The following is a 57,671-nucleotide window of genomic DNA, read 5'->3' as shown; positions in this document are numbered from 1 at the left end:
GGCATAGCCTAACCATTCAGAAATTTGTTCAATTGATGTCTGAGTAGAAGACAAATATGAATCTGCCAGAACTTTTCTGACCTCTTCCCTGATTTTAATAAAGGTCGTTTGTTCTTGTGCTAAATAACGGCGTAAAGTTCGAGAGTTTAGACATAAACCATCCGCGACCTCTTCCATCGAAGGAATTTCCCCTCTGCTATTCATCAAGATTTGCTGAACTTGCTCGGTATATTTTTTTTGAGATTGCCGCTTGTCCAGTATTTCTCGGCATTGCTGTTCTGCTGAATGTAACGCCAACTCATTTGCCATACTAAGCTTCTGATCTATTTTTTCTGCATCTAATACCACAAAACTTTTCGATCCACCAAATTCGGGTGTAATCCCAAATAATTCTCGATAAGACTGTATTTCTCCATGAGCCTGAAAAGCAAATACTACTCTTTGGCAGAGATTCTCCCGAATCAAATCTTGTTGAACTGTAATTAGCGCAGCAAGGTCTCGCTGAATAATGAATTGCCATAAAGCTGGCGGAATCCCATCATCAACCACAATTTCGATTTGGATAGTACGGGTCTCAGGCTGTTCTGATACCACAAATCGGCTAAAGGCAAAAGATAAAGGAAAATAGGTCAAAGCAAAGTTCAACGCTTCACGAATATTGGCACTGCTGATCAAGCCCAAGCCTAAAGAACCAAAGGTAGTAAAGTGATAGCGCTGACCAACCTCCAAGCCAAGCAAAGGTCTCTGGCTAAATTTTTCAACTAGATTAGATATGAGCTGTAATTCCTGCTGCCCAGTCACCAACCTATTTGGATCAAGTAATTGTTGCTGCTCCAGTCCTGTTCCCTTGAGGATCTGTGCATGACTCACACCTAGTTCAGCCGCAAAATCTGCCATGAGGCGAACACTATGGATACTACGTTCATATGTCCATAAGTACTTCAAGTATATTTCCTCAATGTCCGCTAATCACAATATTTTGTCCTCATCCATCCTCTAAATCAATGCATGAAACGATTATTCTGCAAGCTATACATGATATTTTTTACTCGAGTCAGTTATGTTCAAACAACAATTATCTTCAAATAAAAATATTCGTATCGCCATTATTGGAACAGGCTTTGGTGGTTTAGGCTTGGCGATTCAACTGAAACTTGCTGGATTTGAACAATTTACCTTATTTGAAAAAGCCAACGATGTGGGTGGTGTCTGGCGCGATAATACTTATCCTGGCGCTGCTTGTGATGTCCCTTCTCACCTGTATTCCTTTTCTTTTGAACAGGAACTTGGCTGGAAAAATCGCTATGGTTCATCACAGGAAATTCACCAATATTTGAAACATTGCACTGAGAAATATCAGCTTTATCCGCATATCCAGTTTAATACTGAAATTACCAGTGCGGACTTCGATGCAACACAAGGTGTTTGGCATATCCAAACGCTAACAGGAGAAAAAATCGAGGCAGAATTTCTGATTGCAGCGGTTGGCCAACTCAATCGTCCAGCCTATCCTAAAATTAAAGGACTGGACACCTTTCAGGGCAAAAGCTTTCATTCAGCGCGCTGGGATCATGACTATGATTTAAAAAATAAACGTGTAGCTGTGATTGGTACGGGTGCCAGTGCGATTCAATTTGTACCTGAAATCGCTAAGCAAGTCGCCCACTTAGATATCTATCAACGTTCTGCGCCTTATGTCATTCCAAAACCAGACCGCATTTATTCCAAATTAGAACGAAAAGTTTTCCAAAAACTACCGATTCTGCAAAGTCTTGATCGCGTCTTTCAATATAGTTATAACGAGATTCGCCTTAAGAGCTTTACTGCAACCTTGAATGAAATTCCTTTGGCGGAATATATTTTTCAGCGTCATATTCGGGAAGAAATCAAAGATCCACATTTCCGCCATCGCCTGATGCCTGACTACCCTATTGGCTGTAAACGTATTCTGATTTCTAATCATTGGTATCGGAGCCTAGTTCGCCCCAATGTCGAGCTGATCAACACCGCAATTCAGGAAATCACAGCCACGGGTATTGTCGACAAAGATGGGAAAGTACGTGAAGTAGATACCATTATTTATGGAACAGGTTTTGCAGCAACTGAGTTTATGGCACCTATGCAAATTACTGGGCTCAATGGCAAGACACTTAAACAACAATGGGTCGATGGCGCAGAAGCTTATTTAGGCTTAACAGTGAGTGGTTTTCCTAATTTCTTCATGCTGTATGGTCCAAATACCAATCTTGGGCATAACTCAATCGTGTATATGATTGAAAGTCAGGTGAACTATATTCTGGATGCAATTCAAGTACATATTCTGAATAATTTATGTTTTGCAGATTTAAAAAATGAAATCCAAACACAGTTCAATCAAGAAATTCAGGAGCGCATGAAATCAACCATGTGGTCTCAAGGCTGCAACAGTTGGTATCAAACCGCGACAGGCAAAAATACCAATAATTGGCCGGGCTTTACATTGGAATATCGTCAGCGCACTCGCCGTTTTGATCTGGAAAATTATACCCAAGTCGGAAAGTCTTCATCTACGGCTATTCAGGTACAACCCTTAGAAAAACAAATGGCGGTTTAAATGAAATCATTCAATAACAAAGTTGCAGCAATTACAGGCGCAGGTTCAGGGATTGGTCAAGCACTTGCAATTGCATTGGCAAAACAAGGCTGCCATTTGGCTTTATCGGATGTCAATGAGTTTGGTCTGGCCAAAACTCAAACTTTATTAAAGTCATATCCTGTCAAAGTTACAGTGCAAGTGGTTGATGTCGCCAATCGCCAAGACATGGCAAAGTGGGCTAAAAGCGTGGTGGAGCAGCATCAGCGAGTCAATTTGATCTTTAATAATGCGGGTGTTGCCATCGGTAGCACTGCTGAAGGTGTCAGCTATGAAGATCTTGAATGGTTGATTGGGATTAATTTTTGGGGTGTGGTATACGGGACCAAAGAATTTTTGCCCTACCTGAAACAGAGTGGCGACGGGCATGTCATTAATATCTCAAGTATGTTCGGACTAACCGCACAGCCCACTCAAAGTGCTTATAATGCGAGTAAATTTGCAGTTCGGGGCTTTACTGAGTCTTTGCGGCAAGAACTCGATATACAAGATTCGGGCGTAAGCGCGACGTGTATACATCCAGGTGGAATTCGAACCAATATTGCTAAAGCTGCGCGGATTAATACCAGTGTCGAAATTTTAGGAATGGACCCAGTAAAAAGTCAGCAGGCTTTTGACAAAATATTGAGAACACCAGCCGATGAGGCGGCAAATCAAATTTTAACAGCGGTACTCAAAAATAAACGTCGTTTATTGATTGGTGCTGATGCAAAAGCTGTAGATATCTTACAACGAATTCTGCCGCAGGGGTATCAAAAGATATTTGCCACAGCGACTGCGCTGCAAACTAAATTCTTGCAATAACTTAAGCTTTGCGATGGATTGACCTTAGCTCAATAAAAGCAATGGTCAATCCATTTACCTTCACCTTTCCTGTCGCAACAATAAAAACAAAAAATCGTCATATATAGATGAATTTGACCAGTCTTGATCCAGCTTAAAACTCAATTTTTATGACCAGAATAAATAAAATCCTAAGAGTTGATAAATCCGCTTGACCTTCCCATAATGTTAAGGTCTATGCTGCAAGCAATCAGATCACCTCTATAGGTATATCTTATGGAAACTCAAATAAATACAGCATCTAAAGACCTAAATGTCACATTACAAGTTGAAGGCATGACTTGTGCCAGTTGCGTGGGTCGAGTTGAAACTGCACTAAAGAAAGTGGATGGCGTACAGTCCGCTTCTGTCAATTTAGCCACAGAACGTGCAGATATTACCCTTGCCAAACCCGTCGATCGACAAGTACTTATCCATGCGATTGAGCAGACGGGTTATGACGTTCCTGCAAGCAATATCGAATTATCGATTGAAGGGATGACTTGCGCTTCTTGTGTCAGTCGTGTCGAAAAGGCTCTAAGTGCTGTTTCTGGTGTAAAAACTGCGTCTGTCAATTTAGCGACGGAACGAGCAACCGTCACAGGTAATGCAAGTGTGGAAAGTTTAATCGCAGCGATTGATAAAGCCGGTTACGATGCCAAGGAAATACAAGCTTCCATTCCTGATCAAACTGAACATCTTGAGAAAAAAGATCAAGAAAGAGCTGAATTAAAACGTGACTTGATACTAGCCACGACTCTCGCTTTACCTGTGTTTATTCTAGAAATGGGTTCTCATTTGATCCCCGGTGTACACCAACTGATTGAGCAAACTATAGGGATGCAAAATAGTTGGTATCTCCAATTCATTTTAACGACTTTGGTCCTGCTGATTCCAGGTCGTCGCTTTTATAGCAAAGGTTTACCTGCATTGTTCCGTTTAGCACCCGATATGAACTCTTTGGTTGCAGTCGGTACCTTCGCTGCCTACCTATTTTCTTTGGTTGCGACTTTTACGCCGAATGTGCTTCCCGCGGGAACAGTAAATGTCTATTACGAAGCCGCTGCCGTCATTGTCGCTTTAATCTTATTAGGCCGTTTTCTTGAGGCCAAAGCCAAAGGACGGACATCTGAGGCAATTCAGCGTTTAGTTAGCTTACAGGCAAAAGTAGCCCATGTTTCGCGTGATAACCATGTCATTGATATTCCAATTGATCAAGTCGTCTCTGGTGATTTTGTTATTGTCAAACCAGGTGAACGAATCCCTGTTGATGGTGAAGTGATTGAAGGACAAAGTTTTGTCGATGAATCGATGATTACAGGCGAACCCATTCCTGTTGAGAAAAATCTCGGCAGTCAGGTCGTTGGCGGTACCATTAACCAAAACGGTACTTTAAGCTTTAAAGCAGTTGCTGTCGGTGGCGACACCATGCTGGCGCAAATTATTCGTCTAGTTGAACAAGCGCAAGGCTCTAAAATGCCGATTCAAGCCGTGGTCGACAAAGTAACCTTATGGTTTGTGCCCGCCGTGATGATTGCCGCTTTACTCACCTTCCTCGTTTGGTTGATTTTTGGTCCATCTCCTGCTTTAACTTTTGCATTGGTCAATGCTGTTGCGGTACTGATTATTGCATGTCCGTGTGCCATGGGCTTGGCAACTCCAACATCGATTATGGTGGGTACTGGACGTGGTGCTGAATTGGGTATCCTGTTCCGTAAAGGTGAAGCTTTACAATTATTAAAAGATGCACAAGTAGTTGCTGTAGATAAGACAGGTACTCTAACCGAAGGTCATCCAGTACTCACTGATTTTGAGGTGACTGCGGCATTTGAGCGTGATTATGTACTTAGTGTCGTGGCAGCGGTTGAGTCCCTGTCTGAGCACCCAATTGCAAAAGCCATTGTCGATGCTGCGAAAGATGAACGGCTGGTATTACCGAAAGTTGATACTTTTGATTCAGTCACAGGTATGGGCGTCAATGCAACGGTCAATCAGAACCAGACTGTTCACATTGGTGCAGACCGTTATATGACTCAACTTGGTATAGAGGTTTCTCCATTTGCAGCAACAGCACAGCGTTTAGGTGATGAAGGAAAATCTCCACTCTATGTTGCAATTGATGGCACACTTGCTGGGATTATCGCTGTTGCAGATCCAATCAAACAGACAACCCCTGCCGCCATTCAAGCATTACATCAACTTGGTTTAAAAGTCGCCATGATTACAGGTGACAATGCACGCACAGCACATGCGATTGCCAAACAGCTTGGTATTGATGAAGTGATTGCAGAAGTCTTACCTGAGGGAAAAGTCAATGCTGTACAAGAACTGAAAGCAAAATATGGCAATATTGCCTTCGTGGGTGATGGCATTAATGATGCCCCTGCTCTGGCTCAAGCTGATGTCGGCCTTGCTATTGGTACAGGTACGGATGTTGCGATTGAATCTGCAGATGTGGTGCTGATGTCAGGTAATCTGCAAGGTGTAGCCAATGCGATTGCCTTATCCAAAGCGACGATTGGTAATATTCATCAAAATCTATTCTGGGCTTTTGCCTATAACACTATGTTGATTCCTGTGGCAGCTGGCGTACTGTATCCTGCTTATGGCATTTTGATGTCACCGATTTTTGCAGCAGGTGCAATGGCACTTTCAAGTGTGTTTGTCCTTGGTAATGCGCTACGTTTACGTCGTTTCCAACCGCCATCTGTGAACAGAGGCTAATGGAGGATCTCATGAATATTGGTAAAGTCTCTCAAGTTTCAGGTGTGACAGCCAAAATGATTCGTTATTACGAACAAATTGGCTTAATTCCAGCTGCAGGGCGCAGCAATGCAGGTTACCGCTCTTATTCTGATAATGATGTTGAACGTTTGAAGTTTATCAAGCGTAGTCGTGAATTGGGTTTCTCTGTAGCAGAAATCACTGACTTGCTGGATTTATGGAATAATCGCAACAGGCATAGCGCGGATGTAAAGCATCTGGCTCAGGCGCATATCCATAAGTTAGAACAACGTATCCAAGATCTACAACAAATGGCGCAAACCTTGCAAACCTTGGTTGATTGCTGTGCGGGTGATAATCGACCTGATTGCCCGATTCTTGAAGGTTTAAAAGAACCGAGCCATGAAATGAAAGATATCCATCATCATAATGATCTGCTCTCTCTGTCTCCTCTGACGGGTCGTAAGTGACACAAATTAAAAGGCCATAGAAATATGGCCTTTTTTATTTTTGAGCATTTTCTTAAATCAAAAAAAGCGACCATCTCGGCCGCTTTTTCATTCACTGTAAATTAACGTGGTGGAAAACCCGCTTCTGCCAATGCATCAACGATTTGCTGTTGTGATGCCGTGGTTTCTACTTTTACGTTGCGGTTAGGTGGATCAGTGATTACCTTTGCATAGGCATCCACTGCTTGGATCGCACGCGTTACACCACGTGCACAGCCACCACAAGTCATATTTTCAACATGAAATTCCATACGAATGCTCCACTTGGTTATGAAAGAAGATATATTCAATATAAACGTTCCAATAATTGGAAGGTCAAGTCTTTTGGTCATTAAATTAGGAAATTAGCTGTTTAGCCTTTCTTTTCGGATACATAATTCACTGTATATTTCGGGATTTCTATTTCTAAAGCCTCCTCCTGTACATTCACCTGACAGGATAAACGTGAATAAGGGTTTAGCCCCCAAGCACGATCGAGTAAATCAGCTTCAATATCGTCCATTTCAGTTAGGCTATCGAATCCTTTTTTCACGATCACGTGACAGGTTGTACATGCACCTGAAAGATCACAGGCATGTTCAATTTCGATACCATTATCCAGTAAACGTCTACACAGGTTTTCCCCGCGTTCTATTTCAATTTCCCGACCTTCAGGACAAATTTTTTCATTTGGGAGAACTGTTATTTTAGGCATAGTCAGTACCATTGCATTTGTTGAAATGATGAATAACAAATGATAAAAGGCTTTGTCATAAAGCCTTTTATCTAAAAAAGTCAACAATACAGACTTATAAAAAATGCCTTTTTAACCAAGCATTTATTACTTTAATGTCAATATCCTGTGCCAAAATCATATTTTTTGCCAGCATTCGAACTTCTGGATCATAACCATATTTCAAGGCGACCTTGGCCATATCGACTACGACTTGATGATGTGGAATCATTCCACGCATAAAGTCAATGTCGGCATTGCCAGTGTAATTGATTTGCATATCCACATGCATACGGCTCGTTAGTTCCATATAAGCACGCGTAGAGAGACTATAGAACTCACTTGAATCATTTGGGTTAGGCGTTGTTGCAGATTGTTGTTCACTCATTATTGTTTCCTTTTATTGAGCAGTATCAACATTCATTTAAGATGTGATTGATTGCTGTATTGACGAAAATAAAGGGAATGATGCAATCAATAGATGAGCGTTTCTATCTAATGCGGCATATTTACCTTTATGAAAGACACTGTAGTCCTTCCAATAATTGCAAGGTCAAGCAATCAATTTATTAAAATTTTGAGTGATTAAAAAACACAGTTTTATCGGCTCTAAATAAAAAAAGTGCATGATCAACATGCACTTTTTAAATGAATATTTAACGTGTTTTAGACATTTAAGCCAACTGCTTTCGCACGCGCTTTATGCAATTTTTTATAGCTGTCGATTAACCGTAAATGACGATCAAGTCCTTCCAGTTGCATATTGGTTGGGGTTAAGCCATAGAAACGAACGCTACCTTCAACCGAACCAACCACTGCATCCATACGTTCATTGCCAAACATACGACGGAAATTGATCTCGTAATCTTCCAGTTCCATTTCATCATCGAGCAAGACTTCCAGCACGACATTCATACATTGATAGAACAAACCACGTTCAACTGTATTGGTGTTGTATTGCAAGAAGGTTTCAACCAGTTCTTTGGCTTCTTCAAACTGTTGCAATGCAACATAGATTAATAGCTTCAATTCGAGCAAAGTTAACTGACCCCACACAGTATTGTCATCAAACTCAATACCAATCAATGTCGTGATTTCAGTGTAATCGTCCAGTTCACATTCTTCTAAACGCTCGACCAATGCTTCCAGCTGTTCTTCATCTAAACGATGTAGATTGAGAATATCTTCACGGAATAACAAGGCTTTATTGGTGTTGTCCCAGATCAGGTCTTCAACCAGATAAATTTCAGAGTAATCAGGCACCAAAATACGGCATGCAGTTGCACCTAAGTGTTCATACACCGCCATGTAGACTTCTTTGCCCATTTCTTCAAGGATGCCAAACAACTCAGCCGCTTCTTCAGCATTGGAGTTTTCACCATCATTGGTGAAGTCCCATTCTACAAAGTCATAATCAGATTTAGCACTAAAGAAACGCCAAGAGACCAAACCACTTGAATCAATGAAGTGCTCAACAAAGTTGTTTGGTTCGGTCACCGCATTGCTTTGGAAAGTCGGTTGCGGTAAGTCATTTAAACCTTCGAAACTACGACCTTGCAGTAGTTCAGTCAAACTACGTTCTAAAGCGACTTCAAAACTTGGGTGCGCGCCAAATGAAGCAAAGACACCGCCTGTACGTGGGTTCATTAGCGTCACACACATTACAGGGAATTGACCACCCAATGAAGCATCTTTTACAAGCACGGGAAAGCCTTGTTCCTCTAAACCTTGAATCCCCGCCACGATACTTGGGTATTTTGCCAATACCTCTTGTGGTACGTCTGGTAAGGCAATTTCACCTTCCAAGATTTCACGCTTAACAGCACGTTCAAAAATTTCAGATAAGCATTGAACCTGAGCTTCAACCAAGGTATTCCCTGCGCTCATGCCATTACTGAGATATAAATTCTCAATCAAATTCGATGGGAAATAGACTGTTTCATCATCAGATTGACGCACAAATGGCAATGAACAGATACCACGTTCAGTATTGCCTGAGTTGGTGTCGTACAGATGTGTGCCCAGCAATTCATCATCAGGGTTATAAATTTCTAAACAATATTCATCCAAAATTTCTTTTGGTAATTCACCATTTGGACCCGGTTTAAACCATTTTTCATCTGGATAATGCACAAATTCTGCATTGGCAATTTCCTCACCCCAGAACTGGTCGTTATAGAAGAAATTACAGTTTAAACGTTCAATGAATTCACCTAAAGCCGATGCCAAAGCACTTTCTTTCGTTGAGCCTTTACCATTGGTAAAACACATTGGAGACTGCGCATCACGAATATGTAACGACCACACATTTGGCACGATATTACGCCATGACGCAATTTCAATTTTCATGCCTAAACCTGCCAAAATCTCTGACATATTGGCAATGGTTTGTTCTAACGGCAGATCTTTGCCCAAAATATAAGTATTGTTTTCTGAAGTCAGGCTTGGCATGAGCAACGCCTGTGCATCTGCATCAATACTCTCAACTTCTTCGATGATAAATTCCGGGCCCGTCTGGATTACTTTTTTTACAGTACAACGATCGATTGAACGTAAGATGCCTTGACGGTCTTTTTCAGAAATATCCGCTGGGAGTTCAACCTGAATTTTAAAAATCTGTTTATAGCGGTTTTCAGGATCGACAATATTGTTTTGTGATAAACGGATATTGTCGGTTGGAATGTCACGCGCAGCACAATACACTTTGACAAAGTAAGCAGCACACAATGCAGATGAAGCAAGGAAATAGTCGAATGGGCCAGGTGCAGAACCATCGCCTTTATAGCGAATGGGCTGATCAGCGATTACCGTAAAATCATCAAACTTCGCTTCTTGTCGAAGATTGTCGAGATAATTAACCTTGATTTCCATGCGAGCACCTAAATATTCTTATGTGTTGCAAGCACATAAGATTGAAAATATTGATATAAGCCAAATCGTAGATAAGAGATTGCTTAAAAAAGTGTGGCTAAGGTCATCTTGCCGCTTGATCTAACGCTGACCCTAGTAATAATGGACGCTATTATAGAAGCATTTTGTCTAATTGATAACTTTTGTCTGTCTTTCTAGCCTTTTTATGAACAATCAGCTGAATTGTTGATGATTTTAACCTGATATTTACAGCTGTGTTGCAATCTCGATAAATGCTTTTGCAATTGGTGTCATTTGCTGCTTGTTCTTCACAGCCAAACCAATGGAGCGTTTGATATTCGGTGACAATGGTCGTTTTACGATATTGGGATACAGTTGCAGAATGTTCTGATCAAGGGATAAATCAGCCACAATAGACACCGCTGCATTGCTATTTACCATATTTAAAATCGACAGGATTTGAGAGAGATGGTACTTCACTTGAGGTGTTAGTTGAGCTACTCGAAACAATTCCAGCACATGATTTTGACTGCCCGCATTGGTCAAAATGAAAGGATAATCCATCAACTCTTCCAGTTTGACCGCAGCTCGCTGTGCAATCGGTAAATGCGTTGGTATCAAAGCCACAAAGATATCTTCCAGTACAGCAAAAGTATCAAAGCGAGTCTCAGGTAAAACCACAAAACCAAGATCAACTTTGCGCTCATCTATCCATTGCAACACGTCTTTATCTGTTCCCTCAAAAATCAACACGTCGACCTCGGGATACTTCCGACTAAAATTTTCTAAAATCAATGGAAGCAGTACATTGGAAGAAGATGCGCCAAAGGAGCCGATACGCAAACTCCCTGTTTTAAAACCTTTGAGGTCCATGACTTGTTGATGAATGATGGTTGAGACATTCAGTATTTCATTCACATAAGGCAGCAAACTTTGCCCTGCTGCAGTAAGTTCAACTTCATTGTTATTGCGATAAAACAGCTGAGTTTCCCATTTCTTTTCCAAGGATTTAAGTGCATGTGAAATTGCGGACTGTGAAATATTCAGTTGCTGTGCGGTCAGGGTAAAGTTTTTTAATTCTGCCAGTTTTGAAAAGATTTCGAGTTGAGTCAGCGTCATGATGGATCATTCATGAGTAAAAGCTCATTTTACTATAAAGATAAATGAGTTTTACGATTTGATTTAATTCTGTGTCGATTAAAAACCTCATGCGTCATTTCGCAATTTCTCTGCCAAGTTGTACTGTTTATTTTAAATTGATCTGTGTAGCTTTGATGTGGGGTGGCACCTTTATCGCTGGACGTATTCTTGCCGCAGAAGTTTCTCCAGCTTTGTCTGCACTGTTACGCTTCACAATTGCTGCCATCTTACTGCTTATTTTAATGATCAAAACAACTGGCTGTTTTCCCCGTCTTTCCGCTCAACAGCATATCTATGCAATTCTGATGGGCTTAACTGGAATATGCGCTTATAACCTGTTTTTCTTTGCTGCGCTTTCCCGAATTGAGGCAGGTCGAACGGCTTTATTTGTTAGTTTGTCACCTATTCTTACTGTGTTGATCTTGCGAATTTTCTTTCACGAAAGATTAAGGGGAATCAACTATCTTGGTGTCTGCATTGCCTTGGTTGGAACACTGCTGGTGGTGACTCGCGGTGAAGTATTTAATGCTTTACAACAGTCTTTGGGGCTTGGTGAAATGATGATGTGTGGGGCGGTATTTAGTTGGGTGATTTATACCTTGTGCTTGAAACAAGCGAATACATCAGCTTTGACTATGACCACATACGCCGTCCTTTGGGGGACCGCATTTCTTTTCATCAGTTCAATGCCTGAGTTAAGTTATAAAACGCTTATCAATATCTCATTGAACAGTTGGCTAGCTGTTGTTTATTTGGGTGCTTTGGGTACCGTATTGGCCTTCGTCTGGTATGCACAAGCCATTCATGCCATTGGAGCATCCAAAACCATTATTTTTACCAATCTTGTTCCGATCTTTACTGTATTACTGGCCTTTTTTATACTAAAAGAACCGATTACTGGATCAATGGCTGTGGGAGCAGTCCTCAGTTTCGTCGGTATCTTATTGGTGAATAATTATTAAAAAATAAAATGATAGCGATCATCTTTAAAAACTTAGCTTTTTAGCTAAGTTTTTATTGACATCAGGTCGATAGCAGAGAAATACTGACTCGGCTGTCCTTCGGAGCAGCTTCAATCACTGAACTGGCTGAACAACACGATATGGCCCTGCCTTCTTTTCTAAAACATTTGAATAAATTAGAACAAGCAGGACTCATTCATTCTGAAAAAAATGGACGAATCAGAACTTGTGCTTTGGCCCCTGATTCATTTACGCCTATGCAAAATTGGTTAAGTAAGCAACGGGCCATCTGGGAACAAAGACTTAATCAATTTGATCGTTACGCACTCGAATTAAAAAGGAAAAGAGAAAATGAAACTGGATCCAAAAACTGATTTAAAACTAGAAAGAGTGATTGATGTACCACGTGAACTGGTTTGGGAATGTTGGACCACACCTGAACATATCAAACACTTCTTTATGCCACGTCCCCATTCAGTCAAAACTTGCGAAATTGATTTAAGAGTTGGTGGAAAATTCAATACGGTCTTTGATATTGATGGCAATGAAATCCCCAATCAAGGTGTTTATCTAGAAATCATTGAAGGTAAAAAACTGGTCTTTACCGATACTTATTCTGAAGATTGGAAACCGGCTGAAAATCCATTTATGACTGCAATTCTATTGCTTGAAGATGCAGGTGAAGGCGCAACTAAATATACTGCGATTGCGAGACATCGTACTGCGGAAACTCGTCAACAGCATGAAGATATGGGCTTTTTTGAGGGTTGGGGTACGGTAGTTGATCAACTGGTCGAATATGCCAACAGCTTAAAAGCTAAATAATTTCCGCTATCTACTCAAAAAACGCCTCAAAGTCTATTTTTCAATACTTTGAGGCATTTTTATAGATCAAATCAAATCCGCCCAACTTCCAAATATGGAATTAAATTCTGATCGAAGTTTGGACGTGGATCTCCTGCAAAACTAATAAATCCATGCATTCCCGTTAATCGTTCGCCTTTATAAAACTGATTTAGCTGATAACGTGGATCTTGATGAGATAGGGTAAAACTGATGATACCAACCCCTCTTTGCTTTGAGAGTTGATAGGCATCTTCAAGCATCAGATGATGCAGTGCCAAATGTTTTGGGTGGCATAACAAGGTGTGTAATACATGATATTTCAGCGAATCGCCAAGCTTAGGCAAAGGCATCATTTTAGTGATTTTAGTCAATAAATTATAAACAGGACGAAATACACCAATCACGGGGCTGTAATGTAAAATTTTGGTTTGTTTTAGGCTATGTTGATCCCATAACCCAAACATACCGACTAATTTTTCATTCTGGAAATACAGTTGAAAGTCTGAAAGCTGAAGCCCTGTAAAATAGAGATGCCCTGCGTATAATTCTTCAAAATTATAAACTGGAATAAAATTATAATGCTGTGCCATTGCTGCAATAAACTCATTCATTACAGTAATATCTTCGGACTGAGCGATACGTGAACTGATGTTGCCTATTTCTGTTTGCTTGGTCTTGTCTAAAAATGCATCGATGTCACGTTTTGTCCCTAGATGGGTCAAAGTCAAAGTTTCAATCAGACCTTCATCGTAATAATCAGGAATTCCAGTTTTACCTGTTTGTATTGCTGCTCGTGCTGCATAATTATCATTAAAAATAATCATCTGGCTAAAATTAGGTTCATGCAGCGTTTGTTTGACATGTGCACCTAAAACTTTGACCAACGATTTACCACGATAGTTTGGATCAACACGCAAATCACTGGCATATCGCACATTCTGTACAGTTTTATCAACATAACATGGACGATGTCCATTGCTATAACACGCAACATTCTTTTGATTTTCAGTATCTTCAATCACCACATGGAGCTTGTGCCGATACAGAATATCTGAAGCTTTAAAATAACTGGGTTCACGCTGAAAGCTGATCTGTACCCCCTTTGTGGTCATCGGCACGGCAATCAGTTCACGCAAAGCTTGATCATCTGCCAACGTTGCTTCTCGTGTAATCAGCGGATTTACCTCAGCATGTGGTGGATTTGTTTTCATTAATTATTCACCTGTTCAATATTTTGTGTGGACACCAGATCGTTTAAGTGCCCCATTTGATCTAAGAGCTGATAAACAAAAACGATTTCGTCTTGCTCATTGACCGTTTTCTGAGTTTGTACATCCAATAGCTTTTGTTCAGTATTCAACAAATCAAAAGTTGTTTTGGTCCCTAACTCAAATTCTTTGCGGGTATAAACAAAGGCAATCGACGCTGCATCAATCGCATTCTGTAATGCATCTTTGTTTTGGCGAATGGTTTGTAACTGCGCATACGTGGTACGTGCACGCTGATTCAAATCAAGCTCAAGACTCCGAATTTTTTGATTAGCCAAATCAACATCTGCCTGTGCTTTTCGGATATTGGCGCGATTTAAACCATCGTCATACAACGGTACATTCAGTTGCACCCCCACCATGTAGTTATTACTTTCCGAGCCAATATAACTGGCTTCATGTTGCTTGCCCGCACGGCTGGTCAACATGACTGTGGGCCAAAGTTCTCGCTTGGTTAAAGCGTATTGTTTCTCAGAGGCTTGTTTCTCATATTTGGCACGCAGTAATGCCGGATGATTCTTGGTTTTGGCCAAGATCTCATCCAGATTGCTGGAAATCTCTGGCAGACGATTAATTTTCGCCAAGTTATCTGGTGTCGTGCCTGTAATTTGATAAAACTGTGCTTCACTCACAGTAAGATTGGATTGCGCCTGTGTAATATCAGCTTGCCCTTGAGCAACTTGAGCCAACACTTGCGCCAAATCTGCGCGTGTGATCATACCCACATCAAAACGTCGTTGCGATTCATATAACGAACGCTGTAAGTTAGACATGGTTTTCTTTCTCAGTTCTAAAATCGCTTTCTTCTTCAAAACGTCGGTATAAACCATGACGGTATTCAAAATCGTTTCAGAACGTTGATCCGACAAGCCTTGCGAATATGCAGAAAGTTGACTTTTGGCAACATCGATCCCCAAGCGATGTCGCCCTGATGTGTAGATAGGGTAATCCATTTGTAATTGCAAACTACGACCTTTTCGGTTTCCTTCCGTTGGGAACATGACATTGGTGGGAGTTTCAACTCTTTCATAATCGAGTTGTCCAACCAAGTTTACTTTCAGGCCATCACGTTGTTTTGCCTGTTCAAGCATTGCCATGGATTGATTCACACTTAAACGGCTCACCTCCAATTGGCTTTCATGCCTTAAACTTGCTGACAAAGCCTCATCTAAAGTCATGGCACTAACAGTATTCGAAACCAATAACATTGCCATACATACTGCAATATGTGAGGACTTAAAAACTCGATCGTTAAATTGCATCATCCCTTTCTTCATAGTTGTTCCAAACTATTGAGGGTAACTTTCTTGAGTGGCTCAGGCTTAATATTGCCTTCAATGATGCCATCAAACATGACCAGCTTTTTATAAGCATTCCAACCATTGTTGGCTTGACGAATCTGAGGCTGATCTAATTGTCCCAGATTACGTGCCAACTCATAGTGGAAATTTTGACGCAGTATCTTATCGATGAATTCATCATCAATACTGTGGTGAATTTCGCCCTCAAACAAAACACAATAGAACGGCTTAACCTGTTGCTCGGTATCAATTGCTAATAATGAAATCGCTTTCGATTCGGTTTCATTGAGTTGTGAAAGTAGTTGCTGCGCTGTTTCTGGTGCAAGCTTTTCTCCCACCAGATCGACCCCAAAACGACGTCCTTGGAATTCAAAACATGGGACTTGTTCAAGGAAACTGGTCACACGTAGACAATCATCAAGGCAATAACGCAATAGACCATTCCCTGATGTAATAATTGGGCTAACTACATCACCAACTTTAAGTTCCCATGACGGGATAATCTGCCCCTGTTTTTCACCTTCCAAATATTCAAACTCATAAAAATGGCTTTGATAAGCCAATGGATAGTGATCATTGTAAGGAATGGTCACCACACCTTCGGTGGCCCATAGGCCTTTGCCTTCAAATTGCACTGAAGGAAGACGCTGTTTCAATTTTTCAGCCCACGCTTTGGAGCCAGCAGTATCCCAGCTCGATACCAAACTCAAACTCGGCCATAACCTGTTAAAATCAATCTGTTCGCCATTTGAACTGTCGATCAGACATTTTGCACTTTCTGGGCTGAATGGGGCTTTGACTTCTTTTAATGAAACTTGACGCGCTCCCCAACGACCTGTCTCTAAAACTTCAATTACGTCTTGTTGCATTGCCTCCAAACGATCTAGGAGCTGCAAAGCAAAGGTTGGACTCCACACCGAAATCATGGCGAGATTACGATTGGCGACCAGATAGCAAATCGTTGCAAAGAGTGCATCATCAGCATTGGCTGCAAAAGCAACATTGCTGGGAACTGCTTGAGTAAATTTAGATAGAATACGTTTACCAATACCGAGTAAAGCACTGTCATCATTTAAATTTTTATCTTTTAATACTTCACGCTGGCTTTCTGGCAACCATGAAACCGACCAATAGTGTGTGCCAGAACGTAACTGAGGACACTTACGGTATAAACTGGCCATCCATGGTGCAATTGCGTGATCAAGCTCGTCTAAAAACAGCTTGGTATAAGGAATAAATTTGATTTGTTCGCTAGATCCACTAGTCGGTTGAAAACGGACCAATTTACTGTTTGAAAGCTGTATCTGCTGATCTCGATAACGCTGAATGTCCTCCCGCCACGCGCTATAACGCGAAGCAGGAAAAGCTTGTACAAACTGCGTATAATCTTTCGCCTTGCGCTCTTTGGCAAAGTATGATGTCTGCAAAATTGAGCTCAAGATTTGACGTTGTGTCTGCTCTAGGCTATTGGCATGCTTTTTAAAGTCTCGGTCAGAGACATCACACCATTGTTTTAAAATAAGATGCGAACCTGTGGTAAGCCATTCTGAATGCTTCATTGCAGGACTCCTTGGCGATTTGCAGGTGTCTTCAACAATGCTTCGCATCGACCTTTACTGGCAGGTTTAGTGATTAATTTGACAGGGAATCGCGCAAGATCTTTCCAGCCTAAACGACCAATACACGGTAGCTCTGTGCCGACCGTCCATGTTGGATTCATCTGTTCAAAGAAATGAATATTTGGATTCTTTGCTCTCATTTCTTCGGTAATAGGCGCGACTTCACCTTTTAGCGGCTGATAGTCATTACCAAAGTTTAATAAACCTGCTTCTTTGTCATAATACTCACCAAAGAAATTCTCACAGTAATGCTCAACCACCGTTGATAAATGCTGATTTTCATCTTTGATATTTGGGTAATAGACATAATAATTATTGGCAAGCAACAAATAGGTTTTGTAACCTTTGGAAATCAGTAGCCAATACAGCTCATTAAACGGATATTTCACCCGTAACTTAATCATCAGCTTAAGCATAGTACTTTGCAGTGTACGTGTGCCCCAATACGCTCTTAAGATCACCGTATCGCCACTGAATAACACCGTATAGTCTTTACCATTTAAATAAAAATGCTGAACCACCACTGTAGAGAACCCAACAATTTCATCCGTTTCCGAGTTGAAAATTAAGATCGCACCACTTTTCTTTTTAAAATCATCTACAAAGATGGAAAATTTGGTGTTTTCATAATACTGCTCGTAGATGGAATACATCACTTTTAGGCGGTCAATATCGATTTGTTCTTTCTCGACATATTGGCCATAGGTAGATTCTTTGTTATTGAATCTCGAGATCAGTTTATATGTTGTATTAATCATCAGCTTGTACCTCTAAATTTGGATATGCAAATTCCCCTATCTCATAAAGAAATATAAAAAATGCGTATCACTATTCTTTTTATTACGGGGTAAGTTGTTATAGATGCCCCGATTATTTTTCGTTATATGAAACCCTCTAGCATTGAATCTCTATATGTCCATTTTCTTCCCCCTATCCATAAAGATGGTTAAGAAAGCCGCCACAAACATAATGATGGCTAACATGCGTAATAAATCATTAAAACTAGACGTGAGCGCTTGATAGTGAATATCGCGATAAATCACACTCAGCGCGATTTGCTGTGCATTTGCACCGACTTCTTGGTATTGTGCAGTGAGTTGGTCTAGCCTTTCTACAAAGATCCAATTCTGCGGTGTCATATATTGATTGATCTGGGTGACATGCAATGCTGTGAGCCAATCCAGTGATGAGTTGATCAAAGCCAACCCAACAGCACCGCCAATATTACGCATCAAATTATAAATACCGCTGGCATCTGCAACTTTCGTGAGTGGCAAGGTACTCATGGCTAAATGTGAGACCACTATCAGGCAAATCATCAGACCAATCCCACGATAGATCTGTGGCCAAAACATAAAGTCATAATCGCTGTGAATACTGAGATGTGAATTGAGCCAAACACCAAAACCCGCCAAGACCATGCCAACAAACACGGTTTTTCGTGTATCAAAATTCGGGATGAGCCAAGCCAAAAATGGCGCAAAGCAGAACATGACAATGCCTGTCACCATCATGATATGACCGATTTGACTACTGTTCATTTCTCGAACTTGTCCAAGAAATACAGGAATCATATAGCCCAGACCATACAAAGCCATGCCAATCACAAAGGTAATCATGCAGCTTAAAGCGAAGTTTTTATTTTTAAATACACTGAGATCTAATAGCGGTTTAGGCTGAGTAAAACTACGCGAGAAGAAGATCATGCCGCCAATCAAGCAGATGATAAATGCAACACGAACGCCTGTATCCGCTAACCAGTCATGGCGTGCGCCTTCATCCAGAAAATACTCCAAACCACCCAAGAACATGGCCATGCCAATCAGACTGAACCAATCCATGGTTTTAATCAGTGAATAATTGGCGCGATCAATATTTGGACCCGAGTAAATAATTGTCGCAATCAAAATACCTGGGATGATATTAATCAGGAACATCCAGTGCCATGAAAAGTTGTTGGTGAGCCATCCACCAATGGTTGGACCAATCGCAGGACCTAAGGTACTGATCATGCCAAACATCACCAATGGCAATGCACGTTTTGCTTCTGGAAAAAGTAAATACAACGCCGTCATTGACGTTGGAATCATACCTCCACCCATAAAGCCTTGAAACGCACGGAATACCAATAGACTTTCCAGATTCCAAGCCAAAGCGCACAGTAAAGAACTGATCGTAAATCCAATGGCACAAATGGTGTAGTAAATACGTGTAGAGAGTACTCTAGACACAATACTGGACATTGGAATTGCAATAATTTCAGCAATTAAATAAACCGTTTGAACCCATGTCACTTCATAACGGCTGGCGCTCATGCCTGCTTGGACTTCATTCAGAGAACTTGCAACAATCTGAATATCCAGAATTGCCATGAAGTTACCAAAGATCATGGCAGCAAAAATGAGCCATGCGGTTTTTGGCGCAAACTTCCACTCATGTTCGATCGGTTTATTCATTTTCTTATACCTAAAACTTTCTGATTAAGTTCTTAGATCAACAGTCGCACTGACTGACATTCCAGGTTTTATAAGATCAATATGTGGACTCGAATCGAGTGCAATCCGTACAGGGATACGCTGTACAACTTTGTTAAAATTTCCAGTCGCATTATCTGGTGGCATAAGCGAAAAAGTTGCGCCAGATGCTGGAGAAAAGCTTTCGATTTTTCCGGTGTAGGTGAGGCTTGGATAAGCATCAATTTTTAATTTAACTTGCTGCCCAATGTGCATTTTCTCAATTTGGGTTTCTTTAAAGTTGGCTTGCACATACAAACTTTTCTCAGGAATGATGGCCATCAAGCGTGTTTGTGGAGACACACGAGAACCTTTTTGGATTGAAAGACTACCAACTTTGCCTGTTACTGGGCTGATGACTTTTGAGGATGAAAGATCGATTTGGTAAAGATCCAAAGTCGCATTGGCATTTTGGATATCGGCAAGTAGCTGCGCACGGCTGGCTTGTAAACTACCCAATTGAGCTTCAGCAGCATTCACCGAGGCTTGTGCTTTAGTGACTTGTGCTTGCGCAGTTAAATACTGAGATTGGATGCCTTCAAAATTCTGTCGGGTAATCACACCGTCTTTTAATAAATCTTGATAACGAATGAAATCTTTTTTCAAACGAGATAAATCTGCTTGTGCGGCAACAACACCACTATTGGCTTCACTAATTGATGATTTTGCAGATTTTTCATTTTGTTGCTGTACCGCAAGCGCAGCTTCTTTCAAAGTCACGACGGACTTGGCTTGATCATAACGTGCTTGATAATCACGATGATCTAAAATGGCCAATGCCTCTCCCTTTTTCACAAACTGATTGTCATTGATTATCAGTTCGATGACTTCCCCTGAGATTTTTGGCATGACCCAAGTGACATCGGCTTGTACATAAGCATTATCGGTAGATTGGTAGAATCGATATACCAAAAAATAATATGCAATACCTAAGATCAGAAATAAGATGAGCACACTAAAAACAGCCCAAGTTATTTTTTTTCGACTTTGGAAATTAGTATCAGTTTCGAGCTGAGCTACGTTATCCATATTTAATCCGCTATTTGTAATATTCAGTTTTTATTTTGAGCCACACTAAAATGGTCATCTTTTCACGTAACTATTCACTTATTTTTATATAAATAAATAGTTACAATGTAATAATCGGCGCAAATTATCTTTCTTAAAGTAACAAAGAGTCATTGACCTTTTTTACATCTGATTTTTATTTTTCTGCCAATTGATCGCATATTATAAAGTTTTTGTTTAAGAATCATGAAAGTTTGAAGAAAACCTAAATGATTCGCATTTTCATATGTGTGAATGCAGTATACACCATTGTTAAATATATAAATATTATTTTTCCAAATTTAAATTTAGTTTTTACTATTTAGTCAAAAAAACTTTGCATTTTGATTAATTTGCACACAACAATTAGCTGAGTAACAAAACTAATAAAGAGTTATAAAATGTAAAAATAGAAAAACTTTCTTTTTCTCTTATTAAATTTTCTAAACTACACTTAAATAAAATGTGATAAATCGCACACTTTCAAATAAAAGTGAATAATTTTTAAAAGCTAAAGAAATCATTAGAATTAATAATCTAAATATGCTAATTGATTATCTTGTTCGTAAATATCTTAAATTTTATGTTAAAACTGATGTTTATATGGCTTTTAAGGGTAAAAACTATATCAACTTAGATACTACCAAGTTGTGATTTGATCGGACAAAATTGTATAAAAATTTTAGGAAATAATATTGAATTGATCTAAAAGGAATAAATAGTTATGGATTCTGGACTAATTACACTTTTTCTGCCCCTCGCTTTAGCGATCGTTATGGCGGGTTTAGGGTTGGAACTCACCCTCAAAGACTTTGCTCGCGTAAGTAAGCACCCCAAAGCTGTTTTAGTTGCTCTATTTTGTCAGCTGATTTTATTGGTCGGCATTGCCTTCTTGATTTGTAAAATATTGGCTTTACCGCCATTGCTGGCCGTAGGCTTGATGCTACTCGCGGCTTCCCCTGGAGGATCTACAGCAAATCTGTTTAGTTATCTATATAAAGGTGATATCGCACTCAATATTACCTTAACGGCAATCAATGCGATTATTGCCGCTATTTTTCTACCGTTTATTGTGAACTTCTCGATTCTTCATTTCATGAATGAAGGCCAGCAGCTTGGTTTACAATTTTCTAAAGTGCTTCAAGTATTTGCGATTATTCTTGTTCCTGTTGGTATTGGGATGTTGATTCGTCACTATGCTCCACACACTGCGGAAAAAATGAATCGCCCAGTTCGTATCTTTGCGGTGGTTTTTTTGGTGATTATCATCCTTGGCGCAATTATCAAAGAGCGAAGTAATCTCATTGAGTATATTGGTCAAATAGGATTAGCCACAGCGTTATTCTGTGCAATTAGTCTTTGTATTGGTTATTTTGTACCGCGACTGTTTGGTATTAGTTCTTATCAAGCGCGGGCATGTGCTTTTGAAATCGGCATTCATAACAGTACACTGGCAATGACCATTGCATTGACCATCATGGCCAGTACCACGATTGCAATGCCTGCCGCAGTCTATTCAATCTTTATGTATATCTTCGCAACCATCTTTGGTATTTTGATTACCCGATTTGGGCCACAAGAAACAGCCAAAGTTTAAAGCCTTTCAAATTCACGATCAAAACAGCCTTAGCTTAGTTTCCCCTATGCTAAGGCTTTTCATTTGTCGTTTAAGCTGTTTCCAATATTTTTTTTAACTCTTCCGCAGACCAAGCTTTAGCTGTATTTTCTGCCTGCTTAACCAGCTGGATGAGCTTTGTATTGATTGGCGCCTGTAAATTAAACTGTGCAGCCAAATTAACAATTTCACCATTAATCCAGTCAATTTCTGTTGCCCTGCCTGCCATCAAATCATCAGCCATCGATGACCGTGCCAGTGGATCAATCGCCAACATTTTCTTGCTGAGTAGATTAAAAATAAAATTTGGAAGACTTAATACCTTAGGCAAAACTTGAGCAGGCACCGCAGTAAGTTGTGCAGGTTGAATTTTGGCTAATTTCAGAAGTTGTAAAGCTTCCATCTGTGCCATCGCCAAACATTGACGGTAAGCCCGAATGGAAAGTTGTTGCTTAAGTGGGAGCTGAGACAATGCGTTGACTGAATTGTTGAGATTCAATAATAACTTTGCCCATTGAATCTCTTGCATATTCTGTTCAAGTTTGAACTCAAGTTTTGCGGTGTGAAAGGCCGCCTCGAGTTCAGCAAGGGCTGGATGACTTTTGACATATAAAGCCCCTTCTGTGCCTTGATGAAATGCCCCATTTCCCAAAGCAGCCACATTAAACGGCACCATACCTTCAAGAATTGTATGTCCAGATAACACCAGTTTCAGGATTGCAACATTACTTAAGCCATTCTGGAAACTGATGATGATGCTATCTTTCTTCAGAGTATCTTTTAGTTCATAAGCAACTTGCTCAGTTGCTGCTGATTTCACACAAACAAAAATAAAGTCTGCGTTAGCCGCAATATCTAAATCCTGACTCAGTTGAAGTTTATTCGCAGGAACAGTTTGTCGCATTCCTTTATAGTCAGAAACCGTGAGCCCATATTGTTGAAGTTGTTGTTGTATTTTAGGCCGAACAATGAAATCGACATCATGCCCAGTTGCGGCTAATCGTCCACCTAAATAGCATCCAATACTACCCGCGCCATAAATACATATTTTCATTCTTCATCCCAGATTCGTTACTTTACATCGCTTTATTACTTTAATCAGAATCTTGGTACTGAATTGTCAAATAGCTGACAATTAGTCGATACAACTCATTTAAACTTTGTCTAAAGAGTAAGAAAACTCATGGTTAATGTTTTCTGGCACGTCCTCTGTTCCATTCTTCTAACACATAGCCCATTCCATAAATATTATGAATCAGCTTCGGAAGAAAGTTACGATCAATTTTATTTCTTAAACGACTAACTGCCACTTCCACCGCTTTAGTATCGCTATCATAATTCATATCACAGATCTGGGATGCAATCAGTGCTCTAGGCAAAATTTCCCCACGTCTACTCATAAATAGTTCCATCAATGCGTATTCTTGGGCAGTGAGGTTAATTCTTTGTCCTGAACGGCTCACACAACGTTTCCATAAATCGAGTTCAAGATCTGCAACACTCATCTTGCTGTTTTCATTATTTCGTGGCTCTCTGGCCAATAAACTTTTTATCCGAGCGAGTATTTCTGCAAAAGTAAAAGAAAGACCAAATCCTTTAATACGCTCTCCAATTTGATCACGGGCAATCAAAAATAAAATAGGCATTTTCCTGCCATTTCGTCCCACATCATTCAAGATATTCCAGTCATTTAAACCCGAAAACATCACATCCAATACCACCAAATCATATTCACCCAAGATGAGTGTCAGATGTTTTGCTGTAATTTCATCGGTGACCCAATCGATCACGTAACCTGCTTCTGATAATGTTTGTTTAAGATAACTCCCTGTTTTATGATCATCTTCGACTAGTAATATCTTCATCTTAAACCTACTAAAGCTTTGCTTAAGACGATAATAGCGTCCTGAAACTTGAAATAGTTTCAAATGACATAAATGTAATTTAGCTGTCAGTTAAATGTTACTTTGTAGAAGACCGAGCATAGAAAACACAGTGAAAACTGTACAGTGAGATGACTCAATTCTCATATAAAAAAGCCTAACAGTTCAGTTAGGCTTTTTCTGTTCATTAACATTTAATGGAATTCTGGGTCTGCCAATAACGTTGTAGCGGCGAGCTTACCGAGGTTATTAGATGCCAGTGGACTGTCACCAGTTAATAATTTTCGATCTTGGTGAACCTGACCTGTAATTCCCTTGTTCAAGATTTTAACGCCAAGCTTCTCAAGATTTTCACCAACTAACCATGGCAATTGACCTGGCATATAACCAATCTCAATATTCGGACCTTTGTCCAAAGCATCTGGGAACACACAAATCTGATAATCTTTAAAAATATAATCTTGTGGATTTTCATCAACTGCAGCAGCGAGTAAAGATGCTGGGCCATGACACAAGGTGATCACATATTTATCATTTTCAACTGCCCACTTTAACAGTGCTTTTACTTCTGTACTCTCTGGAATTTTCGCCAGTACACCATGTCCACCTGGAATAAAAATACCGGCATAAGGCGAATCTACACTTAAAGCTTGTTCCAAAATATCAGCCAACTTTAAGGGCGCTTTGAGCTGTTTTTCGTATTTTTTGTAGGTATCTAAGACCACCTGTTCCTCATGTGGCATTGCCCACATTTCCAGTTTAACCGGATTTCCAGAAAGTGTTGCCACATCAAAAGCAAAGCCTGCATTATCCAAATGAAACATCGGCAATAGCATTTCCACAGGATGATTTCCTGTCGAAAAGAATTTTTCGTTTTGCATCAAGATATAACGTTCGTCAGTCGCGATCATTAAAATCTTTTTATCGCCTTTATACGGGTTTGGATAAGTTGTACCATCATAATCTGTCTTTGCAGAGGTATATTGGCTGAGTGAATAGGGTGACGGAAAAAAAGCGTTGTCTTCTGCTAGGTCTGGACTTGGATTGCGATCATCAGGATTTGTCGCCATTTTCAAAATTCCTCATCGTGTTGTTATGTTTAATACATAGTGCTTAACTGTCCTGTCCCACTCAAGTATTGAGTATGAACAGGCATGCAATGAATACAATTAGGCAAATTCAGATTTAATTTCGAGTACCACTTTGCCCGTATGTTGGCTGCTTTCTAAACATTGATGTGCCTGAGCAACATCTTCAAAAGCGAAAGTTTTATAGATCATCGGCTTACATTGGTCTGCTTCAATCAACGGCCAGACAAACTGTTCAAGCTCTTGGGTAATTTTAGCTTTTTCATCATTGGTTCTTGCTCGCATGGTTGAGCCAGTGACCACAGCACGTTTTAACATCAACTCCTGTATATCAAAGCCATCGACTTTTCGACCACCCATGAAACCGATAATCACCAAACGTCCATCGCGCTTTAACAGCCTCAAGTTTTGGTTGAAGTAAGCTGCACCAATAATATCCAAGATCACATCAACACCTTGACCATCAGTTTGAGCCAAAATTTCTTTTTCAAAATCCTGCGTTTTGTAGTTAATCACCTGTGATACAGAGGCTAATTTTTCAACTTTGTCATCACTCCCAACCGTAGAGAAGTTTTTAATGCCCATCGCATGACATAAACTAATCGCGGTTGAACCAATGCCGCTTGCGCCGCCATGAATCAGCACGGTTTCATTCTTATTTAATTGTCCAATCTGAAACAGATTCGCCCAAACAGTAAAATAGGTTTCAGGAATGGCCGCCGCCTCAATAAAACTCAGATTTTTCGGAATGTTTAACGTTTGGTTTGCTGGAACCGCACAATACTCAGCGTATCCACCACCATTAGTGAGTGCACAGACTTTATCTCCGACTTTAAATTTGCTGACCTGAGTACCCACTTGTACCACCACACCTGATACCTCAAGTCCAGGAACCAATGTGACCCCTTTGGGCATGGGATAAAGTCCTTGGCGTTGTAAAATGTCAGGTCTGTTGATCCCTGTTGCATAGACTTCAATGAGTACTTCGTCTTCTTTTATCTCTGGTCGAGGCCCTTGAGCCACTCGTAAAACTTCGGGACCGCCAGCTTGTGTAATTTCGATATATTTCATTTGTTCTACGCTATTTTGATTCATCTGATCATGACTCCGTTTCAGTATTAAATTCAGCATGTTTCGGTGGAAAACCAAATTGCTTTTTAAATTCTCGGCTAAATTGAGAAGAGCTCTGATATCCAACAGCATAAGCTGCTTGAGCCACACTTTGGTCTGCGTTTTGCAACAATTGTTTTGCCTTATGCAACCGAACCACTTTTAGATATTGCAAAGGAGAATGTTGTGTGACTTGTTTAAAGGCTTTATGGAATGCAGATGTACTCATATTGGCTTGATCTGCCAGCATTTCAATTGTGAGTTTTTCAGTAAAATGATGCTGAATATATTCACAAATTTTATAAATAGGCCTGAGATTGCCTTGAGCAACCAAGCCTTTTAAAGCATCTGCACCTGAATGTTGAATCACCCGATACAGCAGTTCTCGTTTGATTTGATCACCCAAAATCAGTACATCTTGTTCAGAAGTTAGCGTATTCAATAAACGGATCAATACACTGGATATGGTTTGATCATATTGGATCACGCACATACCAGTAGTGAGTGGCTTGAATTGGTAATTCTCGAAATAGGTTTTTGCCAGTAACTCATTCACTGTATCAGCTTCCAGTTTCATGCTAATTGCAATCATTGGTGCTTCAGGGGTAGCAATAGTGTCACAATCAAATGGCATTGAAACCGATACAATCAGACATTCAGCTTGTTGAAAGGAATAGGTTTCTGTACCGATATAACCACGCTTTTGGCCTTGCAATACAAACACTAAGGTGGGTTCCTGCAATACCGCGATCGGTGGTGTATTATGATCAACGCGCATCAAAGTAATGCCATCAATGGCTGTAGCAAAAAAGCCTTCTTTGGGGATGAGTTTTAGAAATAAGTTGATGAGTATCTGGTCATTTATCATGTGCCATCTGATGATTGGAAATGTGAGTTTTATTATTAAATAGCAAAGAGATAAAAGCTGTTAGTTTTATGCAGAATTAGGCATGGAATAAAGAGTTTTAAGAATTACCTATAACTTAGGTTTTAAACTTTCAACCCATTTATTAGCATTACCCTCAAAAAAATCCTTTAATCTATCCTCAATATGTTCAGGTTCCCAAACGGCCGCTCTTTCTAAGCTTTTGCACTCATCATAGCCCGCACTAATCTCAAGACTGGTTCTTGAATCATAGATAGTGAACTCCTTAGTAAACATATCTTGTTTAAAGAATAAAGGAAAACTTATAAGATTCGAATCTAAGTTACGATTGCCTATAATTTCCCATCTATTAGACGTAATTGCATGTTTCATTACCCAAACTTTAAATAAAACATTTTTTTCAATAATTTGATCAATATCTAATAAAGGCTGAGATGTATTTAAATTATAGAAAGCGAATAAAGGGTTAGCTAAAACTCGACCATAGCAGAAAGAATTATTTGAAAGTTTTATGAGCGCAATATCTCCTTCCTTTCTTTTAATACGTTTATTTATTGCCATAAATTCTTACCTTACAAAATTAAATAACATATTGTTTTTTAATTTAAATCTAAACTAAAATTTATACAGTTAAATACTATCAATGACTATACCTAATATTTGGACTAATAAAACTGACTCGAATCCAACATCTGTAAGGTAATTTTTTTCACTTCATCACGACTTTGCATGATATGCGCTTCAATTGCATTGATCGCTTGTTCAGTTTGTCTCTCAAAAATAAAACCTAAGATTTTTTGATGTTCCTGATACGTCGCTTCCACTCGATAATCTTTAGAAAAATCCAAACGGCGAATAATACGAATCCGCTCACTCAAGTCTCGATGAATCCTTGCCATTTCATTATTACCAGAAGCACGGACCAAAGCACAATGAAAATCCTCATCTTGCTGAGAAAGTTGTTTAATATCCTTTAAATATTCATCAGGCTCGACCAGCCACAGATCTTTTAATACAGACAGTTCAACTGAGTTGTGATGATCAATCTGACAGAGTTTACGAATGGAGTCCTTTTCTAAAACAATACGCACATCGTAAAGTTCTTCATAATAACGAAAATTAAGCGGTCGAATCTGCCAACCGCTCCGAAAGCTCACATCAACATAGCCCTCTTGTTGCAAACGATACAAGGCTTGTCGGATTGGGGTACGACTCACCTCATAGGCTTTAGCAACTTCAGACTCAGTGAAGCGTTCACCAGGCATCAATTTGAAATCAAAAATGTCATTCTTGATGCGTTGGTAAACCAGCTCAGACAAGTTGTCTGAGCTTTTTGTTGTTATTTTTGCTTCTTTCATTCAACCCTATTCCATATATACCAATGGCTCACCACTGTGTACGGTTTGCCCCGCTCTGCAAATAATGGCTTTAACAATGCCATCTTCTTCTGCATAAACAGGTAACTCCATTTTCATTGCTTCAATAATAGCAACAGTTTCACCTTTTTTGATCTCTTGTCCATGTTCAACAAATATCTTCCAGATATTTCCTGTCATTGAAGCATTTAAAGAAGAAAGATGGCTGTAATCGACCTGACTGGCTTGTTCCACATGCTGTTCTGGTTGTACTGCAAATTCTTCTTTCCAACGACTCACTTCCGTACCGAAAGCCTGTTGTTGTTTCTGTTTAAATGCTGCGATGCTTTCCGCTTCATTTTCCAAGAACTGTACATAGTCTGCATAGTCAAACTCAGTTTCTTCAATCTGGATCTGGGCACGACCATTTTCGAAATCTGCGCGCCATTCATTCAGTTCAGCTTCAGTCACAGGGAAATATTTAATCTGATCAAAGAATTGCAAGAACCATTGTTTATCACCAAATTGCTTGTTCTTTTTAAACTTGTTCCAAATCGGCAGCGTCCGCCCAACCAGCTGATAACCACCGGGTGAATCCATGCCATAAATACACATGTACATACCACCAATACCCACTGTGCCTTCCGCAGTAAAGGTACGTGCTGGATTGTACTTAGAACTGAGTAAACGATGACGTGGGTCAATCGGTACAGCACATGGTGCTGTTAGATACACATCTCCTAGCCCTAATACTAAATAATTGGCATCGACAATAATGTCTTTCACTTCATTTCGATGCGCTAGACCATTAATCCGTTGAATAAAATCGACGTTATTTGGTAACCACGGTGCTTTAGCACAGACACTTTCTTGATAGCGCTCCACTGCACCTAAAGTCGCACTGTCCTCAAACGCCATTGGTAAATGTACGATACGCGATGGAATTTTCAGCTGACTTAAATCACCCATCTGATCTTCTAGTTTCAGCAATTGCTTAATCAGTTCAGCTTGAGGAATAACCAGACCATCATATTTAATTTGTAGTGAACGCACTCCTGGTGACAGTTCCAAAACGCCTGCAAGATTGGCACTGCGAATCATCTGAATGAGTTGATGCACACGTAAACGTAGTGCCAAATCCAAAACGTTTTCACCGTACTCTAATAAGATATAGCTATCACCTGCTTGGCGATACAGTGTTTTAGGTGATAATTCAGTTTCTTCACGTTGTGCCAGAATTGTGGTGAATACCTCTTGAGCAGGCTCAATGGTTTCAACAACCTTAGCAGCAGCTGCAAAGTTTTGGATATTTTCAATTTGCTTACGTTCTAATTCGTTGGCTTGTTCAACTGTAATTGGATAAAAACGGATTTTGTCATCGGCTTTAAGTTGTCCCACTTTCCATAGTTCTGCTTTGGCAATGGTGACTGGACATACGAAGCCGCCAAGACTTGGACCATCTTTTGCCAAAATCACAGGGAAATCACCAGTAAAGTTGATGGCACCAATCGCATATTCACAGTCATGTACATTGGAAGGATGTAAACCCGCTTCTCCGCCATTTTCACGTGCCCAGCTTGGTGTAGGTCCTGAAAGTCTGACGCCTAAACGATTTGAATTAAAATGTACGGTCCATTCAGAAGCAAAGAACTCTTCTACATATTCGGGTTTAAAGAAATCAGGTGCGCCATGTGGTCCATACAGCACAGCAATTTCCCATTCATTGCTGTATTCAGGAATTAAATCTGTCGATAAGGCTTGCGGTATCTCGGTTGCCAATGGTAATTCGGCATTTGTTAAGCTTGAATCCACCATTTTGATCATATCGCCGACACGCAAAGTACGTCCTGCATGACCACCAAAATTACCTAAAGCAAAGGTTGAGCGACTACCTAAATATAGGGGTACATCCAGCCCATCACGTACCGCCAAATAGGTACGGCAGCCTGAAGCCACTTGCCCTATTTTTAAGGTTTGACCCGCTTTGACTTTAATCGGCTGCCAAAATGCAATCAACTGATCATCCAATACCGCAGTACAGCTTGCACCCGTCAGTGCAATTGTCGTTTCCGTATGAAACTTTAATGTTGGCCCGACCAAAGTAAACTCAAAACCTGCGGCTTTGGTATTATTACCGACAATACGATTGGCCAGTTGGAATGCATAATCATCCATTGGACCAGATGGCGGTACCCCGATATCCCAATAGCCTGTTCGTCCAGGATAGTCTTGAATTGAACTGAGTGTGCCTGCTTGGATCACTTCAATGACTTTAGGTGAGTAGTTAAAATCATCGAGCATGCGTGTCCAGATTTGCATAGATTCGAAACGCTGATCTGAAACAATGGCGCGTGCATAATCTAGATTGGTACTGATTCCATTTAAACGGGTTTCAGCCAAAACCACTTTTAATTTTTCAATTGCTGCAGCTCGATCTTCGGCATGGACAATGATTTTGGCAATCATCGGATCAAAATATTGAGAAATTTCAGTCCCTGTTTTGACCCAAGTATCCACACGAATGCCTTCTGGAAAAGACACTTCAGTCAATACACCGGGACTTGGTTGGAAGTTTTTCACAGGATCTTCGGCATAGACACGGACTTCAATAGCCGCACCTTTGGGTTGGATATTGCTTAAATAGTCCCAGTCCAATACATCGCCAGCTGCAACTTTGAGCATACATTCAATCAAGTCGAGTCCAGTGACCATTTCAGTGACAGGATGTTCCACTTGTAAACGGGTGTTTACTTCAAGGAAATAAAATTCATCTCGCTGCGCATCATAAATAAACTCAACCGTGCCAGCACTGCGATAATTGACAGAACGACCCAATTCAACCGCTGCTTGATGCAACTTTTGACGGGTAGCTTCAGGTAAATTGGCCGCTGGCGTTTCTTCTACAACTTTCTGGTTACGACGTTGCAATGAACAATCACGTTCACCAAACGCCACCACTTGACCTTTGCCATCACCAAAAATTTGTACTTCGACATGACGTGCTTTATCAATAAAGCATTCAATAAAAACACCCGCATCTTTAAAGAACTGTTCACCTAAGCGTTTTACGCTTTCATAAGCATCCGTCAATCCTTGTGGAGTATCACAACGGGTTAAGCCAATCCCACCGCCACCTGCGGTGCTTTTCAGCATAATTGGATAACCAATTCGTTCAGCAGCCGTCAACGCTTCTTCTAAGCTATCTAATAATCCAGTACCCGGTGTCATCGGCACCTTGGCAGCTGCGGCCAATTCACGCGCTCGATGTTTTAAGCCAAATTCCAAAATCTGCTCTGCCGTTGGGCCCATAAAGGCAATATTATTTTCTTCACAAGCACGAGAGAAATCGGCACTTTCAGACAGAAAGCCATAGCCTGGAAAAATCGCCTCTGCGCCTGTTCGTTTAGCCGCACTAATCAATTTCTCTATACTCAAATAAGTATCGGCAGGCTTGACCCCATCCAGCGCAATCGCGACGTCAGCATCCTGCACATGTTGCGCATAACGGTCACTATCGGAATAAACAGCAACGCTGGTAATCCCTAATTTTTTCAGTGTTCGAATTGCTCGGACAGCAATTTCACCACGGTTTGCAATAAGAACTGTTTTAAACATGATGATTTCCCCCAATTAATTCGCTGTGTTTGCCGCTTGACTGTTACGATGCTGGATATAGGCTCTCCATCCGCCAAAATGGCTAATATTCTCTGCATCGCCTAAACCATAAGGTTCACAAATAAAACCTTTGACCCAACGACCATCTTCAAGTTCGACATTGCCCATGCCTAATGGTGTTGGAATTTCTGCGACAAACTCTCCAAATCGCGCCGTTGGTACATCCCAAAGCTCCACAATGATGCTTTGACCGTCTTGTTGGCGGGCCAAGCCTGGCTTAGGTGGCACAGTGCCGTTTAAGGCATAAAGTGAGTAATCTTTCGAAGTTTTGGTGGTTTCAACATGCACCGCACCGCGTGTCGTGAGCTGAAAATTGAGTGGCATACCTGTCAAATGTGCGCCCACCACAGCCACACGGATATGATGAGGAGACACCAAAGTTGGTAGGTTTGAAGCTAAGGTCTTGTCTAAAGCACCCAATTTCAGTGCTAAATAGTTTTGCCAAGCCTTACCAAAATGGACTAAAGCGGCATCGTGCCATGCGGGTGCAATTAAACTGATGCCGAAAGGTAAATTATCTGCTCTAAAGCCTGCTGGTAATGCCAGTGCGCTTAAATCGGCAAGATTGGTAAAGTTGGTATAAATGCCAAATCGAGCGTTATATTCAATCGGATGTTGTTGAATCTGCTCAATGGTATAAATCGTTGGTGCAGTTGGAACAATCAATGCATCAAATCCAGCCAGACTTTCTTGGATTTTCCGGGCCAAATCTAGTCTCAAATATTCGGCATTGTAGGCATCTACCGCAGAATATTTTTCGCCTTGCTGTACAATCTGCAAAACGGTTGGATCAAAATCCTCGGCATTGCTTTTCAGTAAATTAGCAACCGACGCAGTACGCTCCGCAACCCAAGACCCTTGATATAACTGTGCTGCAAGTTGCTCAAAGGCAGAGAAATCAATCGCAGTAATTTCTGCATTTAAACTTTCAAGTAATTGAATGGTTTGTTGGAAGGCTTTCTCTGCTTGTTCATCGCCAAAGAAATTTAATTGTTTCGGAATGGCAAATTTCAATTTACTCGAGAACCGAGCAGGTACATTTTTTGGATGCGGACGTGAATAACTATCCAGTGCATCAAATGCTTCAATTTGATTGGCAACCAGCTCTGCATCTACCACAGTCAATGCAAATATAGAAATACAATCAATGCTTTTAACTGCGGGTAATAGTCCTCGATTTGAAAAGCGACCTTTGGTTGGTTTTAAGCCCACAATATTATTGAACGCGGCTGGCACACGCCCTGATCCAGCAGTATCTGTACCTAGAGAAAATGGAACTAAGCCTCTTGCTACGACACTGGCAGAACCCGAACTTGAACCACCACTAACATATTCAGGTTTAAAGCTATTCGGTACTGCACCAAAGGGTGAACGTGTCCCAACCAAGCCTGTTGCAAATTGGTCAAGGTTAGTTTTGCCAATCACAATTGCACCTGCTTGTTTAAGCAAACGTACTGTTTCGGCATCTTGATCTGCAATCGTTGTTAAAGCTTTACAGCCCGCAGTAGTGGCAAAGCCCGCAACATCTATATTGTCTTTCACTGCAAATGGGACACCATAAAGCGGAAATTGCTTTTGCAGGTTGTCGCTATCTTGGGTTAATTGCTTTAACGCTTGAATTTGCTGTTCAAGCAACTTGATGCTGGCAAGAGATATCCAGGCTACATCCTTTGGATCAAGTGCGATAATTAATTCTTTTAAAATATCGAGTTGAATTTCTTGCTTTAAATACGCCGTTTGCCATTCAGAAATTGTCCAGCCTAAAGTTTTTAGTTCGCTCACTTTATGAATCCTATCTTGTATACAAGTTTGAATAGGTAAATGCAGAAAGTGTGCCAATAAATTTTTTACCAAATAAATTAATTACTTAATCTATTTAATAGAATATAGTCTCAGGAGAATGGTTTAGTTGTGGTGCTAAAAAATCTTGTGCGAATTGATATGCGCTATAAATCAGCAGTTTTTTAGGGAGCAAGAAAAGATCAGCGCAAATGTGGGGCGATTCTTGGTAAATTGTTTATTGTTATAAAATTATTTATTTACTTTCAGGTAATTCGCGATATCTTCAAATTCAGCAGCAACAGAATGTATCGCCTGTTGTTCCATCATTCTAAACTTTCTTAAAATGACTTGCCCCAATTCAGTCACGATTGCACCACCACCATGCGTTCCTCCTGTTTGGGTTTCAACAAGGTGAGAATGAAAGCATTGATTCATGGTATCGACCAACTGCCACGCACGTCGATAACTCATATCCATGGATTTGGCTGCTTGAGAAATTGAGCCTGTACGCTGGATGGCTTCGAGTAATTCTGCTTTGCCAGGGCCAAAGGCAATCTGTTCATCAGACAAGATACGAAGGTGTAATTTTAAACGCGGCTTTGACATTTCGGATTACCAAGATTTGATGATGTATCACACCATCAAATCTTATCATTGAAATTTAGAAATGAATCACAGTACGAATTGACTTACCTTCATGCATTAAATCAAAGGCGTCATTAATATTGTCCAAAGGCATCGTATGCGTTACGAATGGCTCAAGCTGAATCTCACCTTTCATTGCATCTTCAACCATTTTAGGCAGTTGTGAACGACCTTTTACCCCACCAAAAGCAGTTCCCATCCATTTACGTCCTGTCACCAACTGGAATGGACGCGTTGAGATTTCCTGACCTGCGCCTGCAACGCCAATAATCACCGATTGTCCCCAACCACGGTGTGCACATTCAAGTGCAGAACGCATGACATTGGTATTGCCGATACATTCAAAAGAATGATCAACACCCCAACCAGTCATCTCCACGATCACTTGCTGAATTGGCTGTTCATAATCTTTTGGATTGAGGCAATCTGTTGCACCAAACTGTTTTGCCAACTCAAATTTATCTGGATTGGTATCAACTACGATAATCCGTCCAGCTTTGGCCTGACGCGCACCTTGTACCACAGCAAGACCAATACCGCCTAAGCCAAATACAGCAACACTATCGCCTTCCTGCACTTTAGCAGTGTTATGAACAGCACCAATGCCTGTGGTCACACCACAACCCAATAAACAGACTTGTTCATGATTGGCTTCTGGATTGATTTTTGCCAAAGACACTTCAGCAACCACTGTATATTCACTAAAAGTTGAACACCCCATATAGTGATAAATCGGTTGGCCGTTATAAGAAAAACGAGTGGTGCCATCTGGCATCACGCCTTTACCTTGAGTGGCACGCACGGCAACACAGAGATTGGTCTTTCCTGATTTACAGAATAGACATTCTTTGCATTCAGCAGTATAGAGTGGAATCACATGATCACCCACTGCAACGCTGGTGACCCCTTCGCCCACCTGGACCACAACCCCAGCACCTTCGTGGCCGAGTACTGCTGGAAAGACTCCCTCAGGATCATCACCCGATAGTGTGAAAGCATCGGTATGGCATACCCCTGTATGGGTAATTTTAATGAGGACTTCACCTGCTTTAGGTGGCTCGACATCAAGTTCTACGATTTGTAATGGTTCACCTGCGGCGAAAGCGACGGCTGCACGAGATCTAATCACAATGACACTCCTGAATTTTACTTTAAATAAGATTTAAGAATTTTACTGACTTGAATAAGCTCTTGACTGCGTTGCAACTCAGAAGATTCACCGACAACTAAAGTATCTTTTAAATGAATCTCGAGTAGTTCAGTCATCAAACCATTTAATGCACCGCGAACTGCACAGATTTGCTGCAAGATATCAGCGCATTCTGTGTCATTTTCCAAAGCACGTTCAACACTCTGGACTTGACCCTGAATTCGCCTTACACGCGTGAGAATCTTTTTTTTATCCTCTAATTGTTTAGGCATAATGTCGACCACATTAAATCCAAAAATATACTATACACCAGTATAGTAATTTAACTCAATATTTATTGATCCACAGATGATAATGTTGCATTCATTCAAATTTATTTATATCGAAAAAAATAATGAAAGTTATAACCAGTTGATTCTGTTTACAATTACATTTAACCCTTGGAAAGAAAAATCATTTAGATATATAAGAAAATCAACCACCTATAAATTACTGTTGGATTCACGCTTGACCAATAAAATGATAAACAATTCATACCATTTCAAGATAATGACCGTGGTTATTATATTAGCAATCAGTGGCTGCGCTTTGCCGCCCAATCAAAATCATGATCGGAGTAATTCCTTGCAAACTAAAACAAAGTGGATGAACGACCCACAAGCCGATCTCAATATTGAAAATGGTCTAACTGCATTTTTAGCTTTAGATGATGCTTTTTTAAGTATTTCATCGCGTACCCATTTAATTCGAAATGCCAAACACCATCTTGATTTGCAATATTATATTTGGAATGACGATGCTATCGGCAACATGATGCTGAATGAGTTGTTAAAAGCCGCTGATCGTGGGGTAAAAATCCGTTTATTGATTGACGATCAAAATGGCGTACAACTCGATAAAATCTTAAAAGCCCTCTCTCAGCATCCCAATTTTGAAATTCGTATTTTTAATCCCTATAAATTTAGACACTTAAGAGTAATTGACTATGTGTTTAGATTAAAACAGATTAATCATCGCATGCACAATAAACTGACCATTGCTGATGCATCAATTGCCGTCACGGGTGGCAGAAATATTAGCAGTGAATATTTTGAAGCCAGTGATCAATTCCAGTTTAGCGATATGGATATTGTATTTTATGGCAAAGCGGTTGATCACGCGGAACAAGTCTTTAATGAATTTTGGAATAGCGAACTGAGTTATTCAACTGAACAGTTGATTGGAACAGGTCAACCTCAACAGCTTGAAAGCTTAAGACAGACTTATAAAGCCATAGACAAAATTGATACGCCAACAGAAGAAAAACTTGAAACAGCACAGGATTATTTAAAATTACGTTTGCAGAACTACCCGATCCAATGGGCAAAAGCACATTTTGTTGCTGATCCACCGAATAAAGTACTCGGACAAGCCAAACAAGACGATCTCTTATTCTGGCAAGTGAAGCGGCTCAAGGGTAAACCAGAAAAACATATGGAATTGGTTTCTGCTTATTTTGTGCCAACGCAACAAGGGACTGACTATCTCAGTAAATTATCTAAAGATGGTGTCAAAGTTCGCGTTCTGACCAATAGCCTAGTTGCCAATGATGTCGCTTTGGTTCACTCATTTTATAGTCTGTACCGTAAACCACTCTTGCAAAACGGTGTACAACTTTATGAGTTCAAACCAAATATTGAAAGAAAAAATCGCTTTTGGTATGAAATCGCAACAGGAAGTGTGATTCCTGCCAAAGGGAAAAATCGTTCGAGCTTACATGCCAAATTCTTCGACACGGATGGCAAAGTATTTATTGGTTCGTTCAATTTCGACCCTCGCTCTGCACACTTAAATACAGAAGTCGGTCTAGTGGTGGAATCAGATCAATTGCAGGATCAAATTACGGCCATGCTGGATCAGCGTTTACTTCAAGTTGCGTATAAACTCAAACTTGATGAAAAAGGCAATATTGTCTGGTATGAACATAAAGCAAACGGTGAGATTGTGGAGCATCACCATGATCCTGAAAGTACCAAATTTCAGCGATTCACCATGAAACTTGTGTCCTATCTTCCTATTGAATGGATGATGTAAGTGTATAGCGAGTTGAGATAGACTCGCTATATTGATTCAAATTACATTCATTTCAAATAAGCATAGCCCTTGTATTTCTAAGGGTATCTTAATCTGCTTAAAAGCTGCTTGTTGTAACGCTTGCAAATGTTCTTGTTTGTTCATATAGAGCTGATCATTTTGCATCGCATGTGGTGCACACAGATGGTCACAGACTAAATAGCAGCCATTTGGCTTTAATAAACTTCGTATCGTTTTATGAAACTCTATTGCATATCTTTTATGGCGTAACTCATGTAGCGCCTGATGGATGATAATAAAGTCATATTTCTGTGATAAGGTATTTTGCCAATGAGCATCTTTAAAACTCCCAACAACATATGTTGCTCGTGTTTTTTCTGATGCATGTAGTTTTTCTTGCGCCAATTGATGCATTACTGCCGAAAAATCAAAAGCGGTATATTCAATATTAGGTAATTGTGAAAGTAAATGTTGAGTTAAAAATCCTGGTCCAGAACCCAGCTCCAATATTTGACATTGATCAGAGCTACGCGGTCGAATAAGATCAACATAATAATCAAAAAAATCCTTCCGCCACGGACGTTTTACATTCGCTGTTTCCTGCCATTCCAAGGCATCCTTGAGATTTCTTAAATCAATTGGACTCTCGACATCGTTCATGTACTTTCCTCTTTTGATCCTTACACCAAGCCAATTTGTTCAAAAAATTGTTGATAGGCTTCTGCTTTCTTTTCCAGTGCTAACGGATAGGCACGCGATGATGATGGTAAGCGATATAAATTCAGCGCTCGATCAGGATAATTGACCTGTACAGATTGACCAATCATTGGCTTGACGATCTGATCGGGGAAATTTTGCATCAGCGTATCTGTCGCTTTATCACCCGTGGTCATAATGGTGTGGCACAACGGAATTTGCTCAAGTAGTTTTGATAAATCCGTCGGTGTGACAATCTCTAAAAATTTATCTGATGCATTGCCTTGTAAGCGCTTCACTTGATAGGCCGTATCAAAGATACCAATGCCTATTTGAGTTAAAAACTCACGGATATGTTGTTCTTTAAAGTTTTTATTGGGCAAATCTAAAAAATGCTCTTTATCTTTAAAGAAAATTAGACCAAAAATTCGCCACATGTCATTTTGATAATTCGGATAGTAAAAATCCATCTTCCAGCGGCTTTGTGGCGGTGGAAAACTACCGAGCATCAGCAGCTTTGCAGTCGTTGGTAAAAAAGGTTGTAATGGATGTGTTTCTATTTCTATATCAGTCATTTATACAAAGAGCCAAATTTTAAATTGAGCGAAAAGTTTCGTTTATTTTATAGAATTTTACGATTTTTTGCTTGGGTCTTTTGTTGGTGAAAATTTCACTTCAATAAAATATTCTAAATATCTTTTTCCATTCAGTTTTAAATAAGACTAATATTTTTATAAGCGAATGAATAAGATCGTTAAACCTAAAAAAACAATAATAACTCCAAAAAATCTGTTGATATAAATACCGATTTTAGAACTTCCTTTGACATTAACAGCAATTTTTCCAGCTAAAAATACGAGAGGAACTTGTATTAATAACATTACAATGATCAACTCAAGACCAAGTATTAACATTTGAAATGTAACACGACCAGCTTCGATACGAATGAACTGAGGAATAAAAGCCAGGGTAAATATGATAGCTTTAGGGTTTAAAAGATTAGTGAGTAATCCTTCTGAATAAATTTTTTTACAGCTTTTCTTAGACTTAATGTTATCAATACTGAGTGGATTATTATTTATAAATATACTAACACCAACCCACAAAATGTATAACGCACCAATAATTATAAAACTTTTATACAATACAGTAGAAGAATAAATTAATGCCGTTACACCAGCAATCGCAAATAGGATATGGAACATCACTCCAGTCACAGCACCAAATACAGTGATCAATCCCGCCTTAGCCCCCAGACTCATTGTATTCGATAATGCACGTAACATATCAGGACCTGGAATGAGCGTTAAGATCGTAGCAGAAATAGCAAATAGCCAAAGTGTTGAAATATCCATAAACATCATTTGAAACGTTAATTAGACATATTTTCAACATCTCTACACCAACAAGATAGAATGATATTGCTCAGTGACTGAAGTTGCGATAGTTACGAGGAGTAGTCCCATAAGTAGATTTAAATGCTCTTCCTAAATGAGATTGATCAGAAAAACCACAACTAGCAGCAATTTCTGCGATATCACGACCTGTCGAAAGCATTCTTTTAACTTGCTGTAGCTTAAGTTGCCGTTGATAACGACTTGGGGACAAACCAAACTTTGCTGTAAATTGACGACATAAATGGAACTTCGATATGCCTGCTGCTTGCGCTAATCTATCTAGGCTAATTCCTTCGAATTGATAATCATGAAGATATTCCTTTGCTCGTATTAAATGTAAGGACGCTAAACTCTTTTGACTTGCAATTTCTTGTGCTCTAACAGAAGAAAATACGTGAAGAAATTCAGCCATGCAATTACTCCAAACAACGTCTCTTTCAAATTTATCAGAGTCTATGTTTGTTAGAACTGTGGCAGCTTCACAAAGCTTTTTCGCAAATATAGTTTGCTTTAGACCTGCTACAATATTCGGAGGTAAATGCATTTCCATACTTTCAGCAGTATTAAATACATTCTCCACCTTAGGATAGAACATAAAATATCTACATCCTTGCTCCCCAACGACTGTTCCGGCATGGACTTCCCCAGGAGCAATGATGCTGACTTCACCACACTTAACAATCCCCTCCATTTTCCGTTTAGCACTATTGTTATTTGCCCCTCGCAATACAACACCAACTGACCAAGTATCATGCCAATGCCTTTCAAACTCATGGTCAGAAAAATCTGCTACAAGTAGTTCCAAGCCATCTAGATCGTCAAAACAATGTATTCGTGCAGAATTTTTCATATCAACTCAATCTTAAAGATTTAGATAATTCCTAATGAATGTTAAATTGATTATAAAGAAATCTTCATTATTTTTTGCTTCATATTTAATAAAATGCCAATGCCTACAACTGTCATTTTATTAAATTAGTGCTTACAAAAAATGCATTCTTAAGCATTAAATTGTGATTGTGTCATTTCACCTAAATAACAAATCGAAATGGCAAATAAATTCTCAGGCTGTGTTGCTAGATCATTTTTTTGGATCCACTCTGCCCCAATGATACTTAGCTCATTTAATTTAGATTTGGAAACGGGTGGCAAAAACGTTTCTAAGGGTAATTGGATGCTGAAATTTCTCGTATTGCCGTTATTGCTCTTATCATTAAACGTATAACCAATTAAATACCAATGATATTTTTGTTCATACATTTGTTATTCTCAAGTTTAATTGTTGAACTATTTTTATATCATAAAAAATAGACAGCACCAGTCAGAAATCTATGTAGTTGAAGAAATTTTTTCATATAAATAAAGGACTCATAACACATCAAGACAATCCTTAACAGGTTAAGGATTGCCGCTCAAAAAATGTAAATAAAGAAATTACTCAGATCAAGAAACCGATTTCAACAGCCCTTTTTGTTTTAAAATCGGTAAAACATGATCCCTGAAATATGGAAACTCTTGCGTATAGTTGAGAAAAGATAAGGTACTACCTGAAAAACCAGTTTCATGTAACTGTATTAGCCCTTCTGCAACTTGTTCAGGAGTACCAACTAAGGGAAAACCACCATGACCAACAGCAATACGTTGACGTAAATCTTCTCGCAAATCTGCAGGGAAAGACTTACAAAAGGCAAATAACGTATCCATCAAATGTTCTACTGCACCATGATCAGCATGATTCAGTTGTCTATTCCACTCGGCTTTGGCTTCATCTTCTGTAGGACGACAAATGACATGAGCAAAAGTCAGAACTTTAATCTTTCGCCCTAAAGTTTCTGCTTCATGTTTTAACTCTTTTATTTCAGTCACTGAACGCCCCAAATCAGAGGCTGGTGTAAATAAGAAATCTGAATTTTTGACAGCAAATTCACGGCCTTCTTTAGAACCTGCAGCATTAAAAATAGGAGGAAATATTTTAGGATTAGGTTTGCCATAGGTACCTTGTGTTTGAAAAAACTGGCCTTCCCAATTAAAGGGCTCAGTGCTTTGCCACGTTTTTTTGATTAATTCGTACCACTCTTGTGCATAACCATATCTTGTTTCATGGTCATCAGGTAATTGCAGGCCCATTGCATCATATTCAGGTTTATTCCACCCCGCGACAATGTTTAAGCCAACACGATTATCACTCACTTGTGCCATGGTTGCGATTTGTTTTGCTACTACTATTGGATGATTCAGCACAGTGTGCAATGTCGCGAAGATCTGAATATTTTTAGTTTTGGCTAATAATGCAGATGCCCACGTCACAGTTTCCAAAACAGTACCGTGGAAATCTTTTTCACCCCCATGACCAATAAAACGTGCAGCAGATAGCATGAAATCAATTCCTGCTTCATCTGCCATTTGTGCTAATTCTAGGTTTTTATCCCAACTGGCATCCCAGCCATCATCCAATGTTGATGGTGTTAGGCCTCCTGAACAATTTGAAGCAAAAATACCAAGTTTAAAAGAATCAGATAAATTGAAGTTATGTTGAAGCATGATTTTTCCTTTGTTAATATAAAATGTAATTACAATAAGAACAAAATATTCTGCTAATGAATCTTTGGCTAAGCGCAAATTTCTCAAAAAACTTAAGTTATATTTTAAAATTATTAAAGAAACTAAACAGTATGTTCTGTCTACCCCTTGTTATTATGCCCCAATAAATAAATAGAGGGCAAAAATTATATGGCTACACCTTATATTGTGATTGGCTGTCCAACAACAGGTGGTGGACAAGTGATTACTGGAAATAGCAGTTTCTTGATTGAAGGTATTCCTATTGCTTGTATTGGTGATAAAGCTACATGTCCAAAACACAAAACTGTGGCAATAATTATCAGTGGTGATCCACACATGCAAATCTTCGGTAAAGCTGCAGCTAGAGTGAATGATTCTCTTTCATGTGGATGCAAATTATTGCCAAAACAAAGTTTAGTTGTCCAAGATAATAACGGAAGTGTAGGCAGTGGCCAAAGCATAGCCTCTGCCATAGCCCCAGCTCAGGATAGCTTTGTAAAGGACAATCCTAATAAAGAATATGGGATACAATTCCAACTAAAGGATGAACAGACTCAGAAAACGTTTAGTGAAATTCCATATTCAATCATCTACAAGAAGAATGGGAAAGTAGAAACTGGATGGACTGACGAAGAAGGTAAAACTCACATCATTAATGCTAACTCGCCTGATGAAGTTGAGTTTCAAACAATTGATGCCTCAAAACCGTTACCGTCGTTATAAGGACTCTAAGAATGACACAAGATAGAATATTTTCGCCGACTCTAATACCATCCTTAGATAATGAAGTCAAAGTCTGCCACGCAGATGAATTATTAGATCCTTTACTTTGTAATAGTATCGTTAAAGTACTTAACTATCATACAACGGTACCTTACACTTTTATGATGAACCAGACTCAATGGGACTGGGTGAAACAGAAATATCCCTTTGAGCATGATTTAGCTATTCACTTTGGGCTTGAGTATGATTTGCGCCAGTTTAGCGATGCAGTATTAGAGCGTTATTCTTTTCATACAATGATGTATTTAAAGTTCACCTTGTATGCACAAAAGCATTCCAGAAATAAAGGGGCAGAAATGATCTTAGAATTAGCAAAAGATTCTTTTTCTGCTCGAATGGCAATTGCTAAGAAAAATTTTGGTGAAATCATTGATTTAGCATTATCGAATGCAAGCAAGCCTATTCTTGCAGCAAATGCTTTGGCAGTGTTTACCAATAATGGACCTTTTGGAATTAATGAATATATGTATCAAAATGTCTTCGGACGTTCATATGATAGAGCAACAGTTTCTCAATATATTCAAAACTACAACTATATCCCACCTAAAAACCGTTTTTCACTATGAAAATGACATTAATCCCAGTACTAGCTATTTCTTGTTTATTCTTTACATCTTGTAAAGCATCATCTGATAAAGATGATATTGATCAATTTGTAAAAGTAGACCTGAAAAACTATGCAACCGATAACTATAGAGTTTTTATTGAAGCAAATAAAAATTTCTCTAATGACCCTGCATTAAAAGAAACACTTTTTAATAATACTTACGTAAAGCTGGAAACAGCTCGTAGTCTTTTAAGTGAAGAGTATCCTGATTGGGTGGAAGGCTTAGAACGCAATGGTTTCGATTATGCAGATCTCAATACAATATGTTGGATGACGGTCTATATGGAAAACTATGTAGAGAAAATTGATGAGAAGTATAGAAAAGACCTTAAAGTTGAAACTCTAAGTGACGTACATCGACTCTATGAAGAAAGAAAAAAAGTCATCAAGTTGAGGGATACTAAAGATCAAACTGCTAAGAATTTTGTTGAAATATGCACTTAGTTTTCTACTATCCACCACTCACAATAATGTAAAAAGATGCCAATCTCCCCAATTGGCATCTTATGCAAATTTTAAACTTTTCCAGCATGTAAAAATGGTAATTACTTAGAAGAAACCGTAGCTGTTTAGTTCGTGCCAGCCATCTTCAATGTTATATTCCGCAGTCTAGATCTTCATATTAATCCCAAGTTGGAAACCACGCCCTGGCAATGGTGCAATATATTTCAAAGGAGAATTATGCGGTCTCGCTTCCTCATTCAGTAGATTTGACCCATTCAGGAAAACGTCAATATCAGAATTCTTTAACTTAATATGCTTACTGATTTGCATATCAAGCATATTAAAAGCGGGCAATGGTACTTCCTCCGAAACATTCTTCCCTAGATATTTGGGCTTATCATAATAAATGCTTGAAAGACGTGCCGCCCAATCCCCTTTACTCCACTCTACGCTTGCACCATAACGGCTTGTTGGCATGTTCGGTAAATAATTGCCGTCATTAAATAAGCTATATTGATTTGGACTTAAATTTTTATTTTTTACAAAATCAGCAAATGCACCAAGTGTAAAAAGACCAAATTGTTGAGTATTGAGTTTTTGCTTAAGATCAACTTCAAAACCTGTAATTTCAGTATCTGTTTGAGTCCAGTATTTCAGTGGTAGCCGATTCGAAGTTTGCATACCAGAATGAGTTAAGTACAGATAGTTTTCAAATTTCATCTTATAAACAGTGGCTTCAAGATTAAAATCTTTATAACCCAATAAGCCTGTAAGCTCTGTATTTTTGGATTTTTCAGGTTCTAGCTTTTGATTTCCTTGTTCATTGATCATAATCGAATAATGGTTGCCACTGGCATAAAGTTCATTGAGTTCTGGTGCGCGTTCCGATACAGAATATCTAAGCTTCATGCCTAAATAGTCATTCATTTTCAGATAAGAGCCCACACTGTAGCTATCGAGATCGAAACTGGTATCTTGTAGTGTTGTATTGGCGGAATTACGAGAACTCTTAAAGTCACTGGCTTTGATTGTATGATCCAAACGTTCTTGGCGATAGCCTGCATCGAAAGACACACGATCCAGATCAATTTTTTCTTGGATAAAGATCGCTTGAGTTTTTGTTTTCACATCAGGAAGGTAACGTAACTTGCCCTGTCCTTCGACTGTTCGATTACTTAGACTAGCGCCTAGCAGACCATTTAAATAAGGTAGAGGCTGATGTCTCAATAATAATTCTGCTTGTTTGGTATCAAAGCGGTAATCGTTTGCCAGTTGTGTACCCAAGTATTCACCAGAGCGATTGATCACCTGATTCACTTTGAAATCGATCCCCTTCAGGAATGGTGTATCTAAGTTAAATTGACTATCCAATCTATATTTTCGTTGATCCGTCTTTACCCCAACAGGCAGACCATCATCATAGGACGATTGAAATGACTTATTTTCTAAAGAAAAACCGGGGACACCATAGGCATTTTTCTTTGAATCTGCGCTCAGACCAATATAGCCATTATCTACAAAATAGGTCGTCCCGATCGCATAGTGCTGATTTTCTAAATAGCTATTGCCCAATTTCCGATTATAGTTTGGCGTTACATCATTATTAATTCTGTTTTCTTTATACTTAGCCGTATCAGGAACATACTCTGGATTAACAGGATTGGTATACGTTTTACCGCTCCAGACGGATGTAGGTTTATCTGTATAAAATGAAAACTTCCCATCCGCCCAATCCGGATTTTCAGTCATGAATTGATCAATATATTTTTGTGATGCTGTGTTGTAGATTTGCTGGATACGAGTATCCTTTTGACAAGCATCCGCCAACGCTGAATTTACGCCTCCTGTGGCAGGAAAAACAGCACTATTACACAGTTCGGCTTTGCTCTGTTCAGGAATCTTATAAGACGAAATGTCCTGTTTAGAAAATAAGAAGTTAGTTGAAAAATTACTTTGATTATTCAAATTCAGTTTAAATCCATGAGCATCTGCATTATTCCAACCTTTTCGTACAGCCAACTCTAAATTATGGTCTTTCTTTGGCATTTCTTTGCTAATCAGGTCATTCTCAATATTTACACTGCCACCAATCGCGTTTCCGCCGTATCGCACACTATCAGAAGATTTATTCACCTGAATAGATTGGTTAAATAATGGATCAAAAGGAATATTAATATTGCCACTGACCGCATTCATTCCATAAGCTGAAAGTCCATCCTCAAGAATTTGTACGCGATTGCCACTTAAACTGCGGATGACGGGTGCGCCAGAGTTTGGACCAAAAGCACTACTTTGCACCCCTGATACATGCTTGAGTGCATCTCCCAAAGTTTGATTTTCTGCCTTTCGATTCTTTAAAACGATATTGTTTCCGATTGAAAGATCAGTTTCTGCTTTTAAACTAATGTTTGGCAAAATGACAGGACTATCCTGCTCATTTGCAGATGCTTGTTGATTGATAAATAGAATGGCTAATGCCAAGGCTTTGTAACGCACATTGAACTCCTTATTTTCAATTGTTATGTTATAACATAACAATTGAGTGTTCAAACAAAACCTAAGCTTCATTTTTCATTCTTAATGTCCGTAAAAAGTTCCGTTCTCAAATCCTTTTGAGCTATTCAGTTTTCATGATTGATTAAAGTAATTCAGAGGCAACTTTAAGTAGCGAATTCCATTAGATTCTGGTTCAGGGAAATGCCCAGCATTCATGTTCATTTGGATTGCTGGAAGTATCAGTTTGGGCATAGACAAAGTTTTATCACGCACTTGACGCATCTGAACAAAGTCTTGCTTCTGCGTTTTTGCATTTAAATGGATATTACTTCGCTTCTGTGAACCGATATCGGTCTGATAAATATATTCATCTCTGCCTTCAGGTTTGTAGTCATGGCATAAAAAAACACGGGTTTGCTCAGGTAATTGATACAACTTTTGCACAGACTCAAATAAAGTGTCAGCACTCCCTTTAGGAAAATCACAACGCGCCGTGCCATAGTCTGGCATAAATAAAGTATCACCAATAAAAACTGCATCACCGATGACATAGCTTAAGCAGGCTGGCGTATGCCCTGGTGTCGATATGTTATATGCCTTCAAATTTCCGATACTAAAATTTTCATTGTCTTGAAATAGATAATCGAACACTTGATGTGTATTAAAATATTTAATATCAATATGATAAATTGCACTAAAAGTGTCTTGAACAATTGCGATCTTCTCACTCATAGCAATTGTTCCACCAAGCTTCGACTTTAAATATTGTGAAGCCGTTAAATGATCGGCGTGAACATGTGTCTCCAAAATCCATTCAACAGTCAATGCTTTGGAATCAATATACGTAATAATCTCATCTGCTTGCTGTGTCGATGTTGAAGCCGAAGCTGCATCATAATCGAGGACACTATCAATAATGGCACAATGCTTTGTTTCAGGATCATGTACAACATAGCTAAAAGTATTGCTGTTTTCGTCGAAGAAGGCTTTGACTGCTGGATATTGCATTGACTCGCTCCTACTGCTTGGCCCAAAGGCGATGGATCAACATGCCAAGTAACATTGCTCCGATAAAATACCAGATCTCAAAATAACCAAGACCAATTAATGTAATCGCAGGTGCTGGGCAAATTCCTGCAATCCCCCAACCGATCCCAAATAATACCGCACCAATGATTAACTTCCGATCAATTTGAGTATTTGTTGGTAATGCGATTGTTTCACCAAATAACGTTTTTGGATGACGCAATGCCAGCTGAAATGGGATAAATGCAACCGCAATTGCACCAATCATGACAAACATCAAACTGATATCCCAATTCCCGAAAATATCTAAAAAACTTAACACCTTTTCGGGATTTGACATGCCTGAGATAAGTAAACCTAATGCAAATATGCTGCCAAACAACAGAGCTAGTAGATTTTTCACAATACAGCCCCTGCAAGATGACGTATTGCATACACTGTTATAAAACCCGCAAACATAAACGTCATCGTGGCAATAACTGAACGGATTGATAATCGACTCATCCCGCAAATACCATGCCCACTGGTACACCCCGAACCCAGACGGGTTCCAAAACCAACAAGTAAGCCTGCGATAATTAATGCCAATGGCGATGAAGTCATGATGATTTCGGGCTGCACAAAAATTTGATAAATAAATGGAGTAAGAATGAGCCCCAGCAAAAACCAGAATGTAGAACTACTAAAAAATGTTTTTGGCTGTAATAATTGTGCGATTAGTCCACTAACACCTGCAATTCGTCCATGGACATATAAGTAGCCTACGACTGCGAAACCAATCAGTGCACCGCCAATCAACGCTAAGATAATGCTGGTCATTGTCCTCTCACATTTCAATATATGTCTTTATAATATGTTATTTTAAATATTAACTAAAGCGTAAATTGATCTCTGCAACTGAAAAAGGCTTAATTACCACTGATAATTAAGCCTCTCTTTAAGTTCTAAAGTAAACTTAACGTACTAGATCTTCAATACCAATCAATTTAGGTAATTTTTCGATTACTTTATTCAACTCAGCATTTGCTGGTGAGATACAACCCGTGTAATGGCTGAGTTTAGTAACTGTACCATCTGGACGCTTCCAAGAAAAATAAGCACTTTGATGATCACTAGCCGTTTCTGCACAACCCGTCGTTTTTACGTTTGCACCTGTTGCTGGACGATAAGTTTTCAACTCTTGTTGTAACTTTTTATAGACCGAAGGATCAACTTTTAAATCTTGAGTGCCTGTTACTTTAGTGTATTGTTTTCCATCAAAGTGAACATCCCCTTCAGGTGTAACCTCAACAGAATAGATTGGACATGTCCCAAAACAAGGACTAGTCGAATAACGAATACTTTCTTGTACGGTGTCTTGAGGTTGTTGAGGTGTTGTAGCGCAGCCAATGAGAGAAAAAGTGAAAAGGCCAGCAAGTAATAATTTTTTCATTTGTTGATCCGTTATAAAGTATGTTGTTCAAATTTAACAAATAGTAGAAATTTTGTCATTTAGATTGATGTAAAAATCAATAAATTTCATTTAAATTTACTTAGGCTATTTTAAATAGCAGGTCAAAAATATTTATTTGATGAATTATGAATGGGTTTGCGTTTGAAGGATTAATCGAGCCAGTTCTAAATCGTCTTTATAAGTGATTTTGATGTTATCTGAACGTCCTTGTACCACTTGTACAGCTTCATTCACATGTTCTAAAGCACTTGCTTCATCAGTAATTGTTATTTGTTCTGCCAATGCTGTTTGGATCGCATGTTTAAGAACACCAAGCTTGGCCATTTGTGGTGTCTGCGCCTGCCACAAAGATTCACGACTCACTGTTTTCTCAATTTGATTTTGGCTTGCGACGTATTTAAGCGTATCACGGACAGGAATTGCTAAAATTGCGCTTTGGTTAGAATCTTGAGCTGATTGAACCAACCGTCTTAAGCAATCCTCAGCTACGCATGGTCGTGCTGCGTCATGAACCAAGACCCAATCATCTTCATCAGCAATTTCAGATAAATAGGTTAAGGCATTCAGAACAGAATGCACTCGTTCTTCGCCGCCAGTGCAAAAATGCAATTTGTGTTGATGCTGAAAAGAAAGCGTTTGGGCAAAGCTATCCTGCTCACCGATTGCAAGTACACAGCCGGCTAAATCTAAGCTATTCAGACGATTAACCGTATGTTCAAGTACAGTATGATTATGAATATATTGATATTGTTTTAATTCAGTTTTTGAAAAACGACTGCCCGAACCTGCTGCTGGTACAACCGCCCACAGCTTAGTCTGGGTTTTCATTTGTTGCGGTATCTTCTTTTGCGTTTGGATCGATATAGATAGGTTTATAATGGGTACTGATCGTACTCATTTGCACAAAAGTTTCATTCGGTTTGACTAAACCTAAATCTAAACGGGCATGCTCTTCAATTGCTTCACTGCCACTTTTTAAATCAAAAACTTCAGCAGCTAAAATACGGTTTCGCTCTTTGAGCTCAGTATTAATTTCTGCTTGTTGGGTAATTTGTTGAGTCAAAGCTTGGTGAGGAAAATAGCCACCCTCACCTAGCCAAAATTGATACTGCAAGCTTGCCACCAAAAAGATGACAAGCAACAGAATCAATTTACTCGAGGTCGATCGAAACATATCTAGCATGAAAAAATCCCTACATCCTTCTCAAAGGAAGATCATCTGCAAATTCTATAGGATTATGAATTTGCAGAGTTTCTGTCTTTTGTAAAGAAAGATGATCAGACGTATTCAACATAGATAAATTGACCTTAGTTTAGACCTTTGAATTCAGCTTTACCGCGGTAAGCTGCGTTCGTTAATTCTTCAATACGAAGCAATTGGTTATATTTCGCTACACGGTCAGAACGGCATAGTGAACCGGTCTTGATTTGACCAGCTGCTGTACCTACTGCCAAGTCAGCAATTGTTGAATCTTCAGTTTCACCTGAACGGTGTGAGATTACAGTGCTATAACCATTTGCTTTCGCAAGGTAGATTGCATCTAGAGTTTCAGTCAATGTACCGATCTGGTTGTATTTGATCAGAATCGAGTTACCGACTTTCTCATTAATACCACGTTGTAAAATCTTAGGATTAGTTACGAATAAATCGTCGCCAACCAACTGGATTTTGTCACCAAGGATTGATGTTAAGTAGCTCCAACCTTCCCAGTCAGATTCATCTAGACCATCTTCAATCGAAATGATTGGGTATTGATTTACAAGACCAGCTAAATAGTCAGAGAACTGGTTGCTTGTGAATGCTTTATTGCCTTCACCAGCAAGAACATATTGACCATTTTTGTAGAATTCTGAAGAAGCACAGTCAAGTGCCAGCATGATATCAGAACCAGCTTTGTAACCCGTTTGACCAATCGCTTCAAGAATAACAGTGATTGCTTCTTCGTTTGAACGCAAGTTTGGTGCAAAACCACCTTCATCACCCACAGCAGTGTTTAAACCTTTTTTGTTTAAAACTGATTTTAGAGAATGGAAGATTTCAGCACCTGCACGTAATGCTTCAGCAAATGATGTGAAGCCTACAGGCTCAATCATGAACTCTTGAATATCAACATTGTTGTCGGCATGCGAACCACCATTGATGATATTCATCATTGGTACAGGCATAGTCAAAATCGTTTGACCACGAAGATCTGCGATATATTGGAAAAGAGGAATTTTCTTTTCATCTGCAGCAGCACGAGCAGCAGCCAATGAAACAGCTAAAGTTGCGTTAGCACCTAATTTTTCTTTGTTTTCAGTACCATCAAGTTCGATCATCGTATTATCGATGTCTTTTTGTTCAAACACTGATTTGCCCACTAAAGCGTCACGGATAATCGTATTTACGTTATTAACCGCAGTTTTAACACCTTTACCCAAATAACGTGCTTTATCGCCATCACGAAGTTCTAAAGCTTCACGAGAACCAGTTGAAGCACCAGATGGTGCACATGCACGACCAACAACCCCAGATTCTAAAATAACGTCTGCTTCGATGGTTGGGTTACCACGAGAGTCCAAAATTTCACGTGCGCGGATGTCAACGATTTGGCTCATGAACAATTCCTCTGTTGAATGAAAAACAAGATGCAAGTTATTGCATCAATGGGTGTCTAACTTTTTGAATCCTTTAACTAAAGTATCCAATTCTTTTAATTGCGCCAAGAATGGCTCAAGCTGAGATAAACGCAATGCACATGGTCCATCACATTTTGCAATTTCTGGCTCAGGATGCGCTTCCAAGAACAGACCCGCTAAACCTGTTGCCATACCTGCACGCGCTAAAGTCGTAATTTGAGCACGGCGACCACCAGCAGAATCAGCACGTCCGCCAGGTGTTTGTAATGCATGTGTCACGTCAAAGAATACAGGCACATTCATTTCTTTCATGGTGTCAAAACCAAGCATATCTACAACTAAGTTGTTATAGCCAAATGCTGAACCACGTTCACAAAGAATGAGTTTGTCGTTTCCAGCTTCCAAACACTTATGCAAAATATGGCGCATTTCGTGTGGCGCAAGAAACTGTGCTTTTTTGATATTGATAATGGCTTGGGTTTTTGCCATTGCCTCAACGAGATCAGTCTGACGACTTAAGAAGGCAGGAAGTTGAATAATGTCGGCAACTTCAGCAACTGGCGCTGCTTGGTATGGCTCATGAACGTCAGTGATAATGGGCACATTAAAATGCTTTTTAATGTCAGCAAGCCATTCAATCCCCTTTTCCAAACCTGGTCCTCGGTATGAGTTCAGGCTTGAACGGTTTGCTTTATCAAAGCTCGCCTTAAATACATAAGGAATATCTAAGCGCTTACAAATATCGACATAAGTTTCAGCAATTTCAAATGCCAAATCTTTTGACTCTAATACGTTCATTCCGCCAAATAATACAAATGGCAAATGATTTGCCATTTGTATATCGCCTAAACGTACAACTTCTTGTGGTTTTAATTGTGACATTTAAACTTCCCAGTTTATTTAAAACTCAGTACTTACTTTTGGTGCTGATTTTTAGCAGCCCCGATAAAACTAGCAAATAATGGGTGTCCATCACGTGGTGAACTTGTAAATTCTGGGTGGAATTGTACAGCAATAAACCAAGGATGTTCAGGAATTTCTACAGTTTCAACTAAATGTTGTACTGATGAATAGCCTGAAATTTTCATACCCGCTTCTTCAAGCGCTGGAATAAAACGATCGTTCATTTCATAACGATGGCGGTGACGTTCAGTAATTTCAGCTTTGCCGTAAACTTCACGTGTTTTAGTGCCTTCAACCAGTTCAGATTTCTGTGCACCCAAACGCATCGTACCGCCTAGGTCAGACTCAAGGCTACGTTGCTGTAATTCACCACGCTCATCTAACCATTCAGTGATTAAACCAATGAGTGGATATTTGGTTGAGCGGTTAAATTCTGTTGAGCTTGCTTCAGGCATTGCTGCAACATTACGTGCATATTCAATCACAGCCAATTGCATGCCTAAACAAATACCAAGGAATGGAATCTTGTTTTCACGTGCATATTGAATGGCTTTCATTTTGCCTTCAGTACCGCGCTCACCAAAACCACCTGGAACTAAAATCGCATCAGCCGTACTTAAAATGCTAATGTCTTGCTGTTCAAGCTCTTCAGCATTGACATAATCAATCTGAACTTTGACACGGTTTTGAATACCTGCATGTAACAACGCTTCATTGACAGATTTATAAGCATCTGGCAATTCTACATATTTACCAACCATCGCTACACGCACTGTGTATTCTGGATTAAGTAATGCTTCTACCACATTGTCCCAATCTTCAAGATTTGCTTCTGGAAGATCGTTATAACCAAAACGTTCACAAATTAAATCGTCAACATTTTGTTCATAGAATGTACGTGGAATTTGATAAATCGTTTTTGCATCTTTACAGACCACAACGGCACGAGCTTCAACGTTTGTGAACAATGCAATCTTACGTTTCGTATCAACATCGACATCGTATTCGGTACGGCAGATCAAGATATCTGGCTGAATACCGATAGAAAGCAGCTCTTTCACAGAGTGTTGCGTTGGCTTGGTTTTTAACTCAGCCGCAGATTTGATGTATGGCAACAAGGTCAAATGCATCAACATGGTACGTTTATGACCAAGTTCTACCATTAACTGACGTACTGATTCCATAAAAGGAAGTGATTCGATATCACCAACCGTACCGCCAATCTCAACGATCGCAACGTCGTAACCTTCACCAGCGCGAAGTACGCGTTCTTTAATGTTGTCTGTAATATGTGGAATAACTTGAACCGTACCACCTAAGTAGTCACCACGACGTTCTTTATTCAAAACGTCTTGATATACACGACCACTGGTAAAGTTATTCAGTTTGGTCATTTTCGCACGACGTAAGAAACGTTCGTAATATCCCAAATCTAAGTCAGTTTCAGCACCATCCTCTGTGACGAAAACTTCACCGTGCTGAAATGGGCTCATGGTACCTGGATCGACATTAATGTATGGATCCATTTTTACCATAGTGACTTTTAAGCCACGAGCTTCCAAAAGTGCAGCAACAGAAGCAGCAGAAATACCTTTACCTAGTGATGAAACCACACCACCAGTGACAAAAATAAAATGGGTCATTGAGTTTCTCGTACAATCGAGCCGAAATCGGCCTACAATGTTGGGCAATTTTACTGTACTCTGCCCCTAGAAAGCAAAGTCAAACCGCATCAATTCAAAGAACTATAAACAACTGGCTATTCTATCAGCATTTTCGATAAAAATTTACGGGATTTGTGGATTTTTCATCCATAAATTACGATGAGTAGCTCAAAACCACTTAAATCTGCATTCAAAATTGTGCATTCTTCACTTTCAAATTCTTTGCTGCTCATCAGTTTAATTGCAAGCATTTATAAAATATAAACAAACTCAACAATGCACAGGGATTTCTTCGCCTACATTTACTGTTATAATTGCGGCTGTCCTTATTTAATATGTTGTTTTAGCAATGGCAAATAAAAAACTTTTAATTTGTGCAGCACTTGCGACTGGCCTTTTCTTAACTGCTTGTGTGAAAAAAGAAGAACCTAAAAACGAAGAGCAGCCAGAACAAGCAACAACTGAAACTCAGCCACAGCCTGAACCTGAAAAAATTCAAGAGTTCGAGTCTTTGGAAAGCGTTGACAAACACGAAGCTCCAGCACCTGTTGTTGAAACAACGCGTGAAGAAACACCAAACACGACGACTGAAATCCGTCGTGAGACTCGCCCTGCTCAAACTGAAGAGCCTACTGCAACACAAACAGCAACTGAAGAGCCAAAACCTGTAAAAGCTGAACAAAAGCCAGCAAAAACAGAACAGCCTAAAGCAGAGCAAACTGCCAAAGCACCAAAATCATCTGTACCAGCACAAAGTGAAGATGATGCTGTTGCTGCTGCAATTGCCGCTGCTACACCTGCATTAAACAACTAATGTTTTAATTGCTTGCTGTAAAAAGCCATGAACTGCGTCAATTGCAGCTCATGGCTTTTTTATTTCTACGACATTAATTTAATAATTCTTAAAAAAATCAGCCATCAAACGTGAGGCCCAAGACTTCACACTTAAACTCTCATAAAAACCACAATGACTGCCTTTCTTAGTCGTTACAACCGCAATATTTTCCATATGCTGAATTGCATCTTTATACGGTTCCAAGTTCTTAATCGAACAGACAGGATCATCTTCTGAATTAAGAATCATGAGTGGAATTTTGACATTTTCAAATACATAAATCGGATTAATCGCTTGGCAATAACTTTGATAATCCTGAAATCCCGCCATTTCAAAGTACTCTTTTTCAAACTCTTCCAAGCTTGTTGTGCTCAGTACTTTTTCAACAGAAGCAATCTGTCCCCATGTATTCTGATATGGATAAATAAAATATTTAAACAATTTTTTGGTCATCATTTTGCTATAAAAAGGATGAACATTTTTAAAACCAAGCTCAGTGTTATAACCCGGACACATTGCGAAAGCTGCTTTAAATGGAGTATCTAAGCCCTGCTCTCCCAAGTAACGCACCAGTAGTCCTGTACCAGCCGAAGATCCTACTGCATATAAATCTGATTTTGGAAACAAGTTTTGAATATGCTCCAGTTGTTCATTCAAATCACTGGTCGAACCGAAAAGAGAAATACGTGGTACAGGCATCGGCAGGCCTGCATGTCCACGACGCAAACAAAGTGCAATTCGCCAACCTGTGTATTCATGGAGATCTTTCACCAACTCACGCATACTTTCAGGTGTTCCTGTAATGGTATGCATAATGACGACTGTCGGCGTTTCAGCAGGGAGATCATAGCCATACCATGCGATAGCAGTCACGCCACCATCCTGCATGGTCAGTTGATCTATACGATCATATTCAAGTTTTATGCTTTTCTTGCGAATGATATCAAAGTAGAGCAAATGAATATGGGTATTACTCAGCCAAGGCGTCGGACGATATTTTTGCTTGAGCTGCGGTAATTTTTCCAAAACATCTTTAATTTTCCCTTTTGGGTCATAATACATTTTGGGCTGTTCAGCACCGAGCACCGAATCGAATAATGTTGAACCTAACACTTTAATTTTGTCTAAAGCCGATATACCCATATCCAATAACCGCCTCTCACTGTGAGTTGAATGTTTGCCGCACTAAAGCTGCAACCTGTTGTCCCCAAATGGCATAAATTTCTTTGCTTGGATGAAAACCATCGCTTGCCATAGGCAAATCCATTGCCTGAAAAGCTTCAATATCATATTGAATAAATCGAAATTGTGACTGTGGCGCTAGCCATTGATGTAATGCTTGATTCATTTGCTCAGCATATTGTCCAAATAACCAAGCCAAAGGATTGGGTAAAGCAGGAAAATGCTGCATTGGCGGCACACCCGAGACCACAATCAACTGAGGCTGAAACTGATTCTGGATGTATTGAAACAATCGCTTTTGTTGTTTTAACCACGATTTTGCAGAAGTCAGTTTAGTCACGTCATTGACACCCATTGAGGTGATAACTACATCATAGCATTGCCGATCTAACTGTTGTACCGCCTGAAAAACCTGTTGAGTCGTATCACCCGTTTTGGCATGTAGCTTCCATTCTAAACGATACTCATTTTGCAGCTCGGAAATGATTGCTCCAGATAAAGCATCTTGCTGGGTTTCAACGCCAACACCCGCTGCTGCCGAATCCCCTAAGATCAGTAGAGAAAGTGGTTTTCCTTGGCCAATCATGCCTTGACGACCCCCACGGGCTTCTAAAAGACGTGGTGTATTCTTACGAACCTTTATTCCTTGTATCAGCAATACAGGTAATAATGCAAAAGTTGAAAGTTTTAACCACATTCTAATTCTCTCAATATTACTTAGGCTATTTTTCAGGCCTTAATTGGGCTGATATTTGGCAAATCTTGCACCCATTTTT

At 39.5% G+C, this 57,671-nt stretch carries 55 protein-coding genes and 1 pseudogene (2 of these 56 running past the window's edge); 13 read left to right on the top strand and 43 right to left on the bottom strand.

Annotated features, from left to right (window positions below; all coding sequences use genetic code 11):
* Positions 1-945, bottom strand: partial view of an AraC family transcriptional regulator gene (locus tag MMO42_RS01240; protein ID WP_241318846.1) — the 5' portion only. Its footprint begins 81 nt before the window's first position; the window shows 945 of its 1,026 coding nt (coding positions 1-945); its start codon is at positions 943-945; the stop codon falls past the left edge of the window.
* A gap of 115 nt (positions 946-1,060) precedes the next feature.
* Here MMO42_RS01240 and MMO42_RS01235 point away from each other — a divergent pair, with 115 nt between their 5' ends.
* From MMO42_RS01235 to cueR, 4 genes are all read left to right on the top strand, one after another.
* Complete coding sequence (locus tag MMO42_RS01235; protein ID WP_241318845.1) at positions 1,061-2,593, top strand: NAD(P)/FAD-dependent oxidoreductase; 1,533 nt, start codon at positions 1,061-1,063, stop codon at positions 2,591-2,593.
* Positions 2,594-3,436, top strand: a complete 843-nt coding sequence (locus MMO42_RS01230) for an SDR family NAD(P)-dependent oxidoreductase (RefSeq protein WP_241318844.1) — start codon at positions 2,594-2,596, stop codon at positions 3,434-3,436.
* A 255-nt stretch (positions 3,437-3,691) separates the two neighbouring features.
* A complete protein-coding gene (locus MMO42_RS01225) occupies positions 3,692-6,178 on the top strand; it encodes a heavy metal translocating P-type ATPase (protein ID WP_241318843.1) in 2,487 nt (828 codons plus the stop codon).
* A gap of 11 nt (positions 6,179-6,189) precedes the next feature.
* Entirely contained in the window at positions 6,190-6,648 is a 459-nt protein-coding gene (cueR, locus tag MMO42_RS01220) for a Cu(I)-responsive transcriptional regulator (protein WP_005294236.1), read from the top strand.
* A gap of 101 nt (positions 6,649-6,749) precedes the next feature.
* On the opposite strand, the gene MMO42_RS01215 is transcribed toward cueR, so the two are convergent.
* The 5 genes from MMO42_RS01215 to MMO42_RS01195 form a co-directional block, all read right to left on the bottom strand.
* Positions 6,750-6,938 carry a heavy-metal-associated domain-containing protein gene (locus MMO42_RS01215; RefSeq protein ID WP_241318842.1) on the bottom strand — a complete coding sequence of 63 codons (189 nt, stop codon included), beginning with the start codon at positions 6,936-6,938 and terminating at the stop codon, positions 6,750-6,752.
* 101 nt (positions 6,939-7,039) lie between these two features.
* A complete protein-coding gene (fdx, locus tag MMO42_RS01210; RefSeq protein ID WP_241318841.1) occupies positions 7,040-7,381 on the bottom strand; it encodes an ISC system 2Fe-2S type ferredoxin in 342 nt (113 codons plus the stop codon).
* 94 nt (positions 7,382-7,475) lie between these two features.
* Positions 7,476-7,787: a DUF305 domain-containing protein gene (locus MMO42_RS01205; protein WP_241318840.1), complete on the bottom strand. Its 312-nt coding sequence runs from the start codon at positions 7,785-7,787 to the stop codon at positions 7,476-7,478.
* Positions 7,788-8,065: 278 nt separating this feature from the next.
* Complete coding sequence (locus tag MMO42_RS01200) at positions 8,066-10,270, bottom strand: OsmC domain/YcaO domain-containing protein (protein ID WP_241318839.1); 2,205 nt, start codon at positions 10,268-10,270, stop codon at positions 8,066-8,068.
* Between the two features lie 246 nt (positions 10,271-10,516).
* On the bottom strand, positions 10,517-11,389 hold the full coding sequence (locus MMO42_RS01195; protein WP_241318838.1) for a LysR family transcriptional regulator: 873 nt from the start codon (positions 11,387-11,389) through the stop codon (positions 10,517-10,519).
* 89 nt (positions 11,390-11,478) lie between these two features.
* Between MMO42_RS01195 and MMO42_RS01190 the strand changes: the two genes are divergently transcribed.
* From MMO42_RS01190 to MMO42_RS01180, 3 genes and pseudogenes are all read left to right on the top strand, one after another.
* Entirely contained in the window at positions 11,479-12,372 is an 894-nt protein-coding gene (locus MMO42_RS01190; RefSeq protein ID WP_241318837.1) for a DMT family transporter, read from the top strand.
* Positions 12,373-12,446: 74 nt separating this feature from the next.
* Positions 12,447-12,746: pseudogene (locus tag MMO42_RS01185) on the top strand (helix-turn-helix domain-containing protein); the annotation flags it as partial.
* Positions 12,724-13,197: an SRPBCC family protein gene (locus MMO42_RS01180; protein ID WP_241318836.1), complete on the top strand. Its 474-nt coding sequence runs from the start codon at positions 12,724-12,726 to the stop codon at positions 13,195-13,197. The pseudogene MMO42_RS01185 and the gene MMO42_RS01180, both read left to right, overlap by 23 nt.
* A gap of 71 nt (positions 13,198-13,268) precedes the next feature.
* On the opposite strand, the gene MMO42_RS01175 is transcribed toward MMO42_RS01180, so the two are convergent.
* From MMO42_RS01175 to MMO42_RS01150, 6 genes are all read right to left on the bottom strand, one after another.
* A complete protein-coding gene (locus MMO42_RS01175) occupies positions 13,269-14,429 on the bottom strand; it encodes a hypothetical protein (RefSeq protein ID WP_241318835.1) in 1,161 nt (386 codons plus the stop codon).
* Positions 14,429-15,763 (bottom strand): TolC family protein, encoded by a 1,335-nt coding sequence (locus tag MMO42_RS01170; protein WP_241318834.1) that lies wholly within the window; start codon positions 15,761-15,763, stop codon positions 14,429-14,431. Before MMO42_RS01170 ends, MMO42_RS01175 begins: the two co-directional genes overlap by 1 nt.
* Positions 15,760-17,346, bottom strand: coding sequence for a GH3 auxin-responsive promoter family protein (locus MMO42_RS01165; protein ID WP_241318833.1), 1,587 nt, complete (start codon positions 17,344-17,346; stop codon positions 15,760-15,762). The genes MMO42_RS01170 and MMO42_RS01165 overlap by 4 nt, the downstream gene beginning before the upstream one ends.
* Complete coding sequence (locus MMO42_RS01160; protein WP_005294257.1) at positions 17,343-18,164, bottom strand: hypothetical protein; 822 nt, start codon at positions 18,162-18,164, stop codon at positions 17,343-17,345. Before MMO42_RS01160 ends, MMO42_RS01165 begins: the two co-directional genes overlap by 4 nt.
* Positions 18,165-18,314: 150 nt before the next feature.
* Positions 18,315-19,862 carry a DHA2 family efflux MFS transporter permease subunit gene (locus MMO42_RS01155; RefSeq protein WP_241318832.1) on the bottom strand — a complete coding sequence of 516 codons (1,548 nt, stop codon included), beginning with the start codon at positions 19,860-19,862 and terminating at the stop codon, positions 18,315-18,317.
* A gap of 24 nt (positions 19,863-19,886) precedes the next feature.
* Positions 19,887-20,948, bottom strand: a complete 1,062-nt coding sequence (locus tag MMO42_RS01150) for an HlyD family secretion protein (protein WP_241318831.1) — start codon at positions 20,946-20,948, stop codon at positions 19,887-19,889.
* A 742-nt stretch (positions 20,949-21,690) separates the two neighbouring features.
* On the opposite strand from MMO42_RS01150, the gene MMO42_RS01145 reads away from it, so the two are divergent.
* Positions 21,691-22,563, top strand: coding sequence for a bile acid:sodium symporter family protein (locus MMO42_RS01145; RefSeq protein ID WP_241318830.1), 873 nt, complete (start codon positions 21,691-21,693; stop codon positions 22,561-22,563).
* 70 nt (positions 22,564-22,633) lie between these two features.
* Here MMO42_RS01145 and MMO42_RS01140 read toward each other — a convergent pair whose 3' ends face one another.
* The 12 genes from MMO42_RS01140 to MMO42_RS01085 form a co-directional block, all read right to left on the bottom strand.
* Positions 22,634-23,635, bottom strand: a complete 1,002-nt coding sequence (locus MMO42_RS01140) for a 2-dehydropantoate 2-reductase (RefSeq protein ID WP_241318829.1) — start codon at positions 23,633-23,635, stop codon at positions 22,634-22,636.
* A gap of 133 nt (positions 23,636-23,768) precedes the next feature.
* The gene (locus MMO42_RS01135; RefSeq protein ID WP_241318828.1) at positions 23,769-24,446 is read right to left on the bottom strand and encodes a winged helix-turn-helix domain-containing protein; all 678 of its coding nucleotides are present in this window, start codon (positions 24,444-24,446) and stop codon (positions 23,769-23,771) included.
* A 212-nt stretch (positions 24,447-24,658) separates the two neighbouring features.
* Entirely contained in the window at positions 24,659-25,534 is an 876-nt protein-coding gene (hchA, locus tag MMO42_RS01130) for a glyoxalase III HchA (protein ID WP_241318827.1), read from the bottom strand.
* 99 nt (positions 25,535-25,633) lie between these two features.
* Positions 25,634-26,647, bottom strand: coding sequence for an NAD(P)H-quinone oxidoreductase (locus tag MMO42_RS01125; RefSeq protein ID WP_241318826.1), 1,014 nt, complete (start codon positions 26,645-26,647; stop codon positions 25,634-25,636).
* A 4-nt stretch (positions 26,648-26,651) separates the two neighbouring features.
* Positions 26,652-27,530: an AraC family transcriptional regulator gene (locus tag MMO42_RS01120; RefSeq protein WP_241318825.1), complete on the bottom strand. Its 879-nt coding sequence runs from the start codon at positions 27,528-27,530 to the stop codon at positions 26,652-26,654.
* Positions 27,531-27,638: 108 nt separating this feature from the next.
* Positions 27,639-28,109, bottom strand: coding sequence for an immunity 26/phosphotriesterase HocA family protein (locus MMO42_RS01115; RefSeq protein WP_241318824.1), 471 nt, complete (start codon positions 28,107-28,109; stop codon positions 27,639-27,641).
* A gap of 104 nt (positions 28,110-28,213) precedes the next feature.
* Entirely contained in the window at positions 28,214-28,906 is a 693-nt protein-coding gene (locus tag MMO42_RS01110; protein ID WP_241318823.1) for a GntR family transcriptional regulator, read from the bottom strand.
* A gap of 6 nt (positions 28,907-28,912) precedes the next feature.
* On the bottom strand, positions 28,913-32,518 hold the full coding sequence (gene uca / locus MMO42_RS01105) for an urea carboxylase (RefSeq protein WP_241318822.1): 3,606 nt from the start codon (positions 32,516-32,518) through the stop codon (positions 28,913-28,915).
* Between the two features lie 15 nt (positions 32,519-32,533).
* The gene (gene atzF / locus MMO42_RS01100; protein WP_241318821.1) at positions 32,534-34,360 is read right to left on the bottom strand and encodes an allophanate hydrolase; all 1,827 of its coding nucleotides are present in this window, start codon (positions 34,358-34,360) and stop codon (positions 32,534-32,536) included.
* A gap of 249 nt (positions 34,361-34,609) precedes the next feature.
* The gene (locus tag MMO42_RS01095; RefSeq protein WP_241318820.1) at positions 34,610-34,966 is read right to left on the bottom strand and encodes a LysR family transcriptional regulator; all 357 of its coding nucleotides are present in this window, start codon (positions 34,964-34,966) and stop codon (positions 34,610-34,612) included.
* Positions 34,967-35,021: 55 nt separating this feature from the next.
* The gene (locus tag MMO42_RS01090) at positions 35,022-36,131 is read right to left on the bottom strand and encodes an S-(hydroxymethyl)glutathione dehydrogenase/class III alcohol dehydrogenase (protein ID WP_241319565.1); all 1,110 of its coding nucleotides are present in this window, start codon (positions 36,129-36,131) and stop codon (positions 35,022-35,024) included.
* 20 nt (positions 36,132-36,151) lie between these two features.
* Positions 36,152-36,427, bottom strand: a complete 276-nt coding sequence (locus MMO42_RS01085; protein WP_004653592.1) for a metal/formaldehyde-sensitive transcriptional repressor — start codon at positions 36,425-36,427, stop codon at positions 36,152-36,154.
* 277 nt (positions 36,428-36,704) lie between these two features.
* Here MMO42_RS01085 and MMO42_RS01080 point away from each other — a divergent pair, with 277 nt between their 5' ends.
* A complete protein-coding gene (locus MMO42_RS01080) occupies positions 36,705-38,228 on the top strand; it encodes a phospholipase D family protein (protein WP_241318819.1) in 1,524 nt (507 codons plus the stop codon).
* Positions 38,229-38,264: 36 nt separating this feature from the next.
* On the opposite strand, the gene MMO42_RS01075 is transcribed toward MMO42_RS01080, so the two are convergent.
* From MMO42_RS01075 to MMO42_RS01050, 6 genes are all read right to left on the bottom strand, one after another.
* Positions 38,265-38,888 carry a class I SAM-dependent methyltransferase gene (locus MMO42_RS01075; protein ID WP_241318818.1) on the bottom strand — a complete coding sequence of 208 codons (624 nt, stop codon included), beginning with the start codon at positions 38,886-38,888 and terminating at the stop codon, positions 38,265-38,267.
* A 20-nt stretch (positions 38,889-38,908) separates the two neighbouring features.
* Entirely contained in the window at positions 38,909-39,499 is a 591-nt protein-coding gene (locus MMO42_RS01070; protein ID WP_241318817.1) for a uracil-DNA glycosylase family protein, read from the bottom strand.
* 156 nt (positions 39,500-39,655) lie between these two features.
* Positions 39,656-40,279 (bottom strand): LysE family translocator, encoded by a 624-nt coding sequence (locus MMO42_RS01065; protein ID WP_228129825.1) that lies wholly within the window; start codon positions 40,277-40,279, stop codon positions 39,656-39,658.
* Between the two features lie 70 nt (positions 40,280-40,349).
* On the bottom strand, positions 40,350-41,171 hold the full coding sequence (locus MMO42_RS01060; RefSeq protein ID WP_241318816.1) for an AraC family transcriptional regulator: 822 nt from the start codon (positions 41,169-41,171) through the stop codon (positions 40,350-40,352).
* A 149-nt stretch (positions 41,172-41,320) separates the two neighbouring features.
* Complete coding sequence (locus tag MMO42_RS01055) at positions 41,321-41,581, bottom strand: hypothetical protein (protein WP_241318815.1); 261 nt, start codon at positions 41,579-41,581, stop codon at positions 41,321-41,323.
* 183 nt (positions 41,582-41,764) lie between these two features.
* On the bottom strand, positions 41,765-42,862 hold the full coding sequence (locus MMO42_RS01050) for an LLM class flavin-dependent oxidoreductase (protein WP_241318814.1): 1,098 nt from the start codon (positions 42,860-42,862) through the stop codon (positions 41,765-41,767).
* A 189-nt stretch (positions 42,863-43,051) separates the two neighbouring features.
* Here MMO42_RS01050 and MMO42_RS01045 point away from each other — a divergent pair, with 189 nt between their 5' ends.
* Genes MMO42_RS01045 through MMO42_RS01035 form a run of 3 tightly spaced genes read left to right on the top strand, consistent with a single transcriptional unit; the run spans position 43,052 to position 44,717 of the window.
* Positions 43,052-43,606, top strand: coding sequence for a PAAR domain-containing protein (locus MMO42_RS01045; RefSeq protein WP_241318813.1), 555 nt, complete (start codon positions 43,052-43,054; stop codon positions 43,604-43,606).
* Positions 43,607-43,617: 11 nt separating this feature from the next.
* Positions 43,618-44,232 (top strand): hypothetical protein, encoded by a 615-nt coding sequence (locus tag MMO42_RS01040; RefSeq protein WP_241318812.1) that lies wholly within the window; start codon positions 43,618-43,620, stop codon positions 44,230-44,232.
* Complete coding sequence (locus tag MMO42_RS01035) at positions 44,229-44,717, top strand: hypothetical protein (protein WP_241318811.1); 489 nt, start codon at positions 44,229-44,231, stop codon at positions 44,715-44,717. Before MMO42_RS01040 ends, MMO42_RS01035 begins: the two co-directional genes overlap by 4 nt.
* 165 nt (positions 44,718-44,882) lie before the next feature.
* On the opposite strand, the gene MMO42_RS01030 is transcribed toward MMO42_RS01035, so the two are convergent.
* From MMO42_RS01030 to MMO42_RS00985, 10 genes are all read right to left on the bottom strand, one after another.
* The gene (locus MMO42_RS01030) at positions 44,883-47,213 is read right to left on the bottom strand and encodes a TonB-dependent receptor (RefSeq protein ID WP_241318810.1); all 2,331 of its coding nucleotides are present in this window, start codon (positions 47,211-47,213) and stop codon (positions 44,883-44,885) included.
* Positions 47,214-47,345: 132 nt separating this feature from the next.
* Positions 47,346-48,221, bottom strand: coding sequence for an MBL fold metallo-hydrolase (locus tag MMO42_RS01025; RefSeq protein ID WP_241318809.1), 876 nt, complete (start codon positions 48,219-48,221; stop codon positions 47,346-47,348).
* A gap of 10 nt (positions 48,222-48,231) precedes the next feature.
* A complete protein-coding gene (locus MMO42_RS01020) occupies positions 48,232-48,642 on the bottom strand; it encodes a DUF6691 family protein (RefSeq protein ID WP_241318808.1) in 411 nt (136 codons plus the stop codon).
* Positions 48,639-49,058, bottom strand: a complete 420-nt coding sequence (locus tag MMO42_RS01015; protein WP_241318807.1) for a YeeE/YedE thiosulfate transporter family protein — start codon at positions 49,056-49,058, stop codon at positions 48,639-48,641. The genes MMO42_RS01020 and MMO42_RS01015 overlap by 4 nt, the downstream gene beginning before the upstream one ends.
* A gap of 136 nt (positions 49,059-49,194) precedes the next feature.
* Entirely contained in the window at positions 49,195-49,671 is a 477-nt protein-coding gene (locus MMO42_RS01010) for a DUF6438 domain-containing protein (protein ID WP_241318806.1), read from the bottom strand.
* A gap of 144 nt (positions 49,672-49,815) precedes the next feature.
* The gene (gene ispD, locus MMO42_RS01005) at positions 49,816-50,520 is read right to left on the bottom strand and encodes a 2-C-methyl-D-erythritol 4-phosphate cytidylyltransferase (RefSeq protein WP_241318805.1); all 705 of its coding nucleotides are present in this window, start codon (positions 50,518-50,520) and stop codon (positions 49,816-49,818) included.
* A complete protein-coding gene (gene ftsB / locus MMO42_RS01000) occupies positions 50,504-50,875 on the bottom strand; it encodes a cell division protein FtsB (RefSeq protein WP_005153300.1) in 372 nt (123 codons plus the stop codon). The genes ispD and ftsB overlap by 17 nt, the downstream gene beginning before the upstream one ends.
* Positions 50,876-51,000: 125 nt before the next feature.
* Complete coding sequence (gene eno / locus MMO42_RS00995; protein WP_005153307.1) at positions 51,001-52,290, bottom strand: phosphopyruvate hydratase; 1,290 nt, start codon at positions 52,288-52,290, stop codon at positions 51,001-51,003.
* A 45-nt stretch (positions 52,291-52,335) separates the two neighbouring features.
* Positions 52,336-53,193, bottom strand: a complete 858-nt coding sequence (gene kdsA / locus MMO42_RS00990) for a 3-deoxy-8-phosphooctulonate synthase (RefSeq protein ID WP_005153309.1) — start codon at positions 53,191-53,193, stop codon at positions 52,336-52,338.
* Positions 53,194-53,225: 32 nt separating this feature from the next.
* The gene (locus MMO42_RS00985; RefSeq protein WP_241318804.1) at positions 53,226-54,857 is read right to left on the bottom strand and encodes a CTP synthase; all 1,632 of its coding nucleotides are present in this window, start codon (positions 54,855-54,857) and stop codon (positions 53,226-53,228) included.
* A 370-nt stretch (positions 54,858-55,227) separates the two neighbouring features.
* Here MMO42_RS00985 and MMO42_RS00980 point away from each other — a divergent pair, with 370 nt between their 5' ends.
* Positions 55,228-55,692, top strand: coding sequence for an internalin (locus MMO42_RS00980; protein ID WP_241318803.1), 465 nt, complete (start codon positions 55,228-55,230; stop codon positions 55,690-55,692).
* A 78-nt stretch (positions 55,693-55,770) separates the two neighbouring features.
* Here the strand turns inward: MMO42_RS00980 and MMO42_RS00975 are convergent, their stop codons facing one another.
* The 3 genes in view from MMO42_RS00975 to MMO42_RS00965 are tightly spaced (at most 39 nt apart) and all read right to left on the bottom strand, a layout consistent with a single transcriptional unit that may run on beyond the window.
* Entirely contained in the window at positions 55,771-56,856 is a 1,086-nt protein-coding gene (locus MMO42_RS00975; RefSeq protein ID WP_241318802.1) for an alpha/beta fold hydrolase, read from the bottom strand.
* Between the two features lie 16 nt (positions 56,857-56,872).
* On the bottom strand, positions 56,873-57,592 hold the full coding sequence (locus MMO42_RS00970) for an SGNH/GDSL hydrolase family protein (RefSeq protein WP_241318801.1): 720 nt from the start codon (positions 57,590-57,592) through the stop codon (positions 56,873-56,875).
* 39 nt (positions 57,593-57,631) lie between these two features.
* Positions 57,632-57,671 carry the end of a nuclear transport factor 2 family protein gene (locus tag MMO42_RS00965; RefSeq protein WP_241318800.1) on the bottom strand. It continues 368 nt past the right edge of the window, so only the last 40 of its 408 coding nucleotides appear in the window; its start codon lies off the right edge, out of view — the gene reads right to left on this strand; the stop codon is at positions 57,632-57,634.

The sequence above is a fragment of the Acinetobacter sp. ANC 3882 genome (genome assembly GCF_022549545.1).
Classification (GTDB): Bacteria; Pseudomonadota; Gammaproteobacteria; order Pseudomonadales; family Moraxellaceae; genus Acinetobacter.
This window is presented reverse-complemented; position numbering and strand designations above follow the sequence as displayed.

Coding starts and splice junctions, on each gene's coding strand:
- MMO42_RS01235 (WP_241318845.1), top strand. CDS start 1,061: ATGTTCAAACAACAATTATCTTCAAATAAAAATATTCGTATCGCCATT.
- MMO42_RS01230 (WP_241318844.1), top strand. CDS start 2,594: ATGAAATCATTCAATAACAAAGTTGCAGCAATTACAGGCGCAGGTTCA.
- MMO42_RS01225 (WP_241318843.1), top strand. CDS start 3,692: ATGGAAACTCAAATAAATACAGCATCTAAAGACCTAAATGTCACATTA.
- cueR (WP_005294236.1), top strand. CDS start 6,190: ATGAATATTGGTAAAGTCTCTCAAGTTTCAGGTGTGACAGCCAAAATG.
- MMO42_RS01215 (WP_241318842.1), bottom strand. CDS start 6,938: ATGGAATTTCATGTTGAAAATATGACTTGTGGTGGCTGTGCACGTGGT.
- fdx (WP_241318841.1), bottom strand. CDS start 7,381: ATGCCTAAAATAACAGTTCTCCCAAATGAAAAAATTTGTCCTGAAGGT.
- MMO42_RS01205 (WP_241318840.1), bottom strand. CDS start 7,787: ATGAGTGAACAACAATCTGCAACAACGCCTAACCCAAATGATTCAAGT.
- MMO42_RS01200 (WP_241318839.1), bottom strand. CDS start 10,270: ATGGAAATCAAGGTTAATTATCTCGACAATCTTCGACAAGAAGCGAAG.
- MMO42_RS01195 (WP_241318838.1), bottom strand. CDS start 11,389: ATGACGCTGACTCAACTCGAAATCTTTTCAAAACTGGCAGAATTAAAA.
- MMO42_RS01190 (WP_241318837.1), top strand. CDS start 11,479: ATGCGTCATTTCGCAATTTCTCTGCCAAGTTGTACTGTTTATTTTAAA.
- MMO42_RS01180 (WP_241318836.1), top strand. CDS start 12,724: ATGAAACTGGATCCAAAAACTGATTTAAAACTAGAAAGAGTGATTGAT.
- MMO42_RS01175 (WP_241318835.1), bottom strand. CDS start 14,429: ATGAAAACAAATCCACCACATGCTGAGGTAAATCCGCTGATTACACGA.
- MMO42_RS01170 (WP_241318834.1), bottom strand. CDS start 15,763: ATGAAGAAAGGGATGATGCAATTTAACGATCGAGTTTTTAAGTCCTCA.
- MMO42_RS01165 (WP_241318833.1), bottom strand. CDS start 17,346: ATGAAGCATTCAGAATGGCTTACCACAGGTTCGCATCTTATTTTAAAA.
- MMO42_RS01160 (WP_005294257.1), bottom strand. CDS start 18,164: ATGATTAATACAACATATAAACTGATCTCGAGATTCAATAACAAAGAA.
- MMO42_RS01155 (WP_241318832.1), bottom strand. CDS start 19,862: ATGAATAAACCGATCGAACATGAGTGGAAGTTTGCGCCAAAAACCGCA.
- MMO42_RS01150 (WP_241318831.1), bottom strand. CDS start 20,948: ATGGATAACGTAGCTCAGCTCGAAACTGATACTAATTTCCAAAGTCGA.
- MMO42_RS01145 (WP_241318830.1), top strand. CDS start 21,691: ATGGATTCTGGACTAATTACACTTTTTCTGCCCCTCGCTTTAGCGATC.
- MMO42_RS01140 (WP_241318829.1), bottom strand. CDS start 23,635: ATGAAAATATGTATTTATGGCGCGGGTAGTATTGGATGCTATTTAGGT.
- MMO42_RS01135 (WP_241318828.1), bottom strand. CDS start 24,446: ATGAAGATATTACTAGTCGAAGATGATCATAAAACAGGGAGTTATCTT.
- hchA (WP_241318827.1), bottom strand. CDS start 25,534: ATGGCGACAAATCCTGATGATCGCAATCCAAGTCCAGACCTAGCAGAA.
- MMO42_RS01125 (WP_241318826.1), bottom strand. CDS start 26,647: ATGAATCAAAATAGCGTAGAACAAATGAAATATATCGAAATTACACAA.
- MMO42_RS01120 (WP_241318825.1), bottom strand. CDS start 27,530: ATGATAAATGACCAGATACTCATCAACTTATTTCTAAAACTCATCCCC.
- MMO42_RS01115 (WP_241318824.1), bottom strand. CDS start 28,109: ATGGCAATAAATAAACGTATTAAAAGAAAGGAAGGAGATATTGCGCTC.
- MMO42_RS01110 (WP_241318823.1), bottom strand. CDS start 28,906: ATGAAAGAAGCAAAAATAACAACAAAAAGCTCAGACAACTTGTCTGAG.
- uca (WP_241318822.1), bottom strand. CDS start 32,518: ATGTTTAAAACAGTTCTTATTGCAAACCGTGGTGAAATTGCTGTCCGA.
- MMO42_RS01095 (WP_241318820.1), bottom strand. CDS start 34,966: ATGTCAAAGCCGCGTTTAAAATTACACCTTCGTATCTTGTCTGATGAA.
- MMO42_RS01085 (WP_004653592.1), bottom strand. CDS start 36,427: ATGCCTAAACAATTAGAGGATAAAAAAAAGATTCTCACGCGTGTAAGG.
- MMO42_RS01080 (WP_241318819.1), top strand. CDS start 36,705: ATGACCGTGGTTATTATATTAGCAATCAGTGGCTGCGCTTTGCCGCCC.
- MMO42_RS01075 (WP_241318818.1), bottom strand. CDS start 38,888: ATGAACGATGTCGAGAGTCCAATTGATTTAAGAAATCTCAAGGATGCC.
- MMO42_RS01070 (WP_241318817.1), bottom strand. CDS start 39,499: ATGACTGATATAGAAATAGAAACACATCCATTACAACCTTTTTTACCA.
- MMO42_RS01065 (WP_228129825.1), bottom strand. CDS start 40,279: ATGGATATTTCAACACTTTGGCTATTTGCTATTTCTGCTACGATCTTA.
- MMO42_RS01060 (WP_241318816.1), bottom strand. CDS start 41,171: ATGAAAAATTCTGCACGAATACATTGTTTTGACGATCTAGATGGCTTG.
- MMO42_RS01055 (WP_241318815.1), bottom strand. CDS start 41,581: ATGTATGAACAAAAATATCATTGGTATTTAATTGGTTATACGTTTAAT.
- MMO42_RS01050 (WP_241318814.1), bottom strand. CDS start 42,862: ATGCTTCAACATAACTTCAATTTATCTGATTCTTTTAAACTTGGTATT.
- MMO42_RS01045 (WP_241318813.1), top strand. CDS start 43,052: ATGGCTACACCTTATATTGTGATTGGCTGTCCAACAACAGGTGGTGGA.
- MMO42_RS01040 (WP_241318812.1), top strand. CDS start 43,618: ATGACACAAGATAGAATATTTTCGCCGACTCTAATACCATCCTTAGAT.
- MMO42_RS01035 (WP_241318811.1), top strand. CDS start 44,229: ATGAAAATGACATTAATCCCAGTACTAGCTATTTCTTGTTTATTCTTT.
- MMO42_RS01025 (WP_241318809.1), bottom strand. CDS start 48,221: ATGCAATATCCAGCAGTCAAAGCCTTCTTCGACGAAAACAGCAATACT.
- MMO42_RS01015 (WP_241318807.1), bottom strand. CDS start 49,058: ATGACCAGCATTATCTTAGCGTTGATTGGCGGTGCACTGATTGGTTTC.
- MMO42_RS01010 (WP_241318806.1), bottom strand. CDS start 49,671: ATGAAAAAATTATTACTTGCTGGCCTTTTCACTTTTTCTCTCATTGGC.
- ispD (WP_241318805.1), bottom strand. CDS start 50,520: ATGAAAACCCAGACTAAGCTGTGGGCGGTTGTACCAGCAGCAGGTTCG.
- ftsB (WP_005153300.1), bottom strand. CDS start 50,875: ATGCTAGATATGTTTCGATCGACCTCGAGTAAATTGATTCTGTTGCTT.
- eno (WP_005153307.1), bottom strand. CDS start 52,290: ATGAGCCAAATCGTTGACATCCGCGCACGTGAAATTTTGGACTCTCGT.
- kdsA (WP_005153309.1), bottom strand. CDS start 53,193: ATGTCACAATTAAAACCACAAGAAGTTGTACGTTTAGGCGATATACAA.
- MMO42_RS00985 (WP_241318804.1), bottom strand. CDS start 54,857: ATGACCCATTTTATTTTTGTCACTGGTGGTGTGGTTTCATCACTAGGT.
- MMO42_RS00980 (WP_241318803.1), top strand. CDS start 55,228: ATGGCAAATAAAAAACTTTTAATTTGTGCAGCACTTGCGACTGGCCTT.
- MMO42_RS00975 (WP_241318802.1), bottom strand. CDS start 56,856: ATGGGTATATCGGCTTTAGACAAAATTAAAGTGTTAGGTTCAACATTA.
- MMO42_RS00970 (WP_241318801.1), bottom strand. CDS start 57,592: ATGTGGTTAAAACTTTCAACTTTTGCATTATTACCTGTATTGCTGATA.